Below are 48,355 nucleotides of genomic sequence, written 5' to 3'. Positions count from 1 at the left end.
TTAGAATCGAAGGAGAGTCGGGCAGTAAAGAGAGTGTTTATGGGGCTTAAAGCTTACTATGGGGAGATATTTGAAGAGGTATTCAAGAGCATAACGGCTGATAACGGTTCAGAGTTTAGTGAGCTGTCAGCCCTTTTAGAGAGCTTGAAAAGCGAAGCATATTTTAGCCATCCTTACTCGTCATGGGAAAGGGGAAGCAATGAGAGGCAAAATGGGATTATAAGGAGATTTATTCCCAAAGGGAAAGCGATAAAAGACATACCGTTAGTAGAGGTTAAAGAGATAGAAAGATGGATGAATCAATATCCGAGAAAGATACTGGGTTACAATACACCAGACGAATGTTTCTACAGGGAACTGTTAGAAATCTGTAAGAGAAAAGGCAAAACATTAGAAGGACTATTTGTTGAAGTAAGCTGACGTAGAGATCGAAAGAGTCAGGATGATAGAATACAATTAAGGCCAAGTGGGCAGGTATGCCAACTGGCTTGGAAACAATTATATCATCTGTTAAATGGTGTCAAGGTCGGGTAGTATTTTCTCGCTTACGCTCGAAAATCTCCACCCTTCCCTTGACACCATAAGGTTTTACAAATGAAAAAGTAAAAATTTGGATATCTATATCATACTTTTTTCAAAAAGTGTTGCATTTAATATTGCAATTTAGAGTTTAAAATCCGATATATTGGTGTATCATTTAATTAATAATTAAAATATTTTTGAAATTTGAAAGGAGAATCATAAATGGAAAAGGTAAAATTAGCCGTTATATTTTATAGTATGACGGGTATCAATTATCAGATGGCCAAATGGGCGGCTCAAGCCGGTCAAGAAGCCGGTGCAGAGGTACGCCTTCTGAAGGTTCGTGAATTGGCTCCACCGGAAGTCATAGCAAAAAACAAGGCATGGCAAGAAACTGTAGAAGCGACGAAAGATATAAAGGAGGCCACATCCGAAGACATTGAGTGGGCAGATGCTATTATATTTAGCGCGCCAACCAGGTTTGGCACCATTCCTGCTCAATTAAAGCAGTTCATCGATATGCAGGGTGGTCTATGGGCTCAAGGAAAGCTCACAAACAAAGTCGTAAGCGCCATGTCATCGGCTCAAAACCCGCATGGCGGTCAGGAAGGCACTGTAAAGGATATATATACCTGCATGATGCACTGGGGCGCTATCATAGTTCCACCTGGATACACTGATGATTCCGTGTTTACCGCAGGAGGGAATCCATACGGAACAACGGTTACTCAGGGAGAAGACGGCAAAATGGTAGAAGATGTAAAACAAGCTGTATTTCATCAGGCCCGCCGCACCGTACAAGTTGCGGAATGGATAAAAAAGGGTAAAAATGGTTGAAAGGACGGGATAAAACCATGAAGACAAAAGACTATGTTTTCTGGTTTGTAACGGGAAGCCAACATTTGTATGGCAATGAAGTATTGGAGAAAGTAAAAGAACATTCAAGGATTATTGCAGAATGGCTTGATAAGAACACCTTTCCCCACTGCAAAGTCATCTTCAAGGCGGTTCTTACAACGCCTGAAGCCATTCAAAATCTCTTTAGAGAAGCGAATGCAGACCCAACGTGTGCAGGTTTAATTACTTGGATGCATACTTTCTCCCCTGCTAAAATGTGGATTGTGGGTCTTAGCGAATTGAAAAAACCTCTGTTGCACCTGCATACGCAGTTCAACCGTGACATTCCATGGGATTACATTGATATGGATTTTATGAACCTAAACCAATCTGCCCATGGCGATCGAGAATACGGCTTTATAGTGACGCGCATGCAAATAGCACGCAAAGTTGTTGTAGGACATTGGGAAGATCCCGAAGTCTGTCGCGAAATTCAAGTCTGGATGAACGCTGCCACCGCTTTTATTGAAGGCAAAAACCTCAAAATTGCCCGTTTTGGCGATAATATGCGTCAAGTTGCAGTAACAGAAGGAGATAAGGTAGAAGCCCAGATCAAATTCGGTTGGTCGGTAGATGGCTATGGAATTGGCGATTTGGTAAAACAAGTAAATTCAATTGCGGAATCAGAAGTTGATCAACTGATAGAAGAATACTTCAAACTCTACTATGTTCCACCAGAAGTAAAGCAATCCAGTACCGCTCTCGATGCAATCAGAGAACAAGCTCGTATTGAATTGGGAATTAAACGTTTTCTAAATGATGGAGGATATACTGCATTTACGACTACGTTTGAGGACCTGCACGGACTAAAACAGCTACCAGGACTGGCGGTACAGCATTTAATGTCAGAAGGATATGGATTTGGTGCAGAAGGTGACTGGAAAACAGCAGGCTTAGTTCGCATCATGAAAATAATGAATATCGGGTTACCTCCGGGAACCTCTTTTATGGAAGATTATACATATCATCTAGAGCCAGAAAATGAAATGGTACTAGGGGCGCATATGCTGGAAGTGTGTCCTACTTTAGCTGCATCAACCCCTCGCATTGAAGTACATCCTCTCAGCATAGGGGGGAAGGCAGATCCAGCACGCTTGGTATTTAACGGAAGAGGCGGTCCAGCAATCACAGCATCTATAATAGACATGGGTAACCGTTTTCGATTAGTAATCAATGAGGTGGAAGCTATTGAACCTGCACAAGAGATGCCTAAATTGCCCGTCGCACGGGTATTGTGGCGACCTCAACCCTCTCTCAAAGAAGCCGCAAAAGCATGGATTTTAACTGGTGGTGCCCATCATACCGTTTTTTCTTACGCTGTCACTTCTGAACACCTAATGGATTGGGCCGATATGGTAGGAATTGAAGTGGTCCTGATTAATAAAAACACAAATATCTTAACTTTAAAAAACGAATTACGAATGAGCGATATGATATGGAATCGTCGTTAAAAGCTCTCTTTTAAAGATTTTAAAAACCTCGGGGAGTATATCACTCCTCCGAGGTTTTTCTTTTATGCGTATTCCGCCCAATTCTTGAGAATAACAGCTCTCATATTTGGCAAAATAAACTCGGAGGTGTAAAAAATGCGTCAAAGGCGAAGAAATACTGCTGATATAGGAATTGCCATGAACAGCGATGAAAGCCAGGCAATAATAGAATCCCTGAACCTGATTCAAGCCGACACCATGATCAATGCCAATGATGTAGTGGTCATAACGCCCAACTGGGTAAAACCAGCGGGCACCGAAACAGGGGATGTGGTAAGCCCAGAAAGCCTGCGCACCATCATAAGATTTGTCAAGAAAAACAATCCTCGCAGAATCATTGTGGCCACGGGCTCTGCGGAGAGAACCACCTCTGAAGTCATGAAAGCAGTTGGATACGATAAAATCATCAATGAAGAACAGGTGGAATTCGTGGACCTAAATTATGGTCCATTTGTAAGGGTGAACTTAAACCACTCTTCCCCACCAGCCACTAACTTGAATAAGCTCTATGAGGAAATGACCTTTCTGATCTCGTTTGCACAGCTTAAATTACACAACGTTGCAACTATGACGGCAGCCATCAAAAACATCGCCCTGGGTTGGCCGCCTGCCGAAGAACACGGGTACCCCAAAAAGAACCTGGGCATACACAATGACATCCATGGCTTCATAAGCGCAATGGCACAGGTAATACCCATAGACCTGTCAATTGTGAGCACCAACCCTGCCATGATAGGTACCGGCCCTCACAATGGCATTCCGCGCCGCGTCGGAATTATCATAAGCGGTACCGACCCGGTTGCAGTGGATACCATAGGAGCGCGTCTGCTGGGCCTCCACCCTGAAGCCATACGTTACCTGTGGGATCTGAAAAATAAAAACGTAGGCATCGCCGATATAAATCAGATGAACATTAAGGGGATGTCCATTGCAGATGCCGAACGGGCTTTTAGCATGGCGGTATACGGCCAGGCATTTACCGTGGAATAGGAATTTTCTTAAGTATCTATTACTGTTGTGTAATCTTGGTTTTATGCGAATTTATCTCTCTTTTGCCTGAATTTATAGTGATCCCCTCGTCCCATATCAACCTCCATGCTAACGGAATTGATCCGCCTTTCAATACAACTTCGGCAGTGCGCGGCTTCTTCCCCGATACAGATTTTGTTTTGATAAAGCTCGTATTTGGGCCGTGCCCAAACGGGTGATAGATTGGGCATCACCACATTGGCACCGGCCATCAGTGCCAGCTCCCTTCCCCTGGGATGCAGAGTCCCCATGGCGGTTGTAGCCGGAAGCAGGCAATCGGGCACCAAAAGGCGCGCCAGCGCCACCATGACCAGCGTATCCTCCACGGTGCCTGCTTTTTCCTTTCCAAGCGGCGTCTCTTTATGGGGAATAAAAGGCCCGATACCTATCATATGGGGGTTGAGCTGTTTGAGAAACAGCAAATCCTCCACCAGATCTTGCTTGGTCTGGCCGGGCAAACCCACAATAAAGCCGGCTCCCACCTGATATCCTATCTCCTTGAGCACCCATAGACACCTTCTGCGGTTATCGAAGCTTGCCCCGGGATGAAGCCTTTCATACAGGCTTTTGGACGCCGTCTCGTGGCGAAGCAGGTATCGCTCTGCCCCCGCCTCAAAAAAAGCGCGGTATTCATCGTCATCCCTTTCGCCTATGGATAAAGTGATGGCCGCATCGGGAAAGGATTTTTTTATGCGGGCAATTATGCTCACAACTCTATCCGCCGTATACCACGGGTCCTCTCCGCTTTGAAGCACAAAAGTCCTGTACCCTAGAGCATACCCTTCCCTGCAGCATTCAAATATTTCCTCTTCACTCAAGCGGTATCTTTCGGCCTTTGAATTGCCCGCACGTATACCGCAGTATAAGCAGTTCATTCGGCATATGTTTGAAAATTCAATGAGTCCGCGCATATAAACCTTGTTGCCGTAATACCGATCCCTGGTCCTTCTGGCATAATCAAACAGCTTCTGAGTATGCTCTTCGTCCAAATTTTCCAGCACATAAATGAGCTCATCCCTGGATAGCTCATTGGTATTGTAAAGCTTATCAAGCAGTAAATCCAAGCTGTTCACCGGATACCTCCTCTGCGCTTTTTATTTCCAAATATCTGTTTTAAAACAAACACAAAATTTCACGTCTTGTGCCGGCAAAAGGATTAGAAGAACAAATCCCTTTCGCCATTTTCAATTCTTCTCAGCCTTTCTATGGTCTTATCGCGCATAACAGGATTGGGGATTTTTGCAAGATTTCTCTCGATTACCTGGTTGCCTAAAGCCTTCAATTCATCATCGGCGTAGTCCTCTAAATATTCCTTGAATGTCAGTATGGCATTGGGATAGCATAGGTTGTGGATCTGCCCGCTTTTGGCAAAGGCCATAAACCTCTCTCCTGTTCTGCCTGCCCGATAGCAGGCGGTACAGTAGCTGGGCAGATAACCCTGCCTGCACAGGCTCTTTAAGACCTCAAGGGGTGAACGATGGTCGGCCAGCTCGAACTGAGGCTGATTGTCACCCTGCTCATGGAGCATATACCCCCCCACATCAGTGCAGGACCCAGCGCTGATCTGCGAAACTCCGAGATTGATAACCTCTTCCCTGAATCCGGGCGCTTCACGCGTCGAGAGAATGATGCCCGTATACGGCACAGCCAAACGCAGTATGGCCACTATCCGCTTAAAATCGTGGTCGGATACCAAATAGGGATATTCGTCCAGAGAAACGCCCACGGCCGGCCTGAGCCTTGGCACCGAAATGGTGTGCGGTCCCACCCCGAACTTCTCCTCCAGATGCTGCGCATGGAGCAAAAGCCCGAGAACCTCGTACCTGTAATCATAAAGGCCAAACAGCACGCCCAGGCCTACATCGTCTATGCCTGCTTCCATCGCCCTGTCCATGGCGGTGGTGTGGTAGTCGTAGTCGCTCTTGGGGCCCGAGGGATGGTATTTGCTATAGCTTTCGCGGTGATAGGTCTCCTGGAACAGCACGTAAGTCCCAATCCCGGCAGCTTTCAGCTTTCTGTAGTTTTCCACGCTGGTTGCGGCTATGTTGACGTTAATACGCCTGATGCTCCCGTTTTTAATCTTTGTGCTGTATATCACGTCCATCACATGGGTTATATACTCGATGGGGCAGTTTTTGTCATCTTCGCCAGCCTCCAGGGCAATCCTCTTGTGCCCTAGGCTTTCGATTATCTCCACTTCCCTGCGCACTTCCTCATCGGTAAGCTTCCTTCTCGGAATTTTATTGGTGCATTTATACCCACAGTACCTGCACCTGTTTACGCAATAGTTGGACACATACAGCGGCGCGAACAGCACTATACGGGTGCCGTATATGGCATCCTTTACCTGACGTGCGGCTTCAAAGAGTTTCTCGTTAAGTTCTGGGTCATCGATTTGAAGGAGGGCGGCTGTCTCCTCCAGGGTTAAGCCCTTGGCCTGCCTGCCTTTCTCTATAATGGCCTCGACTTCTTCCCTCGTCCTGTTTTTCCCCTTCTCCAGTGCCTCAAATATTACATCGTCCTTTATAAAATCGGCCTTTTCAGCCGTCAACATGACCAATCATCCCCTTCTGAAATTTATAATTTTTGTTAAACTTGACCATTAAGCAAAATTTTGTATTTTCAAGCTGGCAAAAGGTTCCTAGCTTTAAATCCTCCGTGCCATTATGGCCAGCTCTATAGCCCGTAAAAGCTCAAGTAATTTAAAATTATATTTGCCCTTTAAACGGCTGCAATGCCCGATCCAGAATTCCCTGAACATAGGCTATAAACACGCCATAGTTGACAATCGGTACCCCGGCATCTACAACCCGCCTTATGCGGTTCTGCATCTCCTTCCTGTTGAGCATGCAGCCGCCGCAGTGGATGACCAGGGAATACTCGTTCAGATTATCCGGGAAATCCATCCCGCTTGCAAAATCGAGTTTCAAATTCCTGCCTGTCTTTTGCGCAAGCCAGCGGGGGATCTTGACCCTGGCTATATCGTCATCCTGCCGGTGGTGGGTACAGGCCTCGGCTATAAGGACCCTATCTCCGTCCTTGAGCTGACCAACAGCCCTGGCACCCCTCACCAGTTCCCTCAAATCGCCCTTATACCGCGCAAAAAGGATGGAAAACGAAGTAAGTGGTATATCCGGAGGCGTATCGGCCGCAACCTTATGAAACACCTGGGAATCGGTGATGACCAGCCGCGGTTTGACTTTCAAGCCCTCCAGCGTAGCCCTCAGCCTGTCCTCCTGGGTTACCACGGCCATTGCCTTACCGTCCAGAATGTCCCTTATGGTCTGCTGCTGGGGAAGAATGAGCCTTCCCTTGGGCGCCGATTTATCGATGGGTACCACCAGTACCACAAAATCTCCGGGAGAGATCAAATCCCTCACTATACAATCCTGGTTCTCCTCTACCTGCGCGGCTTTAATAATGGCCTCCTTTAACTCCTCTATCCCCCTCCCGGTAGCGGAAGACACCTCTACAATGGGAATTCCCCATCTTTTACCGTACGCTGCTATGACTTCGGCAGGGATCGTGGATTGGTCAGCCTTATTGATAACCCCTACGATAGGCATGCCCTGCTTTTTAAGCATGCCCACCATATATTCTTCAAACTCACCTATACCTGCGCTCCCATCCACTACCAAAATAGCCACATCGGTCTTGTTCAAAACCTCCAGCGTCCTCTTTCTTCGAAGCTCCCCCAGCTCACCCTCATCATCCAGGCCTGCCGTATCGATCAATACCACAGGCCCCAAAGGTAATAGCTCCATGGCCTTGTATACCGGATCAGTGGTGGTACCCTTTACCGGCGACACAAGAGCGATATCCTGGCCGGTCAGGGCGTTTATAAGGCTGGACTTTCCGGCATTTCTCCTTCCAAATATGGCAATGTGCAGGCGTTCCGAACGCGGCGTATTGCTAAGGCTCATTATATACCACCTTTCTCACGGTCGCTTTTTTCAATCGTAGCGCAGGTTCCATCTCCATGCAGCCTGTATACGGCATTTTATCCCACAAGCCGGTCGACACTCGAAATGCACCGCAACGAATGCAAGGTCAAACGGCAGTTCCAGCTCCAACCATGCTGTTACACGCTGCATCTTATGGAATGCAGACGCCCAAAAATCAAAAATACCCTTCCCCGAAAGATCGGAAAAGGGTACAGATTATCTTTTTTCTGCACATCCGTTTCCTCTCTCTCAGGGAATCCATCCCCTTGAGGTTAGAAACTTATAAAAAACCATCGCTCTGTTAAAATTATAACAAATTTAACCGCAAAAGTCAATTCTAATAATAAAAAAGGTATGGAAGCCCATCCTTATAAATTCCTAATTCTCCTCTTAATAGAATATGCAGTAATAAATAAACCGATAAGAATTATAAAATATAAAAACTCTTTCAGCCACATTCTGGCCGTTACAAAATCTCGGTAATAATCGACGTTAGACAGTAAATGCTCTAAATAAAATAACACAGTTGAAAAATGGGGCTTAGGCATATATTTACCAAAGAAAATGGTCTTGCCTAATAGGATTGTACCTCCTGCAAAAATAATTGCAGCCAATTCGTTTTGAAAAATTTCGATTACCAACAAGATAATAATGCCGAAATAGAATAAATAGATGGTCAAAGCTACTATTTCCACTATGCGAACAGATAATGAAATGGTTGGCATCAACAGGGCTGACAGAATGATGGCAACAACCATCAATATTAAGAGGTCAATCAATATGATCAATATCTTTGCCTTTAAAACGTCACACCAACGGCTCAAAGTTTGCTTTGTTAACACGGTTTTATAATGATATTCACAACCCGCAAATGAAATTATCTCTATAGATAACGCAATTGTTAGTAAAGTTATCAAATACTTGTCCAACGCATAAAATAGCTGCGAAGGAACGGTCATTACATCCAGTCCTCTTTCGGTGAGCGAAATCCATAATCCAAATAACACCAAAATAGGTTTTAATAAGGATATAATCATCAGGCTTTTTGTTTTATAAAATAAGGTAAATTCCCTTTTTAAATATTCCCTCATCGGCCATTTACTCCTTAACGTTAACGGATTTCCAATAGGGTAAGTAATTTAAAAGAATCCCACCCGCCAGAACTTCGATTATCAATCCCATAACAGATGCTTTTACTTCACACGGCGGAAATAGATCGAGAACGGGAGTTAACATGCCGCCTTTTATATCATAAAAAATATTGGTCAACAAAACATGGGAATAAGGCAAATATTGTCGTTCAAGCAGCGTAAATCCAATGAAAACCAATATGGCGTATGGCAGTTTGGTAAAGAGATACCCGCACATAATTCCCAGAACATATGACCTGGACAAATATAAAATAATCACGGATATTTTTTTCAAATATAGAATAACGGAGAATTTTACGCGTGAAAAACTATGGCTCAGTATCCAAAATATATCAGCTATTCCTCCCATTAATATTACAATAAAAACGGACAAAACAATCAGTAAAATACCGCTAAGAAATTTCGAAAGCAGAACACTTCTCATGTTTCCCATAGACCATCGTATATAGATGCATTTGGTGGAATATTCCTGATGCATATTCCAAACGGCAAAGCAACCTAAAATAAAGCCGCCCGATAAGAATAGCAAGGCTAATGCATTAATTGATATGGGCGGTGAAATTAGAAATGAATATTTATCGGCTTTTCCATTGTATGTAATGTCCTCATCAATTACCTTATTGGTAAAATATATATTGATAATACAAAGCAAAGCTATTATTGAAATGAAAATCCATATGCTACGGGGTTTAAATATCCGCTTTAATTCTGCAACTATATATTTTTTCATATTATCCCTCCGCGTTTTTACCTCTGCTCAATTAACTTTAACGCATATAAGACATAATTATATCCGTATAAGTACTATTGGGATGATCCGCAATCAATTGCTCTTTTCTATTATCGTACACAATTGTTCTATTATGAAGAATCACGACACGATCCGCCAGTTCACACATTTCATCCATATGCTGGCCCGTAATTACAATAGCCGCTCCTTCGTTCTTCATCATCAGGAGACACTCCTTTACCGCACTCCATCCTTCCGGATCAATACCGATATCGGGCTCATCCAACACCAAATATTTAGGATCCCTTAAAAGCGCACCCATAATAGCCAATCGATGGCGTTGTCCCAATGAATAATCGCGGGCTTTTTTCCTCAACAAATAATCGGATAACCCCATAGCGTCCTGAATCTTCTTGAAGTTTTTTAGTTTGGAATCAACGCCGTACAGTACATATAAATTATCATACCCGGTTAACTGAGGGTACACAGGAGGGAAATCAAAAACGACCGAATAAAGATGTTTCATAGCCTTTTGAGGGGAAAAACCCAAAAGAATTTCTCCTTTATCGGGGATTAATAAATCGGAACACAATTTTATCCAGGTGGTTTTGCCTGCACCATTTAGCCCGGCAAGGTATGTTATCTCGCCTTCATAGGCAGTAAAACTAACATCTTTAAGCACCTGGTTTTTGCCATATGAAAAGCTTAAATTGTTTGTAACAATGCCACCCATACTATCCTCCCAAACATTTTAGATAAGGCTATATGGAGGATTCCATATAGTCTTATCCTCATATTAAACTAAATCTGCTTAATCTATCTTATTACATAGTAACCTAAATCTACTTCCCCCAAGAATGTTTGCCTACCTAAACTAATTCTTACGCCACTAACTTCAGCCACACATTCACCTGCCGCATATACATCAAAGGTGCTGACTCCAGTTATCTTATACCAATTCTCAATAAATCTGAATTCAAATATCGAAAACCCTGCACTTTGGTAAGAAGGTCCTAAAACGACATTTTTTACAGCACGTACAACTGTACCTTTTTTAGAACTTAATAATTCATTTGTTTGTTGAGCTACTATATTACCATCTGGAAACACTCCTTCATAAAATATTTCTTCGTAGTAAGCTGTATAAGGGGTATTTACGTAGGTCCAACCAATCAATGGAAGTCCAGCCCAAACTTTTACAGTCCCACTCATTGATGACAATGCATAGGCTGATATACTACTGAAAAAAGTTAAACATAAAATTAGTAGAATTAATTTACTTTTTGATACGTTCATCATCTCATTCTATATTATGCCAAAAAACAGTTCAACCAGAATTGATTCTGGGTGTCGTGCAAACAACAGCATAATGCAGATGCAAATCTAATACAGACTATAACACCCGGCTCGAGCATTTTACGTCAATCCAGCAACTTAACTTTATAACATCTATTGATCTGCGCTGGATAGCTCTCCGCAATTGCACCATTATAGAATATCCGTACCTTATCCCCTACTTTTATATCGCTAATCTTTATCTCCTTGTCTTGGGAATCCAGCAATTTCACATCATCATTTATGTGCACTATAATCTTATCTGATGAACGCAGCTCATCGGAGCCTTCCTCAGGCTGTACCAACAAATTCGATTGGTTGTTCTCAAGGACGGTAGCCTCGAAGCTTACCCCATTTCCGTTATCAGCAGGGCCGCAGGATGAAAAAAACAGCAATGTTACAACAGCTATTGCAAATACAAACCAATACCTTTTCATGATAAAACCTCCCTTGTAAAGCTTTCGATATATTAGACGGCCCTCCACTGGATTTTGTTTCATTAATCGTTTGTCAAATCGCCATCACCGTCTATGGGAATTGGGTCACCGAGATAGGTAGGCTTGGGCTTTATAATCGCTGCGAAAAAGTCCTTGACCCTTGCCAGTATCTCCCTCAGTTCCCTGCTCGACTGCCCGTAGTACTCCCTGCGGTCGGCGGCAACGCCGTACGCTTCCAAACCCAACTTCTGTGCGATATATAGAGCTCTATAAAGATGATACTCCTGGGTGACTATAATGGCCTTTTTAACCTTAAAAACGTCCCTGGCACGATAAAGGCTTTCATAGGTTGAAAATCCCGCATGGTCCATAAAAACGCAGCTTGATGGGATTCCTCTGTCAACGGCATATTTTTTCATCACGTTGACCTCATCATAATCCTTTTTGCCATGATCGCCGCTCATCAGCAACCTATTACAAATGCCCATATTGTACAGCTCAATAGCCCGCACAAGCCGATCCTCAAGCATATAGCTGGGGCGCCCGTCGGCCCACACCCTTGCCCCCAATACCAGGATACAGTCGGCATCGGTTATCGGTATATGGTCCGGTGAGAGAATTCTACCTTTTACTAAAGCCTTGATATGGGCATTTATGATTAATATAAGCAATGATACCAACATGGCAGCACATATTAAAATGAAAAATATCGTCGTAACTTTATTTTTCGTAATTTCCATTGCCTCATCATCTCTTTCACGTATTATTAGAGATAAGCCAACAGCCATTTTCAGATAAAGATAATCTTAGAACGTGACAAAGCCTTACATTTCTACAATATAAAACTTTTTCAACAATTGTTGAAGTACATGGAGTTTCCAAACAGCAAAGAATATAATCGCTCCTGCCAAATTCAATATAATGTCATCTATATCCATACTCCCGGTATTGGTTAACAGCTGTGCAGACTCCACTGCAACCAGGATTATTATCATGGCAATGATAAACTTATTAAACTTCCTCAAGCTTTTAAACAAGCAAGGCAATAGCAAGCCCATCGGGGCAAATACGAACAAATTGCCCATTAAATTTTCGATTATTATTGACTTATTGATCGAGCCGCTAAAATATTGCCGTATGTAAGTCGCTATCGTTCTGAACGGAACCAAGTTTATATTGAAGGCGTTTATGTTAAATCCGACATTCCCAATGGTCCATGCCCTGAGTCTGTATCGTCCCATGAACAATAAATAGAATAAAATTAAAGCATAAAACAAAAAGACTGCAAATACAAAAGCTCTCACCGTCCTTACTTTTTTATCATATTCCTGCATAGTCGATGCTATCAGGCATGTAGCGACACCTGCGGGTATGCAAAAAATAGAAGCTATGAGAAACAAGCCGACCACGTCAAACATTGCACCCGATTTAAAATACCCTATGCCGATATAGAATACAAATAATAATTCCCCCAAATATACGATCATAGTAATCAGCCTTTTTAAAAGAAGGGATTTCTTCATTTTTTTACCTCCCCATTTCTGACTCCTATTTAAGGCTATCACATTCCGTGCCCTCGTTTCAATACCAATCAAGATAAAAAGCCTCCCTACCCTTTTCGGCAGGAAGGCTATGTTGCTTAAGATCTCTCCACTACCGTTATCTGATATTTAATCAATAAACCAAGCAGCTACTGTACAACTCAATTATAATCCTTTATCCCAGTGTATATCCTCATTGCATCACGCAAAAAGGCCGCACACCCCGGAGCGATTTTATCGTAGTATGCCGTAAAACGTTCATCATCAACGTACATCTCAATCATTTTTATTCTTGCCGGCTTAAGAAGTCCAATTTCATCATAGTATCTAAGCGTTCTTGGCGTTATTCCTGCCAGCTTTGCCAATTCATGTACCGTGTACTCCATGCTATCCCTCCTTGATAACTGCATTATAAACCTTTACGTTGCGTCAATGTCAACACAAAAAAATATTTTTAAAATAACCCGTGCTGTTCCTATCTTCATATATTTAGTTAGAAATTTTATTGTTATACAATGTGTTAAATACAATAATTAACGTGGGCCATAATATCTAAAAGCTGATTCTGCTCTAAAAAGTCTATTTTGTTGCTTAAAACGAAATCTACAATTTTGAAGTAAAATGACGGGAAGAGAAAAATTGCATACATAGGCATTGCTTTATAAAGCTACATTTAAGCAGATTAAGTTTTCAGCAAAATCAAAGCTTTTATGTTTAATGACACTACTGCCCGGCACAATCGCTATTACCCGGCGAAATAATCGACAATTCCGCAGTATATCGCCCATGCCACCTGTTCTTGATATTCATCGGTTTTAAGCAACTTCTCCTCCTGAGGATTGGAAAGAAAACCGCACTCCACGATAACGCTGGGAGCCTGACCCGCCTTGAGTATGAGCAGATCGCTTACCGCCTTGATCTGCCTGGTATTTCCGCGATTTAAAATTTTTATAAGCTGGGTTTGGATGCACTGCGCCAGCCTTTTGCCTTCCTCGCTTCCGGCCATATAGAAAGTTTGCGCTCCGTAATACTTCGACTGCTGAAACTTGTTGAGGTGGATGCTGACCACAATATCTGCATTGCTGTTTCTTATAATCTCAACCCGTTTTTGCATGTCCTCTCTCTTGGTTCTGCCCAGAGCCTCATCGGTTTGTCGGGTCATTACGACCTTGGCTCCCTGATTTTCCAAATACTTTTTTAGCTTCCGTGCTATGATTAGATTTATCTTATCTTCTCGGGTGCCACTATCGCTTACAGCTCCCGGATCAAAGCCTCCGTGTCCCGCGTCTATCACAATTATCTTTTTGCTAACAGGTGAGGCAAGGGTAAGAATAGCGCTGTCTTCTTTGAGCTTTAAAGCAAATAACAAAAACAGCGCTATGCCCAACAAAATCCACAATACTATAAACCATCTCCTGGAGATAAATATGACCTTCATAAAATTTAAAACCTCCAGCAACATTCTCTTGTAGAAAAAATATTACTGGAGGCGTTTGTCCTATTCACCAATATTCTATTCGACAAACCTATTCTCTATATAGCCTATCTTCTCAACCTCGATTCTCACCACATCGCCGCTCTTCAAAACCCTTGGCGGGTCAAATCCCATGCCTACCCCTGCAGGGGTACCGGTTGCCAGTATATCCCCCGGTTCTAAGGTAAGGCCTTGCGAAAGGATGCTTATAAGCTTAGGAATGCTAAATATCATATGACGGGTATTGGAACGTTGTCGCAACTCCCCATTTACCCAGCTGGATATGTTGAGCTCAACCGGGTGTATAATCTCATCTCTGGTTACGATCCAGGGCCCCATGGGGCAAAAACCATCCAGGCTCTTGCCCTTAAACCATTGGCTGTGGTTTTGCTGCAAGTCTCTGGCCGTCACGTCGTTTATGATGGTGTACCCGAACACGTAGTCCATCGCCTTATCTTCAGGAATATTGATGCCTTCTTTGCCTATGATGACTGCCAGCTCGGCTTCGTAGTCCACCTGTGCCGTGACATCCGAATGCAGTGGAACATCGGCAAAAGGCCCTGTAACGGTGTGTGTAGCCTTGGTAAAATATTGGGGATATTGTATGTTGAGGCCTGATATATCCTTATTCATCTCTTCGATGTGATCCATATAATTTTTCCCCACGCAGAATATATTACGAACCGGCCGAGGAATAGGAGCTATCAACTCTACTTCATCTATGGCGAGCCATTGTTCATTGGGCAAAGGGGGTTCATATGAAAGCAGCTTTTTGTCATCGGCAGACAAGCGTATAAAATCAAGAAGAGTTGCTGGCGCATTTTGGCCCACCCAAACTTTAGCAGGGCATATGAGCCCCACCTCAGGCCTTACAAGGCCCCAATCTTCCTTGTCCCCTATCTTAAAAGTTGCCAGATACATCGCATCATCTCCTTCGCTTTTTATTCTTGCACCACATTGTGTTATCCCCCTAATACACTGTTACAAGCCTTTTTGTTATAATATACCATCCACCAAAAATCAAAACAAGAGCAAAATAGCGATGTAAAAATTCTGGAATTCTCTAGAAAAGATTGATATATGTGATTGATATATTTAGCTGGCAAATTTTTGAGCATATTCTATTACTGCTCTCTTTATGAAATAGATCTAGATCTGGATTAAAAAATAGGCAGATGACCGGTAACGTGGTGGGTGCAACCAGTTTACTGGAACAATTGCTCGTATCAGCGACTTTGTTATCATTTTGCGATTGACCGCGATAAAGCAAAACAAACAATAAGGAGACCGGTTTTATACACCGGTCCCCATTATGACACGCACCTCATGGCGTATGCCATCATCCACAAGAGGAATTTTTCTGTTAGGTAGCTTCTGCCCGTCAAGCAATACAGTTCTGACGCCCTTGCTGACCCCTTGCGGGTTCTCTACTACGATGTGGTATGCGCTGCTTTTGTAATTGTAGGTGATCTCATACTTGTTCCACCATTGAGGTATACAGGGGTCTACAATCAAGCAATCGCCTTCCAGCTTAAAGCCCAGTATATGTTCAAGTCCCACCCTGTACATCCAGGAGGCAGAACCGGTATACCAAGTCCATCCTCCTCTGCCTACATACAGCGGCGTGGAATAAACATCGGCCGCCATCACGTACGGCTCTACCTTGTACCTCGACACCTCGATCCATGTACGCCCATGGTTTACGGGGTTGATCAAGTTAAACAGCTCGGCAGCCTTGTTACCGTCACCCAGTTTGGCAAATGCCATAATCACCCACACCGCTGCATGGGTGTACTGGCCACCGTTTTCCCTTACCCCCGGTATATACCCTTTGATATATCCCGGCTCCAGATGGGTTTTATTAAATGGCGGAGTAAACAAACGTATGATCCCTTCTTCACGGCGAATCAGATAATGCTCCAAAGCCCTCATGGCCTCGCGAACCCGATTGGGGTTTGCGGCTCCCGATATGACCGCCCAGGATTGGGATATGGAATCTATCTGACACTCGTCATTTTGTTCAGACCCCAATGGCGTTCCGTCATCGAAATAAGCCCTTCTGTACCATCCGCCATCCCATCCATGCTTTTCAATGGCTTCGAGGATGTTGCAGGCGGTGTCTCTAAACCGTCTGGCCCGCTCTTCATCCCCTCTTGCCTCACAGATGGGGATAAAGCGCTGCAGCGTGGTATACAGGAACCAGCCCAGCCATACGCTTTCGCCTCTGCCTTCCCTTCCTATATTGTCCATACCATCGTTCCAGTCTCCCGTACCTATGAGCGGCAAACCATGAGGACCAAACCTAAATGCACGCTCTATGGCTCGTATGCAGTGCTCGTAGACGGAAGCCTTGCACTGCGAAATGCTGGGGACGCTATACCGTTCCATTTCCTGGGGTGCCAATGGTTCATCTTCGAGGAAATAGACCTCTTCATCCAATACGCTCCAATCGCCGGTAACCTTGACGTAATCGGCCACCACAAAGGGTAAAAACAGCAGGTCATCGGACATCCGGGTGCGGATTCCATTATAGGGCATGTGCCACCAGTGCTGCACATCACCCTCGACAAACTGATGAGCGCTGGCCTCGATGATGTGCTGCCTTACAATTTGAGGCAGGCTGTAAACCAAAGCCATGGTATCCTGAAGCTGATCCCTAAACCCATAAGCGCCACCCGCCTGATAAAAGCTGGTTCTAGCCCACATCCTACATGAAAGCACCTGGTACACCAACCAACGGTTGAGCAGCAAGTTCATAGACCGGTCCGGCGTGCTGACCTGTATCGTTCCCAGTACCCCATCCCAGAATTCCTTCACCCTTTCAAGCTCGCTGTCCACCCTCTCCACATCTCTATACAGGCCTATAATCCGGTACACTTCTTCCAAATCTTCACCCTCTCCCAGCAGGCACACGATCTCCTTTTGCTGGCCCGGCTCCAGCGTAATCCTCATTTGAATGGCACCGCATGGATCATAGCCCGCACCCGCTCGCCCCGAAAGCCCAATCCTCTGCAGGGCAGCCGGGGCATGGAGGCTGCCATTCCTGCCTAAAAATTCGGTTCTGTCGCAGGTATAGGAAAATACAGGCAGGTTAGCAGCCATAAATGCCACCCGTCGGGGGTAGTCCTCGTTGTAAGCGTTTCTTGCCAGGAGGACACCCCTTTGCTCATCCCATTCGGTTACGATGAACTGGCTAGTACCATGGCGCTGAACACCCAGCACCCATTCAACGTAATACGTTATAGTAATCCTTTTGGTCCATTGGGACTGGTTTGTTAGGGTTACCTTTGAGATCTTCACAGGCTGTTCCAGAGGCACAAACATCTCCTGACGCTGCACAATCCCGTGGCTTGTATGTTCAAAGACCGTATAGCCCTGCCCGTGGCGGACCGTATAGGGCTGCCTCTCCCGAACAGGCGATGGCGTTATGGTCCAAACCTCACCCGTGTCCTCATCTCTGAGATATATGACTTCACCCGGAGGATCGATGACCGGGTCGTTGGACCAGGGGGTCAGCTTGTTTTGGCGGCTATTCTTGCACCAGGTGTAGCCGCCTCCCGATTCGGTGACCAGGAAACCAAACTGGCTGTTGGATATGACGTTGCTCCAGGGCATTGGGGTACATTTGCCATCGCGCAACCTGATGACGTATTCGCGGCCATCTAGAGTGAATCCTCCCAGCTCGTTGAAAAATATGAGCTCTTCGTCACTTTCCTCCAATATCTCTTCCTTCTGAGCCGGCAGCGCCGTTACCGTCAACGCAGGTGGCAAAGCCTCCTTCGGCTGGTAGAATTTAAGCTGCGAGGATATGCTGCCGCCATCGCCCGAAAGCACCAACCGTGCGACGGCCTTTAAGAGGTCTTTATCCTCCTCGGGCATAAAGACTCCCTGTATGATGTATACCCCTCCCGGCTTGTTCTGCAAATCCCGGGCATGGCTTATCATGACCAAGTCCTGCAGCCTCTCCTGTACTGGCTGCTCATAGCTGTTGCCATACTCATTGAGCAGCACCAGATCCACATTTAAGCCTTTGAGGCGCCAATACTCATGAGCCGTTAAAACCTGCCTAACCAGTTCCATATGCTCCAGCTGACTTACCTCGACCACTACGATGGGAATATCCCCCGAAATGCCATATGCCCACAGACTCGACTGCCCCTTTTGGTTTTTCCTTAAAAATTCCTCTTTGTTCCTCTGTAAGGGAGTAGGATAGAGTATGTGGGAAGCCATCTTCAGATACAGGTTAACCTGCCCTGAGGTTATATTGAGGTAGCGCATCTCAACCTGGCTATGGGTCCATGCCAGCTCAAAGGCACGGGAAGCAGCAGAGCCATTCCTGTACTCCTTTGCCAGCGAAAGCGCGGCTTCACGGCTGTCGGCCACCGCCACCACAAAGGATATCTTGGCGGTCTTACCGGGCGGAATGGCTATTCTCTGCCTCAGGCTCATGATGGGGTCCACCACCGCTCCCGCAGTGTTGGACAACGGGTGTTCGGGCTCCATCACCTGCGGAAAGGACAGGTCCCTCCCCCTGCCGATAAAACGAGCCCTGTCGGTTTCATATTGCGGCTGACCTATGGCTTCGCCTTCTAGCGCAAAGGTATGAACCAACCATACCGACTTTTGATTGGGCTTTCGCGGCCTTCTCCTGGCCAAAAGGGCATTGTACTCGGGTACGTATTCGGTTTCAACAAAGAGGTTGTTGAATGCCCGATGCGCCATATCATCGGCCAGCGATGACAGCACGGGCTCAAAATAGCTGGTAACCTCCACCACGCGTCCGTGCTGGCTATGGTTGGTAAGGCTTATCCTCCTTATCTCGGCATTGTGCTCGGTGGATACCGCCACCTCGGTAAGGGTTTCGATGTTGCCATCCTTTCTTAAGAATACAGCGTGATCCGGTTCAAACACCACACGGTATTCATCAGGTATGGCCCTGGTGGGATTATAGGTAGCCGACCAAAACTCGTTTGAGTTTAAATTCTTTATGTAGAAAAACATGCCGTGCCCTTCCAGGGTAAAATCTTCGCTCCAGCGGTTAACCGCCATCCCCTGCATCTGGCTGAACCCGCTACCAGCAGCAGTAATCATCACCGAATAGGCACCGTTGGACAAAAGATGTACCTCGGGTATTTCGGTGGTATGTACCGAAAAGCGCCTTCTGGGCCTGATCTCGTGATATTTTACCTTTTCTGCCTCCACATCCAAAGGCTTTTCGCTGCGGTCTTTTAAGAATATCTCCTTTTCGGGTATGCGCTCCTGCAGCAGCAGTTCGGTAGCCCGCACCATGGGGGAAGCATGAAATCTCTCCTGCATTATGTTATCATTCAAGAAATTATTGAGGGCTAACAATGCCATCCCCTGGTGATGGGCCATAAAGCACTTTACCACCATGTTCCTCTTTTTTTGTGGCAGGCGTTCGGGAGTATAGTCAATGGCCTCGTATAATCCATAAGTACCATCTGCCCCCTCCGCCATGAGGGCCTCAATGTTTTTTACTGCTGCGACGGGGTTTACCGGCAAGGCCAAAAGGGTGGCATAGGGGGCAATGACTATGTCATTTATGAGCCCCCGTTTTAGCCCCAGTTTGGGTACACCAAAGGCCTTATACTGGTAATTGAGATGCAGGTCAAAGGCATAAAAGGCCGATTCCGATACTCCCCACGGTATATGGCGCTGCTCTCCATATTGAATCTGAGCCTCCACCGCTGCTGTATACGTCTCATCCAATAGGGTGTAATCGTAGTTTTTCATTATCAAAAGTGGCATCATGTACTCAAACATGGTACCGCTCCAAGACAGCAGAACCTTGTAATCCCCTACCATAGTTAAAGGCCTGCCCAAACGGAACCAGTGTTTTTGCGGCACGTCACCCTTTGCTATGGCTATAAAGCTGGCCTGCCTAGCCTCGGACGCCAGAAGGTCATAATAGCTCTTTATGAGCTTGCCCTTTTCCACATCGTACCCCACAGAGAACAGCTCTAGGTTAGAATCATATACCACTCGGAAGTTGGTATTGCGGACCAACTGGTCAATTCTGCAGCTTAATCGACTGCAGCGCTGTGCTAAATCCTTGGCAGCAGCATGTGACTTGGCCAGGGCCAGCTCAAAATCCTTAAGCCAGTTCATGAGCTTTCGAGCTTTTTCATCTGTATGTCCTTCTTCATATAGAGACTGCATGGCTTCTGATAGAATATCCAAAACTAGGGAATAGTTATCCAGCAGCCATTTCACCGAAAATTCGCCATCGAGCTGCCTTATCAGGTAGCTGAATTTTTGGGCAGTCTCAGCATATCCCCCTTGCTCGTCCTTCAGCTCTTTAGGAACGCTGCATAGCATTGATACCCATGGCACAAGGCAATCCAGCTCCTGCAGATAAAAACCAATATATCTATTAATGCTGCCCTTCTCATGCTTCATATCATCAAGCAGGGCCCTCCAGCCGGTAAGCGTAACCCCGTTTTCTGCCAGTGCCTTATCAAGTAATTCATTTCCTTTATGCTGGTAGAGCATAAGCGTATCTCTTAGGCCTTCCAACATCTCCTTACCTACAAGCGGTTTTCTTAAAAAGTCTTCAAGGCCCTGTTTGATGACAATAAGGTAGCCCACCAGATTGCCGCTATCAACCGATGATATGATACGGGGTTTAAGCGGTTCTAAAGTTTTGGTGTTGTACCAGTTATACAGATGGCCTTCAGCCTTTTCCATCCTCTCGATGGTTGAAATGGTACGTTCAAGCCTCTCGATAGCCTCCAAAGTGCCTATATAGCCCAGATCGCGCGCCGCCAGAATGGACATGAGGTATAAACCGATGTTGGTGGGCGATGTTCTGTGCGCAACGCCAACAGGTGGGTCTTCCTGGTAATTGTCGGGCGGCAACCAGTTATCCTCCGGCCCAACGAAATCCTCAAAGAATCGCCATGTCTTTCTGGCAATAAGCCTCAGCTTCAAAATCTGTTCCTGCGAGAGATTGGGAACCTTCTTTTGTTTCAGCCGACTTATACGATAGGCTATCCACGGGGACAACCCCCATAATATCGACAAAGCCGTAGCTCCAGCCCATAGCGCAGGGTTAAAAAAGGCAACCCAGCCGAGGAAGAAAGCTGCAACCGCTATCCCAGGCCACATCTTCCTCCAAAAGTCGGAAAGCTGCCCCTTAAAGCTTCGCTCGGCGTCTGCCGCCGTCACCCACTCCAGCATATTCCTGTGGGTAAAGGCTACCCTTATGAGGGTACGCACTATGGCATCCGCCATGAGATAGGCTTGATGCGCCAGAAATACAAACGACAAGGCAATCTGCCATGTCAGGCTCCTGGCGCCAAACAGCGCATCGGCCAGCTTTGTCGACGAACCAGCCCCATCGCCCCCTGACAAAAAGTTGCTTATGACGTCCATCACCAGCGGAAAAGCCAGCGTAAGTACCCCAAGGCTTACCCACAACCATACCGGCCCCGGTAACACCGTCATGCCCAGCATCAGGGTGAGGAATATGGCGGGCTGCAGCAGGCTGCGCCTCATATTATCCAGTATTTTCCATTTAGATATAGCATTAAGGGGATTTATCGCCATATTTGCTCTTGCGTCTTTTACGCGGGAGAACAGCCACGGAATGAGCTGCCAATCGCCACGAACCCAGCGATGCAGCCTCATGGCATAAGCTACGTAATGGGATGGATATCCGTCTATCAATTCTATATCGGTCACCAATCCGGCTCTTAAATAAGAGCCTTCAAGCAAATCGTGGCTTAGGACGGCGTTTTCGGGAATGGCCTGATCCAATACGTTGTAAAAGGCATCCAGGTCGTAGATTCCCTTGCCCGTGAATATTCCCTCGCCAAAGAGGTCCTGGTACACATCCGAAACCGCCGTGGTATAGGGGTCAATACCGGTTTGCCCCGAGAATATTAAAGCAAAAAAGGAGCGGCTGGCGCTATCCACAGCCACCCCTATCCTGGGCTGGAGTAGCCCGTGGCCTTCTTCTACCCTAGGTATAAATGGATTCAATCGGGGGCGGTTAAGTGGATGCGCCATGGTGCCCACCAGGCGTTTTGCGGCATCCCTGGGCAGCTGGGTATCAGCATCTAGCGTGATGATATACTTGACGGATTTTAATGCCGAAAGGTCTCCCACCTTTATGTAATAGCTGGTATCGTCTCTACCCTTTAAGAGGCGGTTAAGCTCTATAATAGCGCCTCTTTTGCGCTCCCAGCCCATCCAGGTCTTTTGAGCCGGATTCCATTGTCTGTAACGATGGAAATAGAAAAATATGTCCTTTCTCTCGTCGCTGTAGCGGGCATTCAACTCTTCGATGGCCTTTATGGCCGTCTCAACTATCTTTTCATCCTGGGGTTCCGTTTGATTGGGAGAATCTTTAAAATCGCCCACCAGAGCAAAATGAAGGTTTTTTTCGTGGTTGGCAAGGTAGAAGACCTCCATCTGCTCTGCCAGTTCCTTGACCCTCTTCTCGCTAGACAACAGGGTAGGGATTATCACCAGGGTGCGGTACTCCGGCGGTATGCCATCCTTAAACTCCAATTTTGGCAGATGGCATGGCGGCAGCATTCGGGTAACAGCCCAGTGAACTATGCCGATCGATAAGCTGAAGATTGGAATGGCAGCCACCAGCATGGCTACCAGCAAATCCCAAAAACCCGTTACGTCGCCATACCTGAATAGAATAAAATAGAACAGCGCAAACAACACTGCTGTAAGCAACGAGATTGAGCCGAAGTAAAAGCCGTAGGGATGATCGGCTACTCCCTGCTTCAGCTTTTTGACAAAGCTTTTCTTGATGTTAAGCCTGGCCTCAAGCTGTTTCCTGCCCTTACCAATAAGGTAGTATCCCACATGCCTGTGCCGCGCCTCAGCATGCGGGTTGTTTCCAAATTCACAGGCACATTCAACAGCCGCCTGCGCCACTTCCCACTCGCTGACATCGGCCTCTTTGGCCAGCTCCTCCACCTGACGGCGGTAAAAATCTCTGGAAGCAAACTCCATCTTCCCATAAACTCCCTCAGGGTCCTGGCGCAGCGTCTGCTCTACTATACTCAATTCCTCAAAAAGCTCTTCCCATTTAATCCCCGCTAAAAAGCGCAGGGTGGTAATGGCATTCCCTATTGATACCTTGTATGCCGCCTGTTGCTGGTGCTCCTGCTGTATGATTTCCTCTGCATTGGTACCTTGAAGCGCCAGCTTGCCATCTATCCATCTGATGATGGAGGCAGCTTCGCTGCCCTGTTCCCTTAAACGCTTGAGCAACCTTTCTGCATAGGCCGGCACCATGGTACCGATTTGGCTGTCATGCTCGGAAATGGCCCGCTGTATGTCCTCCTCGGTACCTTCAATTGCTGCCAACAACCGCTCAGCCCACTTTTCGGCTTCCCTTTTTAAATTTTGCGATTCCACTATATGTACAGATATATCGCGGATTTTCTTTATCAATGCAATGCGTATCATGGTCGGGATTACCCAGAGTTCACGGCTGGTAAGAGGAGTGACCGACTGGTATCCGCTTATGAACGCCTTGAGGTCATCATCGTTCAAACTGGCATCGGTATAGGAAAGCATCTCCTCAACCAGCGCATACACCCTGGGTAATCCCTTAAATTTTCCGGTTTCCAGCACGGGAAGTTCACGATAATAGTCCTGACTCAAGCTGTGCTTAATATCCTTTATGTGTTCCTCGATCATGTAGAAATTGTCCAGCAGCCATTCGGCGGCAGGAACTATATACCCTTTGTTCTTCACCACTTCGTTTGTGATCTTATAGGCCTTAAGCAATACCTCGATATCGTCATCAATTTTCGGAAATACATTACGGGACAATGTCGCACCTTTTTTGACTTTGTGGCTTTTGGCGATCTCTTTGGCCTGTTGTTTCAGCTCTTCTAAATTTGGCATCTCGATTCCCCTTTGCATGTAAGTATTGCCGGTTTTTTTTCTATAAATAATTATTGACGATTTTCTACACCTGAATACATGCAAAGGTTGGAATTGAGAAATATTGCTACATCTCAAGCACCGCTTTTAAAGCCTGTCTGGTGGCCATGGCACTTAGAGCCTCGTTGGCCTCCGTCAGCTTAAACCTGTGGGTGATCATCTTTCTGAAGGCCTCAGAATTTTCGAGCACCAGGTTGAGGGCCTGCCAAGTATGCCTGGTATCGCTGACCCATACCCCCTGAATCCTGATGTTCTTCCTCACAACATCATAATAGAAATCAATCTGTTCCAGGCCAGCGGGCTGCGCAAAACCGGTTGAAAGGTAAGTGCCGCCGCTTCTCAAAAGCTTTATGCCCTCTTCCACCACACCTTGAGAGCCCACGGCTTCAACGACAACATCAGCTCCCCGTCCACCGGTTATATCCATGATGAACTCCCTTCTCTGCTCTACCGTAGTAGCATGGCGATCAAGGGTAATGGCCCCCATCTCTTTGCATATGTTAAGGCGTGAGGATGAACCGCCTATCACGACAACCTTTGAAGCGCCAAGCTTCCTGGCAAAGGCCACTGCATATATCCCTAGCGGGCCGGGGCCCTGTACCACCACCGTATCGCCCACCGCATGCTCGATCATATCAAACGCGTGGGCAACAGTGGCACCCGAACAGGAAGCCGAAACTACCACTGCGGGATCTACGTCTTGGGTAATCTTGAATATATCGGTATCGCGGTTGAGCACAATATACTCGGAATAGCAACCGTTTAAATATGGCGGTAGGCTGCACGACATATTGATGCCGTACACCTTCCTTTGCTGGCACAGCGATGGCTCCCTCAAGACCTTGCAGGCGAAACACTGGTTACAGCTGATACCTCTGTTCCATAAGATGAAGTCCCCTTCCTTTAACGGAAGGCCATCAACAGTGCGCTTTTCTCCCTTAAATTCGGCGACTATACCTACCCCTTCATGGCCCAGGATAATGGGAAGGGGGGTTCTGGGGTCCTCGCCCTTCCACATGTGCACATCGGAGCCGCATACGCCAGCAGCTTTGAGCTTAACCAGCACTTGCCCTTCCTCAAGGGCTGATACGGTAAACTCCTGAAGCTCAAGCGGCTGGTTAAACGCCGTTAAAACCATGGCCTTGCTCTTCATGTACACCATCCCTTTCTTGATTAAAAATATAATTTTATCAATGCTCCCGCACTTTGACCGATTTCCTTATCACCAAATTGGCCTCTACAAGTTCAACTTTTGGCTGCCCAGATTTTTCTCCGTTGATCATATCGATAAGCCTGCGTGCCGCCCTGGCTCCCATTTCATACAGCGGCTGAGAAACCGTGGTAAGGGGCGGATCCAAAAAAGCGCTTATATCCAGGTCGTCAAATCCCACCACCGACACATCACCAGGTACGCTCAGGCCGCAGTCCTTGATAGCCCTTATGGCGCCAATTGCCCTGGGGTCGCTGGTGGCAAACACGGCATCGGGCAGTATTCCCTTCTTTAACATGGCCGTAACAGCTCCATAGCCGTTATCATCTCGACCAGCCACATCCAGCACCAGCTCTGGCATAATGGGCAATCCAGCAGCTTGAAGGGCATGCTTGTAACCTTCGAAGCGCTCCTTGTACAGCGTCAAGCTGGTATCGCCGTTTATTATGCATATCCTCCTGTGCCCTGTATTGATCAGGTATTTAACGGCCTCAAAGGATGATTTATAATTATCTATTACCACGGCATCCACCGCTTGGCCCATATGCCGCACTACCAGCACCACTGGGAAACCCTTCTCTTTAAGCTCGAATATGTGTTGGCTTTCTTCCCTGGCCGTGGCAAATATGAAGCCGTCCACCCACCGCTTTTGCAGTTTCTCGACATAGTCCTTCTCGGCCTCAATGTTTTCATCGGTATTGCACAATATGACGGTAAAACCGTGTTCCCTGGCCACGTCCTCCACACCCCGTGCCACCGCAGGGAACACAGGATTGCATATATTGGGCACCATAAGGCCTATAGTGTTGGTTCTGCCCTCCTTTAATCCTTTTGCAAGGATGTTGGGCTTATAGTTAAGGGCGCGTACGGCCTCCATGACCCTTTCCCGCGTCTCTTTATCAACCGGCACTTTCCCGCTCAATGCCCGCGAAACGGTGCTGGGCGACACGCCCGCTCTTTTTGCCACATCCTTTATCGTCGCCAAATGCACTTACCTCCCGTTATCATCTGGTCTTACAGGGTCCTGAGCCTCGGCCACAAGCTCATTACCTTTGTATCTTATAACAAAATATTTCTCATAATCGGGATTGCCCGGGAGAGGCCTCAAGTCATCCTCTGATTCGAAGAAGAGATGCGGGCCCCTGCTCTCGCGGCGCTGCATACAGACCAAAACCATGGCCTTGGCCACCAGCAAAAGGTTGAGGCACTCGTAGTATTCTATAAGGCCAAGGTTCCCGCGCTTCACCTCATACTGCTCCAGTTCCTCCAATCGCTGCCATGCCCTGGAAAGTCCCTCATACGTGCGAACTATCGAGACATAGCGTGCCATCAACTTTTGAATCTCCTGTTTTAGCTCAGAGGCATAGATGCTTCTTCCGGCGCCCTCATCCGCCTTGACAGCACCAGCCGCGCCATTGTACACAAGGATAAGCCCTTCCTTTTGTAGCCCCTCGCACATCTTATCTGTGATCGCCTTTTTATCCGGCAAAACCGATTTTGCGTAGCGTACCGCCTCTTCACCGGCGATCTTGCCAAACACCTGACAGTCCAGAAGAGCATTGCCACCAGGCCGGTTGGCACCATGCTGTCCCCCTGCACATTCGCCGGCAGCAAACAAGCCCCTCACCTCGGTATTGCCCTTTTCCCTTATCTTGACGCCGCCCTGGAAATGCTGTGCAGCCGGCACTATCTCTATCATTTCACCTTGTTCAAGGTCAATCCCGTTGTCCTTGAGCCACTGTATAGAGGCGGGATTGATCTCCTTAAGGCGCGCCAATGGACTGATTTCCCGCTGATCATCGGGCATAGTATTGTTGATCTCTTGTGCATACCGCTGCCGATTTTCGGTTTTCAGCTGGTCAAACTGAAATCCCTCTGGATTTCTGGAGAAGTCAAGATATACACGCCTACCCTTCATTATCTCCTTAAATACGGCGATGTCTATCTGGCTGGAGGCATGCTCACAGGATACAGGCCAGCTGGCGCCCTTCTCAAATACGACGTTGTGTACCTCCATCCATGTGGTGCCCTCGGGGAAATACTTGATCAAAAACTCTTCCCCCCGGTCGTTTACAAAACGCGGTACTGCCCTCATGAGGCTTCCTGAACACGCCAGCTTGGTCTTTACAGACGACAAACCAATTTGTATGAACTCCATGTTTACCAAAGATGCACCGGCCCGCAGCGCCAGGGCATATCCGTCACCTGTTGCACCGGGCGGATACACGTTGTGTTCAAAAACCTCTCCCCCGCCGCCGGTGCCCAGCACAACTGCCGGCGTGTCAAAGATGAGTATATCATCCGCCTCGTCAACCCCAATAGCACCTACTATTTCGTCATCCTCCACCAGGAGGCTCACTATCATGCTGTTTTCAACAACTTCAAGGTCCAGTTCCCTGGCCCTTCTGACCAGAGCCTCTTCAATATGGATGGCCGTTTTAGGCCCGGTATAACAGGCCCTGGCGTATTTTGAACCATCGGTGACAAATTGGTGGGCTTTGCCATCCTTTTTGACAAACGGTACGCCAAGGGAATCCAAATATTCAAAGGCCTCACAGGACTTTTTGGCCAGTATAACCGCCAGGTCATAATCGGATACCCTGCCGCCCAGCCTGTAGATATCGTCTGCATGATACCTCCATGCATCTTCTCCCCCCGGTTCGGTATGGGGCAGTGTAGCATGGAATGCCATTCTGTCCGAACACGAATTGGCAGTAGTACCCGTGGTACCCAGCTTGCCTTTTGTAACCAGGATCACCCCGCACTCGGGGTCAAGCTCCCTGGCTGCAATTGCAGCCCTGAGCGCCGCTCCTCCCCCGCCTACAACCAGCACATCGCATTTAAAACGCTTCATACAACATCACACCCTCCTATATATGAATTTTACACATGTTCGGCCAACCTGTTGCTCTGTATAGGCGGCTTACCTTCCCTTCCAGCTTTATATATAGGAGCGTAAATTTCGGCATCCCTTATGACACAGCCGGCTCTGCCGCCATCCCTCATTATCTCCGAGCACTTCCCGCAGGCAATGCAACACTTTCTCGCGTCCAATGCCCCCTTCTCAAGGATATCCTTCGCAAAGTCAGGATAAGCAAAGGCCATTCGGCCAAACCCGGCTATTTTGAACCATCCTTCTTTAACGCCACCGGCAGCTGCGTAGGGCGATAGATGGCGAAGCCAGCTGAGCCCCGACGATAGCACGACTATATCAGGTACGCTGTCTTGGATCATCTTTGCAACCCCGAGCATCCTGGCCACGCCCTCAAGCGGATGTTCTGGTGGGATATAGGGGCCACTGTCATAAGGCCTGTTGATGTGGGGATTATAGTATGGATTGCCACAGGTTACGTTGACCATCTTGACGCCTTTGTCCCGTAGGATTTTAACAAGCCGTATGGGCTCAGTCAGGTCAGGCTTCCTGTGGTCTTCTTTATCCACTCCCCAGCCATAGGGATAGGGTATAGCATCATAGACATTGAGCCTGAGAGTAATATCGATGGCATCGCCAAGGCGCTGTTTGATCTTGTCGACTATATTTATGAGGAAACGGGTTCGGTTCTCAAAGCTTCCTCCGTAATTGCCTTCTCTGGTAAATGCCGATAAAAGCTCCGAGTTCAAATACCTGTGACAGCTCTTGATATCCACGGCATCAAAGCCTATTTGGCTAGCCAGCTCAGCCGCTTCAACGAACTTGTCCTCCAGCTCCTCCAGTTGCTCATCCGAAATCACAGGATAGTCGTCAGGAAGATTGCCGTCGAGATATGGGTTTCTCGCAGCGATTATGGGAGCGGGTTTACCCTCCGGCTTGCTGTATCGGCCGGAATGTGTAAGCTGGATAACGGTATAAGGACGGTGGTTAGGTCCAAATTGGGATTTGGCAGCCTCCATTATGGTATCAAGGAGCCGTGCAAATCCATCTTTGTTCTGGCGGCATAGATACAGCTGTCGCGGATTGGCCCTTCCCTCGTGTACAACGGCAGTTGCCTCGATCCATATGAGCCCAGCTCCCCCTGATGCAAATCTGCGATAGCGCCGGAAAGTCAGCTCATCCGGCTCTCCAGATGGTGTGCCGTCACAGCCTTCCATCGGCTGCACAGCCATGGAGTTGGAAATGACCCTGTCCCCTATCTTAACAGGTTGTCGCAGCGCATCAATATCGGCGGATACAGGCATATGTATCCCCGGCGCCCTTATCTTGTCAGACAGGTCCTCCACGCTTTTCAGTTGAAATCTTTCATGTATTCCCACTATAGTTGACCTCCCTCTTTGCAAAGGTTTGTACAATCGTTTGCATAAAATATATATTCGATATCACACACCCTTTATTCCTTCTAAAAATAAATAAAAAATTTAAATTTATTTTATAACGGTCAATTCCCTATCAAAATTACAGAAGGTTATAAGGACGGCTCCGGCGAGCAACAGCAATAAGGCTATCAAATTGATCCTCAGCAGGAAATGCTCCACAAAGGTCCTCAGCAGCAATTCGATAGCATGGGACGGAAACTTGAGCAATGCAAGGCTTGACGCCCATTGCGGTATCATGCCATTGCTTAACAACATCCACTTTGTGGCCAGCGATAGTTCCAACATCACTCCCCCAGCTGACGCCATTGAGGCACCTATCCAAATCAATGATTGTTTTATTCCCTTTACAACCGCAACCAAAATCCCGGCCAGGGCCAAAAATATGGCAACGGTCCCCCACGATAGCCATTTAAAAACCCTTACAAATTGACGAATGACCCAGAAAAACTCCACTGATAAAATATCCTGGAAGCGTACACGTTCGGGTATTGGACCAAACCAGTAATTGATCATCTTATCCCTATTTTCAAGCTGGGCTTGGCTCATGTAATCATCCAAACGATCAAACAATTTGTACAGCGGTATAACGGGTAGCTGATCGCTTTTGCCTTTTAAAAACCTAAACAGATGTCCGCCCAAGAACAATACTTCATCCCTCAACCAATCTTCCGTCATGGCCTTTTCAAGGTAAGGAAGCGCTTCATGGCCATTGGGCAACTCTGTGTTCACTCTATTAAAAAGCCACTGCCTGATTTGGCCGTAAAATTGAGTTTTTTGGAAGACCTCGTCGTAAAATTTCACGCGCAAAAAAGTGATGCTAAACGCAATGCTAAGCCCAATAGCTACCAGGTTGATAGCTAAAATTACAACAAGCATTGCAGCGAACACAGCTTGTACTGTTCTCATACTTCTACCTACCTCATTTTTTATATTAACCCTTTGTTCTCTCAGTATCCCTATATACTTTATCTCAATAAACCAAGTGCATACATTATACATATAAATATTCTACCATAAAAGCGCAGCAATTTGACATAAAACTTTTAAAGGCTCTCATCAGTTTAGATGAGAGCCTTTAAAAGTTTACAAATCAAAGTTTACTACGCTCCAAAAAGCAGGCTTGGGCTTAAACTGTCTATCAAAGAGCAACGGGTAATTGGTTCGACCCTTAACCGGGAAGTTATTCAGCCACGATCCGCCATCATAATATCCCCAAAAAGTAACACGGCCTATAACATCTTTATAGCGCCTGTATAACCCGAATAGCTCGCCATACCGATCAGCCTGCAATTGCAATATATCATCCGACACGCCACCTCTGTATCTATCCTCCCTGTCACCCCATTTATACAGATCCATATCCAGTTCGCTTATGTTTACCTTTATTCCAAGTGAACTAAATTTCTTTATAGAGTTCTCGACTTCCTGTATGGAAGGATAATAGATGTTTATATGCGACTGCATGCCCACAGCATCTATGCGAATACCTTTTTCTTTAAGCCCTTTTACAAGGTTGTATATAGCCTCCCTTTTACCGGGCGTTTCCGTGTTGTAATCATTATAATACAGTTCGGCTTCGGGATCGGCTTCGTGGGCAAACTTAAAAGCCCATTCGATATAATCATCTCCTATGATCCTTCTCCACATGGTATCCCGTAAATCATAAGGAGGCGAGTCAGCTATGGCCTCGTTTACCACATCCCAACCATATACCTTACCCCTATAATGTCCAACCACCGTCTTTATATGCTCCTCCATCCTCTCTAAGAGCACTTCCCTGCTTACAAGGTTTCCATTAGCATCCTTGAATACCCACTCCGGCGTCTGCTGATGCCAAATAAGGGTATGCCCAACCACCCTCATACCGTTTTGCTGTGCAAACTCTACAATCCTATCTGCGTGTTCGAAATTATATACGCCGTCCTCAGGATGTATAGGCTGGAATTTCATCGCATTCTCGGGTGTAAGCACATTAAAATGTTTAGCTATAAGCTCTTTATCAGGGCTTTTTGATACTGCATCAGCACTTACAGCTGCGCCTATAGGAAAATAATCTCTATAGACCTCCTTTAAAGATGGTATATCTTGTATCATATTCTTGACCTCCCTCTTCACCTATTGTCTCAGCCTGACCAGTATTTTTATCAGATCCACTGACACACCCTGTAAGCAGCAGAATTAAAGCTATGGAGATGGCAGTAATATGCTTTATCATGTTCAACACCTCAAATTAGGAAGAACACCCCGCTTCAGGAGCAGACACCGTCTCGATCGAAACAGTGGGGCTTTCATACCTATTTATCAAAATAAGCAGCTACAAAGACAGCTGGAGAGTTCCAATATATAGCAATTTCATTGGTAGAATAGCTGCCTGCATCATCAATGAAAGCCTTTGCCGGCGGTGTACCAACCGGTATTTTCTCCTGCGCCGTAGGATCTTGCCTCCTGCTGTTTGGGCCACCCGACAGCATACCGGGTACCGGCTGTTCTATACCGTCAGCTGCCGAGGGCCTATGATGCGGGTGCATTATGGGATTGGACCCGAAACCAGTCACATAGCATTGGTTCAAAGCATTACGCCCCAATATATAGTGGAATTGGTCACGGGCTGCATTTATATACTCAGCATTTGAGGCTATAGCATTGGCTAATATAAGATGCATAGCCCTGTTCATAACCTCTCCATTGCTTCCCCAGTAATACTCATCAGGTCTTAATACCACTTTATATCCGTCATTTGACCATATATCCACCAATCTATCGGCTTCTTTTATAAATTGAGATCTTAGGTAATCATAAACAGTGCTGTCTACTTTATCTTGACCCATCATAAGATAAGAAACGGTACCGTAACCACCCACAGTAGCCCAGCCAAAACTGGCTTTTGAAAACGATGGATCACTATATGACGCTTTTATATAATCATGATATTTTTGTTCACCGGTGGCACAGTACAGCTCTACTGCTGCCCAAAACCTTTCATCGCGGTCATTGGAATCGCCATATTCTCCGGAATTTACTCCCGGCGGGTTCTTAAATCCCGGTACATCCGGATTAGCCTCGAGCCACTGCCATGCGTTTTGCGCAGCTTTTAGCATTTTTTCAGCAAATTCCTTATCTATTGATTTATAAACCCTGTATCCCATAGCCATTGCAGCAGCAAAGTCAGCAGTAGCCGTAGCCGAAATATGGTTTATATATCTTCTATCTTTATCAACCTCCGGCATTATAAAGCCAGGAAAGTTCAATGTGGCTATTTTATGGTAGACTCCATAGCTTTTGGGGTCCTGCATCTTTAGCATCCATTCGAGCTCATACCTGATTTCATTAAGTATATCCGGTATACCGTTACCGCTTTCGGGAATATTTATCTGCTCTTTAAATGCTTCTGGGAAAAGCTGGTATGCCAGCATAAGGTCGGCAACGGCTTTGGCTGCCGGTACAACATATTTACCATAATCACCAGCATCATGCCATCCCCCTGTGGTATCAATATGTTGATTTTGGTCGTCGTATATGTATCCGTCTTCAGCGTGGCACTTATCATGCTGCCATACGCCAGCATATTTACCTTCCAACGCCATACCACACCGCTGATAATAAAAGGCTTTAAGCAAAGCATTTTTGACATCCTTGTATGGCTTTTCGGCTATTGTAAATTCCGGCGACTTGAGGCCTTTACCCACTGAAATATAGTATATACCGGGTTGCCTAAGCCCTGAAAAATCACCATAGCAAACCGTATCCCCCGAAGATACATCTCTTTTCAGACCAGTAGCCTGGCCGGTAAATACAGTCTTACCGCTGGCTTTGTCTATGACATCAAAGCTATCAACCTCTCCTACAAATACGGCCATTTTGGGATCATCTATACCATAACCTATTTGATTCACCAATATCATCTCAGCCTCACTCTCCTTACCGTCACCAGCTTCACTTTCCTTATCATCGCCAACCTCGTTTGCATTTCCCTGCGTGGGCAATTTGGCTTCATCCACCTTATTACATGCCGTCAGCATGAGAGCAATCGACACAGCCACAGCGATAAAAAAGCTAAGCAGTTTTTTATACATCCCTCGGCCCCCATTCAACAAGGTATCAATGCGCGCAGCAGTGGTTCTTTCCATTGACCCGATATCGGATCATACGCACCAAACCCTGAACAAAACTCCCAGTATGCCCAGGCTATGCCACGCTCTTCTGCTGCTCTCGCTACAAAAGAAGTCCATCTGACCCTTGATTCCATATCAGCTTTGCTGTACGCTCCAAACTCACCCATAAAGAGCTGCCTTCCATGTTTCTTTGCCCAGTTAACCGCTTTATCAAGCTCATCTTCTATAAACTGCTTCTGCTCGTTAAAACCCTCCCATTTTTTACCGACAGGTGGCGATGGATTCACCCACCCTGCTCCTTGGTGGGTAAACCAAAATGGGGTGTAATAGTGAAATGTAACGATTATATTTCTATCCTCTTCAGGCAGTTTGAGATTTTCCAGTGCACTTATATTGTTCCAATTCCCCGGGCCTGCTATAATCACCCTGTCAGGGTTGCTCTTCCTTATAACCTGTATGGCCTCGGCCAGGTAATCATTCCAATATTGATCCAAAACCCCGTTGGGCTCGTTTAAAACTTCAAAATAAAGCGCGTTTGGATATGCTTTATAATGTTCGGCTATCTGGTTCCAGATACTTAAAAAACGCTCTTTTTGTCCCACCGGTTCTTTTATCAGTTCATCAAAGTGGTGTATATTTATTATTGTATACAGTTTTTGTTTAAGGGATTGTTCAACTACATGATCTACCCTGTGAAAAAATTCCTGATCGATAGTGTACGGCGGCTGAGCCGCGGCATGTGCCGACCATTTAATTGGTATTCTCACCGTATCAAAGCCTGCATCCTTTATTATTTTAAAATACTCATCTTTTATAGTAACGCCCCATTCGCCTTCAATAGGTGCTTCGAGGGCATCACCTATATTCATACCACGTTTCATGGCGAATACACCCCTTTTTTATTTTTTTACTATAAGTTGTCATAAAAATCAATATAAAATTGTTTAACTTGTAGAGAGGTCTTCTGCCCACACGAGCAGAAGACCTCTTTAGCTTATTCTGCTGACTCTTCGGTTTTTATGAGCTCCTCAGGGTTCTTCTTAAGAGCGTTGTCCAACAATGTCTGGGCCTGCTGTGCTACCTCGCTTATAGCCACTTGAGGCGTTTTGCTGCCGTTTTGTATCTCCGCCATAAATGTATAGGACATCTGCAAAACGTCATCAAATGAAGCAAACCAATCTACCTTGCTGAGTCCTTTATTTATTAACATCTCTATAACTTCTACTGATTTAGTATCGTACAATCTCTCAATATAATAATCCTTCCACTCTTCTGGATCCTCATCCGGATAAGGCTCAGTCATTTCATTCTGGAATATGGCCACTTGTTCAGGATTTTTGACCGTTGACGGTATAACATCGATGGTAAAACCTGAATACTGCGACACATAGTCAGTAGCCTTGGGACCTTTGGGGAATAACACAATACCATCTCATCTTTCATGCTATTCTTTATATCATCCACCATCCACCACTGGGTATACAGCATGGCTACGTTGCCGTTGGCAAAGCTCTGCCTCGGATAATCCCAGGGTGCTCCTTCAGGATTTACTTCTACCACCTTGTGTTTCTGTACAAAATCTTGCCATGTCTGCAATGCCTCCAAAGCATTAGGCGAATCCAGAACAAATTTTGGATGGTATGGATCGGATACATCGACAAATTGAGCATTATTTGAGAATACGAAGGCAGCTCCCAGGTCTATACCGGACAGACCCCATTGGTCAATCTTGCCATCGCCATCTTTATCCTTAGTGGCTTTTTTAGCGATCTCCAGCATCTTTTCCCAGGTCCATTCACCGTTGAAGAACAATTCGTACAGGTCGGGCAATCCTTCTCTCTCAAACAGCGATTTATTCCAAAACAGCACGCTTCTCGGGTATGTCTTACCTATAGCATAACCATATATTTTGCCATCAAAGGTACACCACTTCAGAAAATCTTGGTTCCATTTAGGCTCTGTGAAATCAAATATACCTTGTTTGGCAAATTCGTTGAGATCACAAAGGAATCCATTGGCTACTGCAGTGGGATAAAACCATCTGCTATCCAGCGTGACCAATTCACCTATAGAATCACCCGCCATTGCGGCGGTTATAAACTGCTGCAGATACTGATCCCAAGGTATATTGACATACTCTACTTTGCAGTTGTACTTCTTCTCCAGTTCCGTTCTCCTGGCTATCTGCCTGTCAGCTGCTGCCGAGGAACCAGGTTGCGGTTCAAGATTCTACCATGCGGTGTACCTTATGGTCCTGCCGCCAAAATCCGGTGGAGGTGCTTCGTCATCGGCTTTTTCACCTTCGGCTTCTTCACCATCAGACTTCTCGCCTTCGGCAGGCTGCTCTTTTTGATCACCTGTATCGTCTACAGCCGGCTGATTCCCACCGCCACAGCCTGCCATAACAGCCAAGAGTAACATTACAATGCTTAGCAATAAGGCAATTTTCTTTAACATTTTTACGCTCCCCCTTAAAAGTTATACTACAACAGTGGCAAAATTTAAGATAAAAACTGTCTCACATACCCATATCACCCCCTATCAAACAGCAAAACCAAAGCTATGGGGATCACATACCTGTCAACCCTGAACGCTCTATGCTTTCAACAAAGTAACGTTGAGCAAAGATGTATATTACGGCAAGCGGTATTACAACCAGTATGCTACCGGTATTATTGAGCATAGATGCATAAGCAGGGCTAAGATACACCATCATACCTAATTGCTCTGCAGAATAGCTCTTGGATACATTTGGTACCAACGAGCTGAGTGCGGTCGGCAAAACCCACAGTTTCTGCAAAAACAGTGATGAATAAAAAGTATCGGTCCACTGCCACACAAAAGAAAACAAGAACACGGTAACCATCATAGGTATGGCACCCGGGAGCATGATCCGGTAAAATGTCTTAAACGGTCCCGCACCATCTATATACGCGGCCTCTTCTAGATCTTTAGGTGCACCTCTGAAATGTTGGCGCATTATGTATATATACAACCCATTTTTTAAACCCATGCCAGTAGCTGACATAAAAACGAACGGCCAGTATGTACTTAACAAGTTCAAAGTTTCGCCCCTCAGCGCAGAAATGATGCCAAACACATCGAAAAACCTAAAACGCAAAAATAGCGGTATCATTATGGTTTGTGGCGGCACCACCAGTATAGCTATAACCAAACCAAACAACAAATTCTTCAATGGAAAATTAAATCTCGCAAAGCCATAACCTATGAGCGTACACGATATCAATTGCATGATGCTGGTCAACAGCGACAATCTCAGTGAATTCATGAAAGCTTCTGGATATCTCATATATTCCCAGACCGTCTCATAATTCTTTAACGTAAAATGTTTGGGCACATAGCGTACCGTCATATCGTACAGGTCCATCTCGTCCATTATAGAGACTGAAAACTTTACTATAAGCGGATAAAGTATAACGAAGCATATCCCCATCACCAATATAGTTCTAACCACCGACCACAATAATTGCCGTAGTCTGTATAGAGGGAAATAGCTGTATCTGGCTTTTCCCCTTGTTACAGCAGGCTGCCGTTCCATCGCCACAGAACTCATACTGTAAAACCTCCTAATCATTATTCTTGATAGAATACCCGCTTGGATATTATGCCTACGGCTACGCCCAGAATAAGCATTACGGTCACAAAATACACCCATGCAATAGCTGAACTGTAACCATATGACGATTCTTTAAAAGCCGCATCCATGATCATCTGCATCACCTGGTTAGTAGGCCTGGTAAAAGAGTCTATAATGGAATAAACTACATTCACCAGTATAAGCGGGCTGATCATCGGGAAGGTGATCTTCCAGAATTTTTCCCATCCCGTAGCTCCTTCTACTATTGCCGCTTCATATAACGAGGGCGATATTGTCTGTAGGCCAGCTAAAAATACCAGTATCTGAACGCCTGAAGCTGTGATCACTTCATATATATTATCTATGGCACCCGTTATATAACCGATAAATCGTGGGTCCATTCGTGATTGCATAAGCAGTCGTCTCAACTCCAATGCCTGCACTACGGAAGCGACCGCCCCCGTTGTGGCTTCCTCTTCAAAACTGCTCCTGGCCATGCTAATTAACATATCACTGTTCTCTATGGCTATTATAACGCCCGATGTCAGAATAACTGGCAGGAAAAATATGGCTCTGGCAAGGGCTCTACCCTTAAATTCCTGATTGAGCAAAGTAGCGGCAAAGAAGCTAAATATAACTATGAGAGGAACATCGGTTATCATTTGGGTTACTGCTTCCACCACTACCCTTCTGAAATTTGGATCCACCAGAAACGCTCTCCTGTAATTACCCAATCCCACATAATTGAGTTTATAGCCAGTCGTCGTTACCTCCAGATCATTAAAGCTGAATATAATGGACTGCACCAACGGATACACAAAGAACACTGCCAGGCCTATCAGAAACGGCGATATAAATATATAGCCGATTATGGCTTTCTTACCCTCTAAAGTAAGGCGACGTTTTGGTTTAACCTTCATCATTTATTGCCTCCCTCAAGTATTTTATAACTCTCAGCTTCTATAGTAATGCCGTCTATAGATACAGGCGCCTTGCTGTAATTTACGATAACGCTTTTTCCGCCCTCAAAAGTAACCTTATACACATCCTTGCCAAGCTTTTCATGATCAACGATTACTTTATCTTGTACATCAGCAAATGCCGCATTCATACGTTTATATAGTTCCAAAGCCTTGCTTAGCCATGCTTCATAATTCACTGAGTACAGATAATTATAATCCGAATCCTTTACCAGAGAATTTTCGCTGTATATCCATGTAAAATAAATGCCAGCAGCCGTTTCTGCCGTTTTTAAAATGGCCCTATTATAGTCACTGGCTAGGTTTATAGGCTCTCCAGCATAGGCAACATAACCATGAACTACTATTTGATAAAACGGTATGCTCTCATCTTCAATGCTGTATCCACTTGAATCCATCGGCATATTTAATATATGACTGGTATATGGCAAAGCATAATCGTTTACGCCATTAGCCATTATGCTTATCCCTTTTTCATTAAACCTTGCCATCTGCTCCACCATAGCAGCCTTGGCCTGCTCTCTATCTACAAACCTTTTTTCATAGAAATTGGAATTGAGGTCGCTGCCCATGGTTCTCAATGACACGCCTTTTATGTCTAATTCATCGTATTTATGCAGAAAAGACGAAATTATCGGACTTATACTCCTCGGATCAACTATATAGTAAGGTTCTTTAGTATTGTCATACATATTGGTAGCCGGATCAAAATCATAAACAAGGGCTACCTCCCTGTCTAGAAACCGGACTGCATCAGAACGCACGCTAAACCCATCAAAAATTTTATCCTTATAAACATACTCAAAACTCACATCCGGATAAAGCTCCAAACCGTTGTGGTAAACAAAGTTTATAAGCTTTTCAAAGCCTTTTTGGCCGCCAAGCTGTGATTGCAAATGTATATCACTGGGCAAAGAATGCCTTATACCGCCATTGAACCAGCCGGTATACTTCAATTTTATATTTGAAATACCCGCAGCTATAATTTTATTCGTTATCTCAATAGCTTGTTCATACGTCGTAAGTGGGACAATACCCCTTACAGGTACTCCAGCCACCGGCTTTATTTTGTCGATGGCTCCCACCAGTTCAAGATAAAAGGGAATTCCTTCTCCTTTTTTTATCTTCTTAAGCTGGCCATGCTCTAGCAGATATTCCCTGTAGTTTTTAGCCATGCCCACATAATCGGCATCATCTCCGGACAAAAAGCTGTACCTTATTTTAAAAGTGCCTTCGTACATCCTGGGTTGGTACGCCATCACGACATTGTTTCCCGCCATGGCCGTCAGGTCTATTGTATCGTTAGCAAGCGTTGTGAATTCCACACAAACCGTATTGTATGAATTTATCCTGCCGCTCACATCGGCTATGATACTGGCAAATGCACTGCCTTCTTCAATGATGCCGAACAAAGCATTGCTGCCTTTTTTTATGCCGAATACCGGTAGATATACCTGTTCACTCCTTTCAAATATCTCTTCCTGCTTTATAGCGCGGTCCTGCCCGTATAAATACCCTATGTACGGCCGGCTGGCACTTTTACCGTTGTTCATGTTTATAAGCGCCCCGGAACCGTCAGGTACCAGCATATAGCCGTTCTCCTCTTTGTTGCCCGCTCCGAAAAACTCCAATACCCTTATCTGTGTCAACGGATATGAGGGATCGTATATCACCTCTTTGGTATCTATGGACACGACGAGGTTTTTACCATCAAGCTTATATTCAAGCGGCACAATAAATACATCTTTATTGGCTTCCTTGGGCGGCACATTATTTTCTACGTGATCCCTATTTAAATCTTCAATGGTGTAACCCGTTGCCCTGAATATCTCATCCAATTGTTGCATTACAAGGTCATTGAGGTTTGGCCTCAATTCATAAATATCGTGTTCCTGCAGCATCGGATATTTGTTTAACAAGTCTTGCTTTTCACCCGGGTCATTTATTTCCTCTAGCGATATAAGCCTGTACCTTCTCTCAAGCACGCTCCTATCTGATTCCTCAGCCACTTTATCCAATATCTGTTCAAATCTTTCAGCACTTATTGCCTGGGGAACAAGTAACAGCTTTTGAACCTTACCTATGGTATAAGTTATCTTTACACCATTATTGATCTTTAAGACCTCAAACTGGTTATGAACTATACTATCATTAAAATTGTCCATCTGCTGCCTTTGGGCGGTGGGCGTATAATAGGTTATACTTATTTGAGAGCTTAGCTTGCCTTTATTAACGCCTGTGGCAATAGCATCTTGTTCTCTGTCAGGGGGATTGGTATACCATATATACCCTGAGCTTTTATCTTTTATAGCCACTTCAGTGGTCTCCGGATTAAAATACATGGCCAAAAACTGGTTTTCAGCAATAAGCTCCATACCCAAAGATATTGGATTTTGCTGCTTTCCTGTATCACCCGCATGTTCTTCCACCGCGGGCATATCCTGTGCCGTATAAGCCACATCCGCAAGCAAAACTACAAATAGGATAACAAGCAGCATCGCCATACATTTCTTCATATACCCCACCTCCCTCTAAAGCCTAAATGCTATCTCCCTGTATATCGTGTATACAAAGGTGATAATCTGCTGGAGTAGATCAAATACCAATAAACCTATGAATGTGATAAGTCCCATGCCTACAATGGTAAGTACCGACGTGCCTATGGTTTTTCTCATGGTATACTGGTGCGTGATCATAGTGCCCAGCACAATCAGCAAGCCGCACCAGAATACGGCCAGCTGTGCAAAAAACGTATAAAATGCACCCTCTTCAGCCGTTATGATATGGCTAAACGGTATAAGCAACAAATTTATTAAGATAAGAGGCACAGTGGCATAAGCAGTAGTTATGATAATATCTGTAAAACTACCCTCACCATCCATCAAAGTGGTAAGGCACCAGTTGGCTATGCACCATAAACCGTATGGTATCATGACGCTGGATATTTCGATAAACAAATTTAATCTCTTAGGATCGTTGGTATTAAATATAAAACCGGTAAGCTGTCTTCTTAAAACGAAAGTCACTACAAGCAATACAATTATTATACCGGCAGCCGGCAAGCTGCCCCTCTTCTCATGCTTCAGAGCCCAGAAACCATCAAATGGATGGAATATCACATAAAATGCATAGCCAAGGCTATCCAGCAGCTTGTTGCCCCTTTTAAATATCTTATCTCTGTATTTCGATATAAGCCATACGGCTGCTGTTGCAAGTACTATACCGCCGACTATCCAGCCAAAATTCTGCTCTACCGTCTTCTTTCTATAGTGTTGAAAAGCCTTGGAATATAGATCGCGTTTATTGCCCAATCGAAAACATTCCATGGCTTCAGCAAAGCGATCCTGCCTGAGCAGCGATTTACCCAGCCCTATGTAAGCCAGCTCGTAGTTAGAATTATAACGCAAGACTTGCCGCCATTTATCAGACGCCTCTTCATACTTGCCTGTATGATGCAAATACAAAGCCTCGTTTATAAGAGAACCATATTCCGTTATAGAAAACACCGTTATGTTATTCAGCTTAGAATCCAGCACCAGTATCTTACCCCCTAATCTCTCTATAGCGGCGGGGCTTTTGAATGTACCCACCTGCTCTCCTATGCCGCCGAAAACATATAGAAGATTCCCATCATTATCATATGTAAATATACGCCCCCTTTTCCTATCCAACACGCTGTATATGCCAGTGGTGCTATCCACGACCACATCTACCAGCATGGATGCGCCTCTCACAGACCCTATATACGGAAACCTTATGTCGCCAACCGGCGGGAAAAAGCCACGCCTTCTTAAAACATCGGTACCGGTTAAATTTAAACGCCTTACAGGCGCTACCCTGTCATCCGCGCTCCGGAAGTTAATGGCATTTTGTATATCTGAATCGCTTAAAGCGCTGGTAGTAACATACAGAAAGCCTTCATCATCTATATAGATGTTATTGTATTCTGTAGGAACAAAAAGCACCATGCCTGCGCGCTGCTCCCTAGTGGATATCATCTTCCATATGTAATCTGCTATATTAGGTATTACCCTGCTGGCCCCCATATATCCCTGAAAGCTTCCATCAGCATTTAATTCTATTATGCCCTGATTTACATTCTGTGCTATAACGTATATCCTCTTGGCCTCATCCAATACAAGTTTCATAGGCTTATACACAAAATCAGCAGGTATTATATCGGCCTTAGGCGGGCCTATTTCCCTTATGAATTCACCTGATGGCCCCAACTCGACAAGCCGGCCGTTGTCGGTATCAGCCACATATATGTGCCCATCCTTGGTAACATACAACCCCTGTGGATTTTTGAAAGTATCGCTTTTCCCATTATTCTCAAACGATTTGATTTCAGCCAATACATTCCAATTTTTATCAGTAACTATTATTCTATTGTTACCCGAGTCAGCTATATAAACCCTTCCATCCCGGCTTACGAAAAGATCGCTAGGTGTATTTAAATCCCCTATGCCCAGTGTAGACCCATCTATAATATTCTCAGGCAGGTAAGCATGAGGTGCATACACCACATTACCCCAATAATCATATGTATAGCTTTCATATGCTGGAGCTGCAGAGGCAAATTCAGGAGGAAAAATCAACAGACATAACAATACAGCCAATAAACAATGCATTTTTACCCTCATACCGACACTCCTCTATTCTTTTATTCCCGAAGTGGTCATGGTCTGAATTATATTGCTCTGTGTTATGATAAATAAGGTAATAGGCACAGTCATCATAAGCAAAGCCACAGCAGCAGCCACACCCGCCCTGGCAATACCGCCAGCCAGTATCTGTTGGAGGGCGAAAGGCAGTGTCTTCAACTCTTCACTGTAAATGTAAGTACCTCCTGTAGTATTCCACAAATTTTGAAATACAAATATAACTAATGTAAGCCATGCCGGTTTAACGGTGGGCATAGCTATCTGCCAAAATACACGAAACTCGCTGGCCCCATCTATCCTGGCGGCTTCCAGCAACGAATCGGGTATTTGCTCCATAAACTGCTTCATCAAGAATAATCCCAAAGAATAGGCCAGTTGAGGTATTATGATAGCATAATAGGTATCTATCCACTTCAAAAAGGACATAATCAGATAGCTTGGTATCGCAGTAACATGGTATGAAAACATCAATGATGCTACCACAATACTAAAGAACAAAGTCCTGCCGGGGAATTTGTGCTTAGCTAAAACATATGCCGCCATAGAGGCTACTACGACATGTCCTACTGTCCCCACCACCGTTATGAAGACGGTATTTAATATATATCTTGAAAAGGGAACCCATGACTGCTGCATCAAAATGAAGAGGTCTTGAAAATTCTCCAGTGACGGATTCCTTACAAAAAAGCGCGGTGGGAATAAAAATATCTCATCCAACGGCTTAAAAGCATTTGATATAGCATATATAAGCGGTAAAGCGAAGAACAAGCCGAAAAAGATCAAAATTACAATATTTGTTATATCGCCACTTAAAGAACGGTTTGGCTTTCTCTGTTTTAGTCTTATCCTCACCTTTACCATATCAGTTGCCTACCTTCCTCAATAATCTCTGTACAATCCAATTGGTGCCTACCATAGCAATGAACAACAACGTAGCTATGGCAGAAGCGGTTCCCATTTCAAATCTTATATTGCCATAGTCCACAAGATGCGATACCACGGTGTGCGCAGCGTAATCTGTACTAGGGAAACCGACCAGTGGTACAAGTATTTCATGTATGGCAAACGATGAAGTTATGGACATAACAGCGCCGAAGAGCAGCTGTGGTTTCATTGAAGGCAGCGTTATATACCACAGTTCCTGCCACCTATTTTGTATGCCATCTACATATCCTGATTCATAAAGCGTATTATCTATACTTTGCAGTCCTGCTATGAATGACAAAAATCCCGTACCCAGGCTCATCCACAGTACCACTATTATAGCAGCTGTTCGCATATAAGAAGGGTCGGTAAGCCACTGGATCGGCTCATATATAATACCAAACCTGATAAGCATACTGTTTATATAGCCATAGGCATCGCCGCTGAACAGCGTATTCCATATTATATATGCCTGCCCAGAAATGGTAGGAGCATAGAATATGACCACCATTATAGCTCTTATCTTGGGAGGCAACTCATTTATCATCCACGCAAAAAACAGAGCTGCAAAATACCCGATAGGTCCAGTTATAGCTGCAAACAAAAAGGTGTTTTTCAGTGCAATCAAGAACACTTCATCATCTAAGAGCAAATTTATATAATTCTGAAATCCAATCCATTTAGGCGGTTCGAGTATGCTGAAGTAGGTAAAACTTAATCCCATTGACACCAGTACGGGTATAACAGTAAATACCGTGAATATTAGCGCATACGGTGCAAGGAACATATAAGAGACCTTATTCCTCTTTACCTCTGCCCACGCATAACTTATCCTTGTCTTAATGGGTATTTTGGTATTAGGTATTATAACAGCAGCCATTTTTTCACCTTCCCGTATTATTTTTTAAATCTTCCAACGTTGGCAGCCCAAATTCAATGCGCTTGTTGGTGATCTCTTCATTTATCACGCGTACATAATCCAGTATGGTCTCTCTCGGGTCCTCCCCGCCGTATACGACTTTCCTAAAAGCATTATCCAAATGCCTCGGCATAAAATACCCACCCGGAACTTCTGGATTGCCTTTAACCCACTGCCACTGCTCCATCAAATTTTTATAATCCTTAACAAGGCCATGGCAATTTTTCTAAAGCCTCTATGTTAGCAGTTGGATACCTGCCTGCTGCCCCTAGAAGACTTTCCATCTCTCGGCCAAAGCGTTCCTGGGCCTCGGTGCTGGTCCACCACTTTAAAAATTCCCATGCAGCGTCTTTATCCCTCACGCCCCTCACAATCATGGCTGCCGTCCCACCGCTGGGCACCGACCTGTCTATAGAACCATCAGGTTTTTTCATTCCGGGCACGGGTGCAAAGTCCCATAACCCTCTTATTTCAGGTGCAAATACAGATAAGAAATTATACGTCTGATAATCAGCTATGCCAATGGGCATTTCACCAATTCTAAACCTGTTAGCAAAATCGTACTGTACAGGGAACTTATAGTTTACATACAGCTCCGTCCACATCTTGAAGGCTTCGATAGCCTCCTCTTCACTCAAAGCAGTGGATATACCGTCTTCTCTATAGAGTTTACCGCCCATTTGATACAGGAGCATGGTAAACGATGTCATGCCTGCGCCTGGCGTTTGTGTGGTAGAAATTGGTATGCCAAAATCCATGTGATTTTTCTGTATAACCGGCAATATATTGAATACATCTTCCCAGGTTTCCGGTACCTGCAACCCGAGCTCTTCTAATATATCAGTCCTATAAAAAAGCATCGGAAAACTCTGGGTTTCTGGAAGAGCAAAGACACCGTTATTAAACCTATATGGAACCAAGGCACTATCATGGAATCGTTGTGCCACCTCATAGAAATCCTCAAACTGAGTAAGATCTATAGCAGCACGCCGCGTAGCAAAGTTGACGGGATCGCCGATGCCTAGTTGTAATGCAACATCCGGCCCTATACCTGCCACAACGGCGGGCAACAGCGTACCCGGCTGTACCAACTCCAAATTTACTGGTATACCGGTTCGTGGTGTAAAAGTATCGTCTATGATCTGCTTTAACACCTGTGCCTGATCCCTACCGGTCTGAATCCATACCTTTAAAGCTTCTCCACTGTATACATTGCCTACGCTGTTATAGTCTTCGGTAAAAGATGCTATAAGCGATCTCACCTCATGAAAAGCTTTTTGAATAAAGTTAGTGCTCACTGCCGGAAGCTGCTGTGTCGGGGATCCCAGCCATATATAATCTATCTCGAGCGGCTGTTCTCTGGCCGACAATATCCATGTACCAAGACTCCCTATATTAGTTTTGAAGTCATTAAGCATCCTAGGTATCCGCTCTGGCCTTCTTGCCATATCCTTGAGCTGATACGACAAGCGATAAAGTATAGCACTTTGAGAACCCCTCTGCCCAGTATAGGCTATCAGCTGTTGCGCCATTTTATCTATTATATCTCCCTGTTCGTCCAATTCTTTTATTACATCAGGGATCTGCTGTTCGAGTTGATAATCCCTATACGGATCCGGAGTGGGAGTGGTCACCATTATGATCTTCCTGTAAGCCTCGTTTAGTCGATACAGGCTGGATTCTACGGTGCGTATAATCTCTGCGAGATCGCCCAACGTAACCTCTAGCTTTATCTCGTGTTCTCCTTTTTCGAGATAAAACAAACACGGTTTGCCATTATCATCTGTCAGCTCATACATCACCCAGTCGTTTTTATATTTAAATTTTAGGTTTTCGGCTTCAGTAAATGGAACTTCGCCATCGATCAAAAGCCGTCTATTACTAAATGAACCTCTCACCATATTCTGCCGCACTTTGAATGCCAGCCTATACAGCCCATCTTCGGGTACATTTACTTTCCATACAATCCATTGACCGGGCAGGTTCCACCTGTAGCCACCTATGGTATTTAAGCGTATTTTGGAGGGATGATACGGTTCGGTAGAAGGTGATGCTCTGTCATATACAGGATAAAGCGTTGGATCGGACTTTAAATAGGCATGTTCACCCTGGACTTTGATGGGAGTACCTTCATAATTCTTATAACCTTTTTTCTGATATGCATCAGCTATCTGCTTATACGGCAGGCTTTTAGGCGCTTGCTCTATAGTGATGGATTTTATGGCCATGGGCTCTTTAACCGATACCAGCCTTATAGTATTTTCTCCCGCTTCAAAATAGAAGTAATAAGGCTCATTATAATAGCCCATATAATCCTGGAAATAACTTTGCTCCCATCTAGGGGATTCTGCTTGGCTTGGGCGCATATCGTTACCTCGGTTATCTTGCTTTATAGGCTCCGCATCGCTCCATACCCTTGAAAAGGTAAGGTGCCCTGCCCCAAAGAAGGGCAGCTTGCCATTTATCCACAATTCCCTCTCAATGGATGAACCTCTACCCTTTATGGGATAATACTCGATCTTTATATTGTATAAGCCTGCTTTATTTATATTTACTTTCCACTCGATATATCCCTCTTCATCAGTTTTAACCGCTTTGCCTGGGATTCCTCCAAGCCCTTCAACAATATCGACAGCCGGCTCGGCAGCTATAAAATCAACCGCATCTATAGTTATGCTCTCATCAGGATATGGCGCATCTTTATGTTGGGATAGGTATACCTCATAGTCATCCCTTATATTTACTGCAGCAAATCCTCGCTTACTTTCATTCTGTGCTCGGGAAACATTTGTCTTGGGGGTTATAAAACTGGAAAACATCAATAAAAAAATTGACAAAGCCAAAACGAAGCCCATCCTTGCTGCACTTTTAAAATCCATTTCCCCTACCCCCTGTTTACAACTTTTAGATCTTTGGTTAAACTGATTATTGATCTGGCAATATAATCAATATGATCCATAAGTCCGGTAATATGATACAATTCCATAGAAAGCATGTTAGCTGCCAGACTTTCTGGCTTAGGTAGGTAATAAAAATAAATTGGATGTTTGAGCTGTCAATAGTCTGTGAAAATGTCACCTCAAAAAGGATAATTTTATTCAGTAAAAATGTCAACTATGGGTTTTAAAAAATATTACAGAGATAATTT

38 protein-coding genes and 1 pseudogene are annotated in these 48,355 nt (G+C 45.2%); 4 read left to right on the top strand and 35 right to left on the bottom strand.

Annotated features, from left to right (window positions below; translation table 11 throughout):
• The 4 genes from BM241_RS07205 to BM241_RS07190 all read left to right on the top strand — a co-directional run.
• The coding region (locus BM241_RS07205) for an IS30 family transposase (RefSeq protein WP_143094067.1) at positions 1-420 on the top strand (420 nt) is incomplete at its 5' end.
• A gap of 324 nt (positions 421-744) precedes the next feature.
• A complete protein-coding gene (gene wrbA, locus BM241_RS07200; RefSeq protein ID WP_092282374.1) occupies positions 745-1,359 on the top strand; it encodes an NAD(P)H:quinone oxidoreductase in 615 nt (204 codons plus the stop codon).
• A 17-nt stretch (positions 1,360-1,376) separates the two neighbouring features.
• Positions 1,377-2,870 (top strand): L-arabinose isomerase, encoded by a 1,494-nt coding sequence (araA, locus tag BM241_RS07195; protein WP_025746809.1) that lies wholly within the window; start codon positions 1,377-1,379, stop codon positions 2,868-2,870.
• A gap of 135 nt (positions 2,871-3,005) precedes the next feature.
• Complete coding sequence (locus BM241_RS07190) at positions 3,006-3,899, top strand: DUF362 domain-containing protein (protein WP_025746810.1); 894 nt, start codon at positions 3,006-3,008, stop codon at positions 3,897-3,899.
• Positions 3,900-3,940: 41 nt separating this feature from the next.
• On the opposite strand, the gene hydE is transcribed toward BM241_RS07190, so the two are convergent.
• The 35 genes and pseudogenes from hydE to BM241_RS07030 all read right to left on the bottom strand — a co-directional run bounded on the left by hydE (position 3,941) and on the right by BM241_RS07030 (position 48,086).
• The gene (hydE, locus tag BM241_RS07185) at positions 3,941-5,002 is read right to left on the bottom strand and encodes a [FeFe] hydrogenase H-cluster radical SAM maturase HydE (RefSeq protein WP_025746811.1); all 1,062 of its coding nucleotides are present in this window, start codon (positions 5,000-5,002) and stop codon (positions 3,941-3,943) included.
• A gap of 92 nt (positions 5,003-5,094) precedes the next feature.
• Positions 5,095-6,489 (bottom strand): [FeFe] hydrogenase H-cluster radical SAM maturase HydG, encoded by a 1,395-nt coding sequence (gene hydG, locus BM241_RS07180; RefSeq protein ID WP_092282377.1) that lies wholly within the window; start codon positions 6,487-6,489, stop codon positions 5,095-5,097.
• Positions 6,490-6,646: 157 nt separating this feature from the next.
• Positions 6,647-7,861, bottom strand: a complete 1,215-nt coding sequence (gene hydF / locus BM241_RS07175) for a [FeFe] hydrogenase H-cluster maturation GTPase HydF (protein ID WP_092282373.1) — start codon at positions 7,859-7,861, stop codon at positions 6,647-6,649.
• A gap of 30 nt (positions 7,862-7,891) precedes the next feature.
• Positions 7,892-8,032, bottom strand: coding sequence for a hypothetical protein (locus tag BM241_RS12455; protein WP_156925036.1), 141 nt, complete (start codon positions 8,030-8,032; stop codon positions 7,892-7,894).
• 218 nt (positions 8,033-8,250) lie between these two features.
• A complete protein-coding gene (locus BM241_RS07170; RefSeq protein WP_025746814.1) occupies positions 8,251-8,973 on the bottom strand; it encodes a hypothetical protein in 723 nt (240 codons plus the stop codon).
• 7 nt (positions 8,974-8,980) lie between these two features.
• Positions 8,981-9,763, bottom strand: coding sequence for a hypothetical protein (locus BM241_RS07165; RefSeq protein ID WP_025746815.1), 783 nt, complete (start codon positions 9,761-9,763; stop codon positions 8,981-8,983).
• A gap of 37 nt (positions 9,764-9,800) precedes the next feature.
• Positions 9,801-10,496 carry an ABC transporter ATP-binding protein gene (locus BM241_RS07160; protein WP_025746816.1) on the bottom strand — a complete coding sequence of 232 codons (696 nt, stop codon included), beginning with the start codon at positions 10,494-10,496 and terminating at the stop codon, positions 9,801-9,803.
• Positions 10,497-10,579: 83 nt separating this feature from the next.
• Positions 10,580-11,059, bottom strand: a complete 480-nt coding sequence (locus tag BM241_RS07155) for a hypothetical protein (RefSeq protein WP_025746817.1) — start codon at positions 11,057-11,059, stop codon at positions 10,580-10,582.
• A 125-nt stretch (positions 11,060-11,184) separates the two neighbouring features.
• The gene (locus BM241_RS07150) at positions 11,185-11,535 is read right to left on the bottom strand and encodes a DUF3221 domain-containing protein (protein WP_025746818.1); all 351 of its coding nucleotides are present in this window, start codon (positions 11,533-11,535) and stop codon (positions 11,185-11,187) included.
• A gap of 62 nt (positions 11,536-11,597) precedes the next feature.
• Complete coding sequence (locus BM241_RS07145; protein ID WP_025746819.1) at positions 11,598-12,275, bottom strand: SanA/YdcF family protein; 678 nt, start codon at positions 12,273-12,275, stop codon at positions 11,598-11,600.
• An 84-nt stretch (positions 12,276-12,359) separates the two neighbouring features.
• Positions 12,360-13,058 (bottom strand): VanZ family protein, encoded by a 699-nt coding sequence (locus BM241_RS07140; RefSeq protein ID WP_143094066.1) that lies wholly within the window; start codon positions 13,056-13,058, stop codon positions 12,360-12,362.
• 179 nt (positions 13,059-13,237) lie between these two features.
• A complete protein-coding gene (locus BM241_RS13010) occupies positions 13,238-13,390 on the bottom strand; it encodes a TipAS antibiotic-recognition domain-containing protein (protein ID WP_394328176.1) in 153 nt (50 codons plus the stop codon).
• A pseudogene (locus BM241_RS13130) lies at positions 13,364-13,462 on the bottom strand (MerR family DNA-binding transcriptional regulator); the annotation flags it as partial. The gene BM241_RS13010 and the pseudogene BM241_RS13130, both read right to left, overlap by 27 nt.
• Before the next feature lie 359 nt (positions 13,463-13,821).
• Positions 13,822-14,514, bottom strand: coding sequence for an N-acetylmuramoyl-L-alanine amidase CwlD (cwlD, locus tag BM241_RS07130; protein WP_025746822.1), 693 nt, complete (start codon positions 14,512-14,514; stop codon positions 13,822-13,824).
• 75 nt (positions 14,515-14,589) lie between these two features.
• Entirely contained in the window at positions 14,590-15,471 is an 882-nt protein-coding gene (locus BM241_RS07125) for a fumarylacetoacetate hydrolase family protein (RefSeq protein ID WP_025746823.1), read from the bottom strand.
• Positions 15,472-15,843: 372 nt separating this feature from the next.
• Complete coding sequence (locus BM241_RS07120; protein ID WP_025746824.1) at positions 15,844-24,450, bottom strand: glycoside hydrolase family 94 protein; 8,607 nt, start codon at positions 24,448-24,450, stop codon at positions 15,844-15,846.
• A 106-nt stretch (positions 24,451-24,556) separates the two neighbouring features.
• Positions 24,557-25,642, bottom strand: coding sequence for a zinc-binding dehydrogenase (locus BM241_RS07115; RefSeq protein ID WP_025746825.1), 1,086 nt, complete (start codon positions 25,640-25,642; stop codon positions 24,557-24,559).
• 37 nt (positions 25,643-25,679) lie between these two features.
• Complete coding sequence (locus tag BM241_RS07110) at positions 25,680-26,684, bottom strand: LacI family DNA-binding transcriptional regulator (RefSeq protein ID WP_025746826.1); 1,005 nt, start codon at positions 26,682-26,684, stop codon at positions 25,680-25,682.
• A 6-nt stretch (positions 26,685-26,690) separates the two neighbouring features.
• Positions 26,691-28,553 (bottom strand): FAD-binding protein, encoded by a 1,863-nt coding sequence (locus BM241_RS07105; protein ID WP_092282372.1) that lies wholly within the window; start codon positions 28,551-28,553, stop codon positions 26,691-26,693.
• A gap of 29 nt (positions 28,554-28,582) precedes the next feature.
• Positions 28,583-29,950, bottom strand: coding sequence for an oxidoreductase (locus BM241_RS07100; RefSeq protein ID WP_242948303.1), 1,368 nt, complete (start codon positions 29,948-29,950; stop codon positions 28,583-28,585).
• A 108-nt stretch (positions 29,951-30,058) separates the two neighbouring features.
• Entirely contained in the window at positions 30,059-30,916 is an 858-nt protein-coding gene (locus tag BM241_RS07095; protein WP_143094065.1) for a hypothetical protein, read from the bottom strand.
• Between the two features lie 177 nt (positions 30,917-31,093).
• A complete protein-coding gene (locus tag BM241_RS07090; protein ID WP_025746830.1) occupies positions 31,094-32,104 on the bottom strand; it encodes an endo-1,4-beta-xylanase in 1,011 nt (336 codons plus the stop codon).
• Between the two features lie 200 nt (positions 32,105-32,304).
• Entirely contained in the window at positions 32,305-34,083 is a 1,779-nt protein-coding gene (locus BM241_RS07085) for a glycoside hydrolase family 9 protein (protein WP_207648980.1), read from the bottom strand.
• A gap of 14 nt (positions 34,084-34,097) precedes the next feature.
• Positions 34,098-35,003 (bottom strand): glycoside hydrolase family 5 protein, encoded by a 906-nt coding sequence (locus tag BM241_RS07080; RefSeq protein ID WP_025746832.1) that lies wholly within the window; start codon positions 35,001-35,003, stop codon positions 34,098-34,100.
• A gap of 113 nt (positions 35,004-35,116) precedes the next feature.
• A complete protein-coding gene (locus BM241_RS07075; protein WP_092282371.1) occupies positions 35,117-35,425 on the bottom strand; it encodes a hypothetical protein in 309 nt (102 codons plus the stop codon).
• Positions 35,422-36,288 carry an extracellular solute-binding protein gene (locus BM241_RS07070; RefSeq protein WP_242948305.1) on the bottom strand — a complete coding sequence of 289 codons (867 nt, stop codon included), beginning with the start codon at positions 36,286-36,288 and terminating at the stop codon, positions 35,422-35,424. Before BM241_RS07070 ends, BM241_RS07075 begins: the two co-directional genes overlap by 4 nt.
• A gap of 63 nt (positions 36,289-36,351) precedes the next feature.
• Positions 36,352-36,579, bottom strand: coding sequence for a hypothetical protein (locus BM241_RS07065; RefSeq protein WP_025746834.1), 228 nt, complete (start codon positions 36,577-36,579; stop codon positions 36,352-36,354).
• 112 nt (positions 36,580-36,691) lie between these two features.
• Entirely contained in the window at positions 36,692-37,696 is a 1,005-nt protein-coding gene (locus BM241_RS07060) for a carbohydrate ABC transporter permease (RefSeq protein ID WP_035145970.1), read from the bottom strand.
• 20 nt (positions 37,697-37,716) lie between these two features.
• Positions 37,717-38,643 carry a carbohydrate ABC transporter permease gene (locus BM241_RS07055; RefSeq protein WP_207648979.1) on the bottom strand — a complete coding sequence of 309 codons (927 nt, stop codon included), beginning with the start codon at positions 38,641-38,643 and terminating at the stop codon, positions 37,717-37,719.
• Positions 38,640-41,216, bottom strand: a complete 2,577-nt coding sequence (locus BM241_RS07050) for a DUF5696 domain-containing protein (RefSeq protein ID WP_025746837.1) — start codon at positions 41,214-41,216, stop codon at positions 38,640-38,642. The genes BM241_RS07055 and BM241_RS07050 overlap by 4 nt, the downstream gene beginning before the upstream one ends.
• A gap of 15 nt (positions 41,217-41,231) precedes the next feature.
• Positions 41,232-43,343, bottom strand: coding sequence for a YIP1 family protein (locus tag BM241_RS07045; protein WP_025746838.1), 2,112 nt, complete (start codon positions 43,341-43,343; stop codon positions 41,232-41,234).
• Between the two features lie 12 nt (positions 43,344-43,355).
• Positions 43,356-44,225 (bottom strand): carbohydrate ABC transporter permease, encoded by an 870-nt coding sequence (locus BM241_RS07040; protein WP_092282368.1) that lies wholly within the window; start codon positions 44,223-44,225, stop codon positions 43,356-43,358.
• A 1-nt stretch (position 44,226) separates the two neighbouring features.
• A complete protein-coding gene (locus BM241_RS07035) occupies positions 44,227-45,168 on the bottom strand; it encodes a carbohydrate ABC transporter permease (RefSeq protein ID WP_092282367.1) in 942 nt (313 codons plus the stop codon).
• A 4-nt stretch (positions 45,169-45,172) separates the two neighbouring features.
• The gene (locus BM241_RS12650) at positions 45,173-45,397 is read right to left on the bottom strand and encodes a hypothetical protein (RefSeq protein WP_207648978.1); all 225 of its coding nucleotides are present in this window, start codon (positions 45,395-45,397) and stop codon (positions 45,173-45,175) included.
• A gap of 13 nt (positions 45,398-45,410) precedes the next feature.
• Complete coding sequence (locus BM241_RS07030; RefSeq protein WP_207648977.1) at positions 45,411-48,086, bottom strand: extracellular solute-binding protein; 2,676 nt, start codon at positions 48,084-48,086, stop codon at positions 45,411-45,413.
• Positions 48,087-48,355: the final 269 nt, after the last annotated feature.

The sequence above is a fragment of the Caldicoprobacter faecalis genome (assembly GCF_900115765.1).
In the GTDB taxonomy this organism is placed as follows: domain Bacteria; phylum Bacillota; class Clostridia; order Caldicoprobacterales; family Caldicoprobacteraceae; genus Caldicoprobacter; species Caldicoprobacter oshimai.
Note: the sequence above shows the minus strand (reverse complement) of the source record. Positions and strands in the feature narration are given on the sequence as shown.

What these genes read in the sequence shown, in the direction of transcription:
- wrbA (WP_092282374.1), top strand. Translation starts at nt 745, where the DNA reads ATGGAAAAGGTAAAATTAGCCGTTATATTTTATAGTATGACGGGTATC.
- araA (WP_025746809.1), top strand. Translation starts at nt 1,377, where the DNA reads ATGAAGACAAAAGACTATGTTTTCTGGTTTGTAACGGGAAGCCAACAT.
- BM241_RS07190 (WP_025746810.1), top strand. Translation starts at nt 3,006, where the DNA reads ATGCGTCAAAGGCGAAGAAATACTGCTGATATAGGAATTGCCATGAAC.
- hydF (WP_092282373.1), bottom strand. Translation starts at nt 7,861, where the DNA reads ATGAGCCTTAGCAATACGCCGCGTTCGGAACGCCTGCACATTGCCATA.
- BM241_RS12455 (WP_156925036.1), bottom strand. Translation starts at nt 8,032, where the DNA reads ATGCAGCGTGTAACAGCATGGTTGGAGCTGGAACTGCCGTTTGACCTT.
- BM241_RS07170 (WP_025746814.1), bottom strand. Translation starts at nt 8,973, where the DNA reads ATGAGGGAATATTTAAAAAGGGAATTTACCTTATTTTATAAAACAAAA.
- BM241_RS07165 (WP_025746815.1), bottom strand. Translation starts at nt 9,763, where the DNA reads ATGAAAAAATATATAGTTGCAGAATTAAAGCGGATATTTAAACCCCGT.
- BM241_RS07160 (WP_025746816.1), bottom strand. Translation starts at nt 10,496, where the DNA reads ATGGGTGGCATTGTTACAAACAATTTAAGCTTTTCATATGGCAAAAAC.
- BM241_RS07155 (WP_025746817.1), bottom strand. Translation starts at nt 11,059, where the DNA reads ATGAACGTATCAAAAAGTAAATTAATTCTACTAATTTTATGTTTAACT.
- BM241_RS07150 (WP_025746818.1), bottom strand. Translation starts at nt 11,535, where the DNA reads ATGAAAAGGTATTGGTTTGTATTTGCAATAGCTGTTGTAACATTGCTG.
- BM241_RS07145 (WP_025746819.1), bottom strand. Translation starts at nt 12,275, where the DNA reads ATGGAAATTACGAAAAATAAAGTTACGACGATATTTTTCATTTTAATA.
- BM241_RS07140 (WP_143094066.1), bottom strand. Translation starts at nt 13,058, where the DNA reads ATGAAGAAATCCCTTCTTTTAAAAAGGCTGATTACTATGATCGTATAT.
- cwlD (WP_025746822.1), bottom strand. Translation starts at nt 14,514, where the DNA reads ATGAAGGTCATATTTATCTCCAGGAGATGGTTTATAGTATTGTGGATT.
- BM241_RS07125 (WP_025746823.1), bottom strand. Translation starts at nt 15,471, where the DNA reads ATGTATCTGGCAACTTTTAAGATAGGGGACAAGGAAGATTGGGGCCTT.
- BM241_RS07120 (WP_025746824.1), bottom strand. Translation starts at nt 24,450, where the DNA reads ATGCCAAATTTAGAAGAGCTGAAACAACAGGCCAAAGAGATCGCCAAA.
- BM241_RS07115 (WP_025746825.1), bottom strand. Translation starts at nt 25,642, where the DNA reads ATGAAGAGCAAGGCCATGGTTTTAACGGCGTTTAACCAGCCGCTTGAG.
- BM241_RS07105 (WP_092282372.1), bottom strand. Translation starts at nt 28,553, where the DNA reads ATGAAGCGTTTTAAATGCGATGTGCTGGTTGTAGGCGGGGGAGGAGCG.
- BM241_RS07095 (WP_143094065.1), bottom strand. Translation starts at nt 30,916, where the DNA reads ATGAGAACAGTACAAGCTGTGTTCGCTGCAATGCTTGTTGTAATTTTA.
- BM241_RS07090 (WP_025746830.1), bottom strand. Translation starts at nt 32,104, where the DNA reads ATGATACAAGATATACCATCTTTAAAGGAGGTCTATAGAGATTATTTT.
- BM241_RS07085 (WP_207648980.1), bottom strand. Translation starts at nt 34,083, where the DNA reads ATGTATAAAAAACTGCTTAGCTTTTTTATCGCTGTGGCTGTGTCGATT.
- BM241_RS07080 (WP_025746832.1), bottom strand. Translation starts at nt 35,003, where the DNA reads ATGAAACGTGGTATGAATATAGGTGATGCCCTCGAAGCACCTATTGAA.
- BM241_RS07075 (WP_092282371.1), bottom strand. Translation starts at nt 35,425, where the DNA reads ATGACTGAGCCTTATCCGGATGAGGATCCAGAAGAGTGGAAGGATTAT.
- BM241_RS07065 (WP_025746834.1), bottom strand. Translation starts at nt 36,579, where the DNA reads ATGTTAAAGAAAATTGCCTTATTGCTAAGCATTGTAATGTTACTCTTG.
- BM241_RS07060 (WP_035145970.1), bottom strand. Translation starts at nt 37,696, where the DNA reads ATGAGTTCTGTGGCGATGGAACGGCAGCCTGCTGTAACAAGGGGAAAA.
- BM241_RS07055 (WP_207648979.1), bottom strand. Translation starts at nt 38,643, where the DNA reads ATGATGAAGGTTAAACCAAAACGTCGCCTTACTTTAGAGGGTAAGAAA.
- BM241_RS07050 (WP_025746837.1), bottom strand. Translation starts at nt 41,216, where the DNA reads ATGAAGAAATGTATGGCGATGCTGCTTGTTATCCTATTTGTAGTTTTG.
- BM241_RS07045 (WP_025746838.1), bottom strand. Translation starts at nt 43,343, where the DNA reads ATGAGGGTAAAAATGCATTGTTTATTGGCTGTATTGTTATGTCTGTTG.
- BM241_RS07040 (WP_092282368.1), bottom strand. Translation starts at nt 44,225, where the DNA reads ATGGTAAAGGTGAGGATAAGACTAAAACAGAGAAAGCCAAACCGTTCT.
- BM241_RS07035 (WP_092282367.1), bottom strand. Translation starts at nt 45,168, where the DNA reads ATGGCTGCTGTTATAATACCTAATACCAAAATACCCATTAAGACAAGG.
- BM241_RS07030 (WP_207648977.1), bottom strand. Translation starts at nt 48,086, where the DNA reads ATGGATTTTAAAAGTGCAGCAAGGATGGGCTTCGTTTTGGCTTTGTCA.